General features: G+C 38.5%; 49 protein-coding genes and 1 pseudogene (2 of these 50 cut by a window edge). 18 read left to right on the top strand and 32 right to left on the bottom strand.

Annotated elements, in window-relative coordinates; all coding sequences use genetic code 11:
* The 5 genes in view from ACU5DF_RS14255 to ACU5DF_RS14275 are tightly spaced (at most 11 nt apart) and all read right to left on the bottom strand, a layout consistent with a single transcriptional unit that may run on beyond the window.
* Positions 1 to 525: the 5' portion of a COG4648 family protein gene (locus ACU5DF_RS14255; protein WP_446713349.1), read on the bottom strand. Its footprint begins 36 nt before the window's first position; the window shows 525 of its 561 coding nt (coding positions 1-525); its start codon is at positions 523 to 525; the stop codon falls past the left edge of the window.
* Complete coding sequence (locus tag ACU5DF_RS14260; RefSeq protein WP_045101581.1) at positions 525 to 776, bottom strand: acyl carrier protein; 252 nt, start codon at positions 774 to 776, stop codon at positions 525 to 527. The genes ACU5DF_RS14255 and ACU5DF_RS14260 overlap by 1 nt, the downstream gene beginning before the upstream one ends.
* 11 nt (positions 777 to 787) lie before the next feature.
* On the bottom strand, positions 788 to 1,045 hold the full coding sequence (locus ACU5DF_RS14265) for a phosphopantetheine-binding protein (RefSeq protein WP_045101580.1): 258 nt from the start codon (positions 1,043 to 1,045) through the stop codon (positions 788 to 790).
* Between the two features lie 7 nt (positions 1,046 to 1,052).
* Entirely contained in the window at positions 1,053 to 1,850 is a 798-nt protein-coding gene (locus ACU5DF_RS14270) for a lysophospholipid acyltransferase family protein (protein WP_446713350.1), read from the bottom strand.
* A gap of 3 nt (positions 1,851 to 1,853) precedes the next feature.
* Positions 1,854 to 2,573: a beta-ketoacyl synthase chain length factor gene (locus tag ACU5DF_RS14275; RefSeq protein ID WP_446713351.1), complete on the bottom strand. Its 720-nt coding sequence runs from the start codon at positions 2,571 to 2,573 to the stop codon at positions 1,854 to 1,856.
* 141 nt (positions 2,574 to 2,714) lie between these two features.
* Between ACU5DF_RS14275 and ACU5DF_RS14280 the strand changes: the two genes are divergently transcribed.
* The 3 genes from ACU5DF_RS14280 to ACU5DF_RS14290 all read left to right on the top strand — a co-directional run bounded on the left by ACU5DF_RS14280 (position 2,715) and on the right by ACU5DF_RS14290 (position 5,728).
* Positions 2,715 to 3,290, top strand: a complete 576-nt coding sequence (locus tag ACU5DF_RS14280) for a hypothetical protein (protein ID WP_446713352.1) — start codon at positions 2,715 to 2,717, stop codon at positions 3,288 to 3,290.
* A 104-nt stretch (positions 3,291 to 3,394) separates the two neighbouring features.
* Positions 3,395 to 4,462, top strand: coding sequence for a methyltransferase (locus tag ACU5DF_RS14285; protein WP_446713353.1), 1,068 nt, complete (start codon positions 3,395 to 3,397; stop codon positions 4,460 to 4,462).
* 9 nt (positions 4,463 to 4,471) lie between these two features.
* The gene (locus tag ACU5DF_RS14290) at positions 4,472 to 5,728 is read left to right on the top strand and encodes an NAD(P)/FAD-dependent oxidoreductase (RefSeq protein ID WP_446713354.1); all 1,257 of its coding nucleotides are present in this window, start codon (positions 4,472 to 4,474) and stop codon (positions 5,726 to 5,728) included.
* A gap of 79 nt (positions 5,729 to 5,807) precedes the next feature.
* Here ACU5DF_RS14290 and ACU5DF_RS14295 read toward each other — a convergent pair whose 3' ends face one another.
* The gene (locus tag ACU5DF_RS14295) at positions 5,808 to 6,404 is read right to left on the bottom strand and encodes a VOC family protein (protein ID WP_446713355.1); all 597 of its coding nucleotides are present in this window, start codon (positions 6,402 to 6,404) and stop codon (positions 5,808 to 5,810) included.
* A gap of 182 nt (positions 6,405 to 6,586) precedes the next feature.
* On the opposite strand from ACU5DF_RS14295, the gene argS reads away from it, so the two are divergent.
* The gene (gene argS / locus ACU5DF_RS14300; protein ID WP_446713356.1) at positions 6,587 to 8,320 is read left to right on the top strand and encodes an arginine--tRNA ligase; all 1,734 of its coding nucleotides are present in this window, start codon (positions 6,587 to 6,589) and stop codon (positions 8,318 to 8,320) included.
* 113 nt (positions 8,321 to 8,433) lie between these two features.
* Here argS and yfbV read toward each other — a convergent pair whose 3' ends face one another.
* Positions 8,434 to 8,883: a terminus macrodomain insulation protein YfbV gene (gene yfbV / locus ACU5DF_RS14305; RefSeq protein ID WP_045101574.1), complete on the bottom strand. Its 450-nt coding sequence runs from the start codon at positions 8,881 to 8,883 to the stop codon at positions 8,434 to 8,436.
* A gap of 319 nt (positions 8,884 to 9,202) precedes the next feature.
* On the opposite strand from yfbV, the gene ACU5DF_RS14310 reads away from it, so the two are divergent.
* Entirely contained in the window at positions 9,203 to 10,399 is a 1,197-nt protein-coding gene (locus ACU5DF_RS14310) for an acetate kinase (protein ID WP_446703461.1), read from the top strand.
* Between the two features lie 101 nt (positions 10,400 to 10,500).
* Positions 10,501 to 12,672, top strand: coding sequence for a phosphate acetyltransferase (pta, locus tag ACU5DF_RS14315; protein WP_446713357.1), 2,172 nt, complete (start codon positions 10,501 to 10,503; stop codon positions 12,670 to 12,672).
* 164 nt (positions 12,673 to 12,836) lie between these two features.
* On the opposite strand, the gene ACU5DF_RS14320 is transcribed toward pta, so the two are convergent.
* From ACU5DF_RS14320 to znuA, 6 genes are all read right to left on the bottom strand, one after another.
* A complete protein-coding gene (locus tag ACU5DF_RS14320) occupies positions 12,837 to 13,079 on the bottom strand; it encodes a FeoC-like transcriptional regulator (protein WP_446713358.1) in 243 nt (80 codons plus the stop codon).
* Positions 13,076 to 15,352 (bottom strand): Fe(2+) transporter permease subunit FeoB, encoded by a 2,277-nt coding sequence (gene feoB, locus ACU5DF_RS14325; protein WP_446713359.1) that lies wholly within the window; start codon positions 15,350 to 15,352, stop codon positions 13,076 to 13,078. The genes ACU5DF_RS14320 and feoB overlap by 4 nt, the downstream gene beginning before the upstream one ends.
* A 1-nt stretch (position 15,353) precedes the next feature.
* Entirely contained in the window at positions 15,354 to 15,581 is a 228-nt protein-coding gene (locus tag ACU5DF_RS14330; protein ID WP_045101569.1) for a FeoA family protein, read from the bottom strand.
* A 592-nt stretch (positions 15,582 to 16,173) separates the two neighbouring features.
* Entirely contained in the window at positions 16,174 to 19,578 is a 3,405-nt protein-coding gene (locus tag ACU5DF_RS14335; RefSeq protein WP_446713360.1) for a helix-turn-helix domain-containing protein, read from the bottom strand.
* A 163-nt stretch (positions 19,579 to 19,741) separates the two neighbouring features.
* On the bottom strand, positions 19,742 to 21,082 hold the full coding sequence (gene mepM, locus ACU5DF_RS14340; protein WP_446713361.1) for a murein DD-endopeptidase MepM: 1,341 nt from the start codon (positions 21,080 to 21,082) through the stop codon (positions 19,742 to 19,744).
* Entirely contained in the window at positions 21,079 to 21,972 is an 894-nt protein-coding gene (gene znuA, locus ACU5DF_RS14345) for a zinc ABC transporter substrate-binding protein ZnuA (protein WP_446713362.1), read from the bottom strand. Before znuA ends, mepM begins: the two co-directional genes overlap by 4 nt.
* Positions 21,973 to 22,060: 88 nt before the next feature.
* Here znuA and znuC point away from each other — a divergent pair, with 88 nt between their 5' ends.
* Positions 22,061 to 22,825, top strand: a complete 765-nt coding sequence (gene znuC, locus ACU5DF_RS14350; RefSeq protein WP_446713363.1) for a zinc ABC transporter ATP-binding protein ZnuC — start codon at positions 22,061 to 22,063, stop codon at positions 22,823 to 22,825.
* A gap of 2 nt (positions 22,826 to 22,827) precedes the next feature.
* Positions 22,828 to 23,613 (top strand): zinc ABC transporter permease subunit ZnuB, encoded by a 786-nt coding sequence (gene znuB, locus ACU5DF_RS14355; RefSeq protein ID WP_446713364.1) that lies wholly within the window; start codon positions 22,828 to 22,830, stop codon positions 23,611 to 23,613.
* Positions 23,614 to 23,710: 97 nt separating this feature from the next.
* Here the strand turns inward: znuB and sucD are convergent, their stop codons facing one another.
* The 8 genes from sucD to sdhC form a co-directional block, all read right to left on the bottom strand.
* On the bottom strand, positions 23,711 to 24,583 hold the full coding sequence (sucD, locus tag ACU5DF_RS14360; protein ID WP_446703455.1) for a succinate--CoA ligase subunit alpha: 873 nt from the start codon (positions 24,581 to 24,583) through the stop codon (positions 23,711 to 23,713).
* Complete coding sequence (gene sucC, locus ACU5DF_RS14365; RefSeq protein ID WP_045101563.1) at positions 24,583 to 25,749, bottom strand: ADP-forming succinate--CoA ligase subunit beta; 1,167 nt, start codon at positions 25,747 to 25,749, stop codon at positions 24,583 to 24,585. Before sucC ends, sucD begins: the two co-directional genes overlap by 1 nt.
* A 152-nt stretch (positions 25,750 to 25,901) precedes the next feature.
* Entirely contained in the window at positions 25,902 to 27,113 is a 1,212-nt protein-coding gene (odhB, locus tag ACU5DF_RS14370) for a 2-oxoglutarate dehydrogenase complex dihydrolipoyllysine-residue succinyltransferase (protein WP_045101562.1), read from the bottom strand.
* A 19-nt stretch (positions 27,114 to 27,132) separates the two neighbouring features.
* A complete protein-coding gene (gene sucA / locus ACU5DF_RS14375) occupies positions 27,133 to 29,949 on the bottom strand; it encodes a 2-oxoglutarate dehydrogenase E1 component (RefSeq protein WP_446713365.1) in 2,817 nt (938 codons plus the stop codon).
* A gap of 107 nt (positions 29,950 to 30,056) precedes the next feature.
* Entirely contained in the window at positions 30,057 to 30,770 is a 714-nt protein-coding gene (locus ACU5DF_RS14380) for a succinate dehydrogenase iron-sulfur subunit (protein ID WP_045101560.1), read from the bottom strand.
* A 14-nt stretch (positions 30,771 to 30,784) separates the two neighbouring features.
* Entirely contained in the window at positions 30,785 to 32,551 is a 1,767-nt protein-coding gene (gene sdhA / locus ACU5DF_RS14385; protein ID WP_045101559.1) for a succinate dehydrogenase flavoprotein subunit, read from the bottom strand.
* Entirely contained in the window at positions 32,551 to 32,898 is a 348-nt protein-coding gene (gene sdhD / locus ACU5DF_RS14390; protein WP_045101558.1) for a succinate dehydrogenase, hydrophobic membrane anchor protein, read from the bottom strand. Before sdhD ends, sdhA begins: the two co-directional genes overlap by 1 nt.
* Entirely contained in the window at positions 32,892 to 33,287 is a 396-nt protein-coding gene (gene sdhC, locus ACU5DF_RS14395) for a succinate dehydrogenase cytochrome b556 subunit (protein ID WP_446714249.1), read from the bottom strand. Before sdhC ends, sdhD begins: the two co-directional genes overlap by 7 nt.
* 390 nt (positions 33,288 to 33,677) lie before the next feature.
* Between sdhC and ACU5DF_RS14400 the strand changes: the two genes are divergently transcribed.
* On the top strand, positions 33,678 to 34,967 hold the full coding sequence (locus tag ACU5DF_RS14400; protein ID WP_045101556.1) for a citrate synthase: 1,290 nt from the start codon (positions 33,678 to 33,680) through the stop codon (positions 34,965 to 34,967).
* Positions 34,968 to 35,067: 100 nt separating this feature from the next.
* Here ACU5DF_RS14400 and ACU5DF_RS14405 read toward each other — a convergent pair whose 3' ends face one another.
* The 3 genes from ACU5DF_RS14405 to seqA form a co-directional block, all read right to left on the bottom strand.
* The gene (locus ACU5DF_RS14405; RefSeq protein WP_446713366.1) at positions 35,068 to 35,823 is read right to left on the bottom strand and encodes a Nif3-like dinuclear metal center hexameric protein; all 756 of its coding nucleotides are present in this window, start codon (positions 35,821 to 35,823) and stop codon (positions 35,068 to 35,070) included.
* 153 nt (positions 35,824 to 35,976) lie between these two features.
* A complete protein-coding gene (gene pgm / locus ACU5DF_RS14410; protein ID WP_446713367.1) occupies positions 35,977 to 37,623 on the bottom strand; it encodes a phosphoglucomutase (alpha-D-glucose-1,6-bisphosphate-dependent) in 1,647 nt (548 codons plus the stop codon).
* Between the two features lie 50 nt (positions 37,624 to 37,673).
* Positions 37,674 to 38,216 (bottom strand): replication initiation negative regulator SeqA, encoded by a 543-nt coding sequence (seqA, locus tag ACU5DF_RS14415; RefSeq protein WP_045101553.1) that lies wholly within the window; start codon positions 38,214 to 38,216, stop codon positions 37,674 to 37,676.
* A gap of 94 nt (positions 38,217 to 38,310) precedes the next feature.
* Between seqA and ACU5DF_RS14420 the strand changes: the two genes are divergently transcribed.
* From ACU5DF_RS14420 to fldA, 3 genes are all read left to right on the top strand, one after another.
* Positions 38,311 to 39,087, top strand: coding sequence for an alpha/beta fold hydrolase (locus tag ACU5DF_RS14420; protein ID WP_446713368.1), 777 nt, complete (start codon positions 38,311 to 38,313; stop codon positions 39,085 to 39,087).
* 88 nt (positions 39,088 to 39,175) lie between these two features.
* A complete protein-coding gene (locus ACU5DF_RS14425) occupies positions 39,176 to 39,397 on the top strand; it encodes a DUF2788 domain-containing protein (protein ID WP_045101551.1) in 222 nt (73 codons plus the stop codon).
* Between the two features lie 59 nt (positions 39,398 to 39,456).
* A complete protein-coding gene (gene fldA, locus ACU5DF_RS14430) occupies positions 39,457 to 39,984 on the top strand; it encodes a flavodoxin FldA (RefSeq protein ID WP_045101550.1) in 528 nt (175 codons plus the stop codon).
* A gap of 52 nt (positions 39,985 to 40,036) precedes the next feature.
* Here the strand turns inward: fldA and ACU5DF_RS14435 are convergent, their stop codons facing one another.
* Positions 40,037 to 40,501 (bottom strand): DUF4442 domain-containing protein, encoded by a 465-nt coding sequence (locus ACU5DF_RS14435; RefSeq protein WP_446713369.1) that lies wholly within the window; start codon positions 40,499 to 40,501, stop codon positions 40,037 to 40,039.
* Between the two features lie 180 nt (positions 40,502 to 40,681).
* Between ACU5DF_RS14435 and fcrX the strand changes: the two genes are divergently transcribed.
* Positions 40,682 to 41,125, top strand: coding sequence for a ferric iron uptake transcriptional regulator FcrX (fcrX, locus tag ACU5DF_RS14440; protein WP_045101548.1), 444 nt, complete (start codon positions 40,682 to 40,684; stop codon positions 41,123 to 41,125).
* Positions 41,126 to 41,203: 78 nt separating this feature from the next.
* On the opposite strand, the gene glnS is transcribed toward fcrX, so the two are convergent.
* Positions 41,204 to 42,862, bottom strand: coding sequence for a glutamine--tRNA ligase (gene glnS, locus ACU5DF_RS14445; protein WP_446713370.1), 1,659 nt, complete (start codon positions 42,860 to 42,862; stop codon positions 41,204 to 41,206).
* Positions 42,863 to 43,037: 175 nt separating this feature from the next.
* Positions 43,038 to 44,528: an N-acetylglucosamine-specific PTS transporter subunit IIBC gene (gene nagE, locus ACU5DF_RS14450; RefSeq protein ID WP_045101546.1), complete on the bottom strand. Its 1,491-nt coding sequence runs from the start codon at positions 44,526 to 44,528 to the stop codon at positions 43,038 to 43,040.
* A 398-nt stretch (positions 44,529 to 44,926) separates the two neighbouring features.
* On the opposite strand from nagE, the gene nagA reads away from it, so the two are divergent.
* The 4 genes from nagA to asnB all read left to right on the top strand — a co-directional run bounded on the left by nagA (position 44,927) and on the right by asnB (position 50,917).
* On the top strand, positions 44,927 to 46,063 hold the full coding sequence (gene nagA / locus ACU5DF_RS14455; RefSeq protein WP_045101545.1) for an N-acetylglucosamine-6-phosphate deacetylase: 1,137 nt from the start codon (positions 44,927 to 44,929) through the stop codon (positions 46,061 to 46,063).
* A gap of 1 nt (position 46,064) precedes the next feature.
* A complete protein-coding gene (gene nagC / locus ACU5DF_RS14460; protein ID WP_045101544.1) occupies positions 46,065 to 47,279 on the top strand; it encodes a DNA-binding transcriptional regulator NagC in 1,215 nt (404 codons plus the stop codon).
* A gap of 81 nt (positions 47,280 to 47,360) precedes the next feature.
* Complete coding sequence (locus tag ACU5DF_RS14465; protein ID WP_045101543.1) at positions 47,361 to 48,965, top strand: cation:proton antiporter domain-containing protein; 1,605 nt, start codon at positions 47,361 to 47,363, stop codon at positions 48,963 to 48,965.
* 284 nt (positions 48,966 to 49,249) lie between these two features.
* Complete coding sequence (asnB, locus tag ACU5DF_RS14470) at positions 49,250 to 50,917, top strand: asparagine synthase B (protein WP_446713371.1); 1,668 nt, start codon at positions 49,250 to 49,252, stop codon at positions 50,915 to 50,917.
* 179 nt (positions 50,918 to 51,096) lie between these two features.
* On the opposite strand, the gene rfaH is transcribed toward asnB, so the two are convergent.
* The gene (gene rfaH / locus ACU5DF_RS14475; RefSeq protein WP_446713372.1) at positions 51,097 to 51,591 is read right to left on the bottom strand and encodes a transcription/translation regulatory transformer protein RfaH; all 495 of its coding nucleotides are present in this window, start codon (positions 51,589 to 51,591) and stop codon (positions 51,097 to 51,099) included.
* Between the two features lie 308 nt (positions 51,592 to 51,899).
* Here rfaH and ACU5DF_RS14480 point away from each other — a divergent pair, with 308 nt between their 5' ends.
* Positions 51,900 to 53,255: a peptide MFS transporter gene (locus ACU5DF_RS14480; protein ID WP_446713373.1), complete on the top strand. Its 1,356-nt coding sequence runs from the start codon at positions 51,900 to 51,902 to the stop codon at positions 53,253 to 53,255.
* A 132-nt stretch (positions 53,256 to 53,387) separates the two neighbouring features.
* On the opposite strand, the gene ACU5DF_RS14485 is transcribed toward ACU5DF_RS14480, so the two are convergent.
* From ACU5DF_RS14485 to lon, 4 genes and pseudogenes are all read right to left on the bottom strand, one after another.
* On the bottom strand, positions 53,388 to 53,693 hold the full coding sequence (locus ACU5DF_RS14485; protein ID WP_446713374.1) for a ComEA family DNA-binding protein: 306 nt from the start codon (positions 53,691 to 53,693) through the stop codon (positions 53,388 to 53,390).
* A gap of 193 nt (positions 53,694 to 53,886) precedes the next feature.
* Positions 53,887 to 55,745: pseudogene (gene ppiD, locus ACU5DF_RS14490) on the bottom strand (peptidylprolyl isomerase).
* A gap of 202 nt (positions 55,746 to 55,947) precedes the next feature.
* Positions 55,948 to 56,220 carry a non-specific DNA-binding protein Hbs gene (gene hbs / locus ACU5DF_RS14495; protein ID WP_045101538.1) on the bottom strand — a complete coding sequence of 91 codons (273 nt, stop codon included), beginning with the start codon at positions 56,218 to 56,220 and terminating at the stop codon, positions 55,948 to 55,950.
* A gap of 173 nt (positions 56,221 to 56,393) precedes the next feature.
* Positions 56,394 to 57,671: the 3' portion of an endopeptidase La gene (gene lon / locus ACU5DF_RS14500; RefSeq protein WP_446713375.1), read on the bottom strand. 1,074 nt of this gene lie beyond the right edge of the window; 1,278 of the gene's 2,352 nt are visible here — the last part of the coding sequence; its start codon lies beyond the right edge, outside the window; it ends in the stop codon at positions 56,394 to 56,396.

Consider the following 57,671-nt stretch of genomic DNA (forward strand, 5'->3'; position numbering starts at 1 on the left):
CCATTCAGTGACAAATAAAGTTCCTATCAGTAAATAGCTAATAAAACCGTTATACAACATCCATACTTTCATCTCTAAAAAACAGGTAGAGAGTGAAATCGAACCATTAATGATAAAAAACACACACCACACTTTGGTTACGGTTCTAGTGTAGACTACGCCACTCGGCGGCAGATCAGGTTCTTGAAGGCGAGCAAAGCGTTCTATCATGCTTTGAGGCTGAGATAGCGTCCAAAAGAAGACAGTAAACATCACCACGTTAACGATCACCGGGTAAAACGTAAACCAGCCTTCAGATCGAAATAACCAGCCTAAGCCAGCAAGAATAATCCCGGCTCCGCCACTGATCATTGCAATGTATTTAAGCTCTTTTATTGGAACTTGTTTTCCACCAACCATTCGCACCAAAAACAACACCGCTAGCACGCCTGCTACGGTCGTAATACCACCAAAGTGGAGACCGTAGTAAACCGCTAGCGGGTAAGCAAGCAGTGCAATGGCTGACAATACCGTCAGCCAACGCATTATTTTAGCAGCGCTGCTACAGAGTTAACTACGTCATCAACGGTGCGAACTTCTTTAAACTCTTCTGGCTTGATTTTTTTGCCTGTCACTTTTTGTAAGTGAACAACCAAATCAACCGCATCAATACTGTCTAAATCAAGGTCTGTATACAGTTGAGCTTCTGGCGTAATATCCGCTTCATCAACTTCAAATAACTCAACTAATGCAGCAGTTACTTGCTCTAATACTTGCTCTCTATTTACATCTGTCATGCTTTACTCTCTTACGCTTGATTTGCAGTAATGTATGCAGCTAAGTTTACTACTGATGCAAAATGTTCACGAGTTTGAGTATCATCAGCATCCAAGACTAGGTTGTACTTCTTCTTAATTGCTAATCCTAGCTCTAGAGCATCAATAGAGTCTAAGCCTAAGCCATCACCGAACAGCGGCGCATCAGTTTCAATATCATCTACTGAGATATCTTCTAAATTAAGCGCTTCTATAATTAATAGTTTAATTTCGTTGTGTAATGCTTGCATCAATGACCTACTTATTTTCTTTTGATGTATTAAATTCATTTTGAGGATACAAAGCTGTATCTAAAAATCGATTCACGTTTCGAGCCGCTGAAGATGATGAATCAGCGCCTTCAATAAAAGAGGAGATGGCGACCTTTTCTTTCACTTCAACATGAAAAAAAGGACGGACATCTGGTACTTGATACCACTTCGCTTCTTTGGTTAAAAAACTGGGTGTCACTGTCACATGCACAATACGTAAATCACTTTCACTACGTACTGCAATTTGAGCAGCTCCACGTTGAAGCTTAGAGGTAATACCTGGTGTCGTTCGTGTTCCTTCTGGAAAAACCAATAATACATTTCCAGAATTTAATTTCTCTGAGCACTCTTCTAAAAATGCTTCAGGCTCTCTATTTGGAATATAACCTGCGGCTCTCACAATCCCTCGAATAAAGGGATTATGCCATAACGCCGCTTTAACAATGCAATCACACTGTTTCAATTGTGAAGCAATCAAAACATAATCAATCAAGCTTGGGTGATTAGCGACAATCAAGCAATTCTTATCTCCTTGTAATAGCTCTGCACCATCAAATTGGTACCTTATTGCACGGCTATAATGCATTGTTTTACAGAAGAGAAGAAAGCTTCTTTGTATTATCGCTTGTACTCTAACTTCACGTTGTTTGGTATTTTTCGCCGTAAATGTTAATAGTGGAAAAATAATAAACGTTAAGCAAAGCGCACCAACCCCAAATAAAGAAAAACAGAGTCCAGTAGCTACGATTCGCCAACATTTATCAATACGTAAAATCAAAGTCATTAGTTATTTATGCGTCCATGTCCATTGCGTTAATGAACTTTCGATCATCCATTGAGAGTGCGATCCTACTAACTTAGAAATACATTGCAACCCATGAGGCATCTCATTATGTTTATTTGCAGGTTTATTGTTCCATTGTAGAGAGTATTCACTACCTGCATTCAATATAAGCCCGAATGCATAGCCTTGATATTCTTGTTGTTCGAATTCTTGATAATGTGAAGGAAGTGGTTCATCAAAGTCTACTAGAAGTACTTTATCATTCGAGTTATCACTCAAATATGCAGCCGCTTCTATTAATGCTGAATGAAATGTATTTTCTCCTGCAGCAATTGAAGTCACTGAAATCGCTTTTTTAGCGGTAATAGTAAATAACCCTGCGGCGGTGTTATGTACTGACTGAGAGAACGCCATTGGAGAGGCATCTTCGCCTTTTAAAATATCTTCTAATAAAGCACACGTCCTGGTTAACTCACCATGACGACTGGCAAAGATTAAATAATCAATATCTTGTTCTTGAACTAAGGTAAGCGCGGTTTGAACTGCGAGTTTACTTAATGAGCTCATTCTTCTTCGAGCCATCGCGGGAATTTTATCGACGGGGGCTTTCTCGCCCTCAGGCCAAGTGAAATTAGCTTCTTGCCACTGTTGCCAAGCCGCTTTGGTCTCTATTCCAGCCGAAATTGCGTGCCAATCGATAATATTAAAATTTGCGTATGCCATGATATCCATCTAGTCGTAAAAATATTACAATTTGTTACCCTACTCGTATAGGATATATGAATTCAGGGACTTGGCGCAAATACAAAAAACAATAACGCATACGGTAAAAATATATAAAAAAAGATAATTTAAGGACTAACGATGCTATTTAAAAAACCACTAATGCTAACTACTGGCTTACTTCTTTTATCTGGCTGTGCAAGTGTTATGACACTGACAGATAAACAATCTGGCGAAGATTTATTTCAAACCAACAAACCTGTTTATACTCTGGTAAATCTTCATCCTGATGAACAGCGAGCAAAACTTTATTCTGTTAACTATCAACAAGCAGGTTTGATTCCTTTATGTACTAAAGTGAATATTGTTAATGCTACAAATAAACGATTAACATTTACAGTTGATAAAACGGAAAAGCAATACAGCTTTGATAAACACCGCTCATCACCAGACTTTGCAAAATATTTAAGTAATTATTTTGGAACTGAATGTAATACTTCAAAAGTAAAAAAACTGAGTGCGATAGATCAACAAGGAATTAAAGACGGTATTGCTAAAAAAGGCATGACTAAAGAAGGGATAAAATATGCAATTGGTTTCCCTCCTGAACATAAAACACCTGATTTAGATAGCGATGAATGGCTATATTGGAAAAATAGATTTAATACGTTCAGAGTCGAGTTTAAGAATAATCGCGTAGCCAACATTGTTGATTAATTAAACATTATTGTTAAATATCAGTGGTTTCTTGCTTTTAAACAAGGTTTCACACTCAACCACTGATATGATCATTTTCATCTTCTAATAATATGGTTAATTTCGTGACTCAATATAAAAATGACCCTTTTAATGCACTAGAAGCAAAAACAGAAGCTCAAAAACTCTCTTTTGCCCCTATCGTTTTTCAAACTGCTCGTACTCTCAGAGATCTTGGTATTCTTGCCGCGCTAGATAAAGCAAATGATCAAGGCTTAAATGCTGTTCAATTAGCTCAAGAGACTGGCGTGTCTGAATATGGCGTTAAAGTTCTTCTTGATATGGCACTTAGCGCACATATTGTGACATGGGACGAGCCAAATTACGTACTTGCTAATCTTGGGCACTTTTTATTACACGATGGAATGACTAATGCGAATTTAGATTTCACTGCTGATGTGTGTTACGCCGCAATGATGCACCTAACAGAAGCAATTCAAGAAGGCACTCCTGCAGGTTTGAAAGAACTGGGTGATTGGCCAACTATCTATGAAGGCTTATCTCGATTGCCAGAAAAAGCAAAAGAGAGCTGGTTTAAGTTTGATCATTTCTATTCTGACCGTTCATTCCCTATTTTATTAGAAAAAGTATTAAGCAAAAAACCTAAGCGTCTTTTTGATATAGGTGGTAACACGGGTAAGTGGGCATTACAGTGCTGTAACTACGATAAAGATATTGAAGTAACCATTATTGATCTTCCACAACAGATCGAAATTGCACTAAAAAATGCAGAGCAACAAGGTTTTGTTGATCGTATTAACGGCTATCCTACTAATATGCTGGATAAAACGCTGCCTTTACCTCAAGGCGCTGATGTATGGTGGATGAGCCAGTTCTTAGACTGCTTCTCTCCAATGGAAATTCTGAGTATTCTAAAACGCGTTCGTGCTGCAATGTCTGCTGATGCAAAAGTTTATATTCTTGAACTATTTTGGGATGAGCAAAAATACGATGCCGCGTCATACAGCCTAAATGCGACCTCTTTATACTTCACTTGTTTAGCGAACGGTAACAGCCGTTTTTATCGTTGCAGTGATTTCTTAGAAATTATTGAAGAAGCAGGCTTCACGGTTGCTGAACAAACGAATGATATTGGTTTAGGCCACACACTACTTGAGCTTAGCGCTAAATAGGAGCTGCCTGTGCTATCACAACAATCAATCAACCTAGAATCCACTCAAGTTGCTATTATTGGTGCAGGTCCATCAGGCTCGATTGCTGCTGCATTATTAAAAAAACACAATATTGATTGCATTATTTTAGAGAAATCGACATTTCCTCGCTTTTCAATTGGTGAGAGTCTGCTTCCTGCTTGTATGGAATCAATTAAAAAAGCAGGAATGCTGGAAGCAGTAGAGAAAGCTTCTTTTCAATATAAAGATGGCGCTGCTTTTCATTTTGATGGTACGTTCACTTCATTTGATTTTACCGACAAATTTTCAGAGGGTGCAGGAACAACTTATCAAGTACAACGTGGCAACTTTGATAAAGTACTGGCTGACAGTGCTCAAGAGCAAGGTGTCGAAATTCGTTACCAACATGAAATTACGGATGTTGATGTATCTCAAACTAAAGCTCTACTTTCAGTTTTAGATGCCGATGGCAGCCCTTATCAAGTGGAAGCAGATTTTATCTTGGACGCAAGTGGATTTGGTCGTGTATTACCAAGATTGTTAAACCTAGAAGAGCCTTCTTGTTTACCACCACGAAAAGCCATTTTTACCCACCTTACTGATAACATTGTTAGCGAAGGTTATGACAGAGATAAAATCCTTATTTCTGTACATCCAACCAATACACAAGTGTGGTATTGGTTAATTCCATTCAGCAATGGTACTTGTTCTTTTGGTGTGGTTGGTGAGCCTGAGTTTTTTTCTGATTACCCTAACGATAATCTTGAGGCATTAAAACAATTAGCAACTGAGGATAACAACCTCAAGCAATTACTCGTCAATGCCGAGTACCCAAATCCATGTGGCGAGATCATGGGATACTCAGCCAATGTCACCAAGTTGTTTGATCGTAACTTTGCACTTTTAGGTAACGCTGGTGAATTCCTTGACCCTGTATTTTCTTCTGGTGTAACTATTGCGATGAAATCGGCAGAGTTGGCTGCGGAGTCATTGATTAAACAATTTAACCAAGAAAAGGTTGATTGGCAGGTTGATTACTCAGATAAGCTAATGAAGGGCGTAAATACGTTTCGTTGCTATGTTGAAGGCTGGTACGAAGGGTCATTCCAAGATGTTATCTTCCATGAAGATTCAAACCCTAAAATTAAACAGATGATCTGTGCTATTTTGGCAGGTTATGCGTGGGATGAAGAGAATCCTTTTGTGGCTGAACCTGAACGACGCTTAAAAGTGGTTGCTGAATTATGTAAGCCATTAGCTCAGTAAATCTTCATATAGATAAATACCTAAAAAAGGCATCCAAATTCTACATTGGGTGCCTTTTATATTTTTGAGATATCAAGCCTTATGCCTGCTCACTCTCGATAACCGCTTTTAAGCTATGTGGATGCAACTTAATACATACACCTTGATATTTAAAAGCAACGGTATAATTTGCAATTCGCTCTGCATCACCCGATGGGCAACTCTGTTTTACTTTAACGTCTAAAGAGGCCAAGTTATCCCATTTCTCTTCTAACACCGGAAAAGTTTTCAATACGTATTCCAAAAATTCTTCTTGAGAATTAACATCACATGGAATGACCCACTCTACATGCTCCCAACCTTGTTGCGGATAACTTTTCTCACCAGGATAAGGTAACTCTAAACATTCAATAGACCAACTACTAACCTCTAAAGGTTGATTGAAGCCTAGTGCAATAATTGGACGACCATTGATCTCGTTATTTGACCATTCTTCCGCTTGTTGTAGCCACGCTTGATGAGCGGCTTCAGCAACACCGCGATCATTAATTCGCAAAGCAATATGATCCGCTTGATAATCAGTAAGATCGAGTCCCAACACATCAAGCAATATTTGAATTCTATCCATAAACACAGGTAACGCATTAATTAACTGCTGAGGCTCTAATTGTTGTTCTTTTAATAATAACGATGACATGAAGGCAACCTAACGGTAAAAAGAGAAACCGAATTGTATCAACCTCTTTACTTGATGTTTAGACTCTTAAGAAAAAATAGCAGAAACTATTAAATATCCCCTATTTTATTGCTATTATTAGCGACTATTTTGCTTTCCATGCAACAGCATTCCTGTTTAACAGCGATATGAAGGATAACTCTTTGAATATTCAATCACTTATTAACGACAAAGTATCTCAAGCCTTAGAAGCAGCCGGCGCGCCAGCAGGCAGCCCTGCCGCAGTTCGTCAATCTGCAAAAGCTCAATTTGGTGACTACCAAGCTAACGGCGTAATGGGCGTAGCTAAACGACTAGGTACAAACCCACGAGAATTTGCTCAGAAAGTACTGGATGTTTTAGATCTTGATGGCATCGCTAGCAAAACTGAAATTGCAGGCCCTGGCTTTATCAATATTTTCTTGTCTGAAGAATTTCTAGCAAAACAAGCTGAAGCAGCATTAGCTGACGAGCGCTTAGGTGTTGCTAAAGAACAACAACAAAACATCGTTGCCGATTACTCTGCACCAAACGTTGCAAAAGAGATGCACGTGGGTCACTTACGTTCAACTATCATCGGTGATGCTGTTGTTCGTACTCTTGAGTTTTTAGGTCACAACGTGACTCGTGCTAACCACATCGGTGACTGGGGTACTCAATTTGGTATGCTTATCGCAAACCTTGAGCGCATCCAAAAAGAGAAAGGCGAAGTTTCTATGGAACTGTCTGATCTTGAAGGCTTCTACCGTGAATCTAAAAAACTGTATGACGAAGATGAAGAGTTTGCAGTAACTGCACGTGGTTACGTTGTTAAACTTCAAGGCGGTGATGAGTTCTGTGCAGAGATGTGGAAGAAGCTTGTTGACGTTACTATGGTTCAAAACCAACGCAACTATGATCGTCTAAACGTGTCACTTACTCGTGATAACGTAATGGGCGAAAGTATGTATAACAGCATGCTTGCTCCAATCGTTGCTGATCTTCAAAAACAAGGTCTAGCGGTTGAGAGTGATGGTGCTCAAGTAGTTTACCTTGACGAATATAAGAACAAAGATGGCGAACCTATGGGCGTTATCGTTCAAAAGCGTGACGGTGGCTTCCTTTATACAACAACGGATATCGCTTGTGCTAAATACCGTTTCGAAGAACTGAATGCTGATCGTGTTCTTTACTTCATCGATTCACGTCAACACCAACATCTAATGCAAGCGTGGACTATCGTTCGTAAAGCAGGATATGTTCCTGAAAGCGTATCTTTAGAACACCACGCGTTTGGTATGATGCTAGGTAAAGATGGCCGTCCATTTAAAACTCGTGCTGGTGGTACGGTTCGTCTGGCTGATCTTCTTGATGAAGCAGAACAACGTGCAACAGCGTTAATCGAAGAGAAAAACAAAGATCTATCTGCTGAAGAAAAAGCGAAGATTGCGACTACGGTTGCAATGGCTGCGGTTAAGTACTCTGACCTTTCTAAGCACCGTACTACAGATTACATCTTTGACTGGGACAACATGCTTGCATTTGAGGGCAACACTGCGCCTTATATGCAATATGCTTACACTCGTGTTGCTTCTATCTTCAGCAAAGCTGGTTTGTCTATGGATGAACTGACTGGCGAAATTAAGATCACTGACGAAAAAGAAAAAGCGCTTGTTTCTAAATTGATGCAATTTGAAGAAGCGGTTCAAGCAGTAGCAAGTGAAGGTCAACCTCACTTAATGTGTGCTTATCTATTCGAACTTGCGGGTCAATTCTCTAGCTTCTACGAAGCGTGCCCTATTCTTAACAATGAAGACGAAACTGTTAAGCAAAGCCGCCTAAAACTAGCTGCATTAACCGCTAAGACAATCAAGCAAGGTCTAGACCTATTAGGCATTGAAACGCTAGAGCGTATGTAATTCCTATGTCACTACTCTGAATACTTATTTATGCAGAGTAGTGATAAGCGAAGATCAAAAAAGGAGCTAATTTTAGCTCCTTTTTTATTAGGTCGAATTTGTGTTACAAATTATTAAAACCAACGCTCTAATGCAGATTTATCCAACTGCTTAAACGCTTTATTTAAAATGTTCGCCAGTTCTTTATAACGAGGTTGGCTCTTCATTGGCTCTAATGCAGCCCCTGATTCAATAATTTTCTGGTATAACTCTCGATACCAACTTGCTAATGCTGGCGGTAATACTGTATTTGCTCGATTACCTAACCACCAAAATCCTTGCAATGGCATACTTAATGCGAATAACGCAATAATAATAGCTTGAGGTAAACCTGCCGTGTTATTAAAAGCCATTTGTGTCAACACACTGATTACGGCAACCGCAGGCATAACCTTAACTGCAAACTTAGTGGCTTTAATCACTCGTTGCTCTGGGAACATTGGAGCTAACTCTTTTCGCTCAGGCCAAACATCCATGTAAGTCTGACCGTCTCGAAATCGGAATAGAAAACCGTTTTCACTCATATTGCCCCCTTAATTTCTAAACAAAAGTTTAATTATTCAAAAAAACAGAGAATAAACTTGATTAGAATTAATATTAACTTAAAATATTTTTGTTATCTTAGCGCACAATCGTTATCCTATGCGCTGATTTATTTTTTGCTGTAGTTCTACTATAAGCTAAAAAAGGATAAATCGGCAAGGACTGCTGTAATGCTCTTTCTAAGGATAGCCAACTTTTTTATGCAAATGTGGTCATAATTTTTTAAATTAAACTATATTTGCCATTGTTATGTCATTTACGACATAACTTTATTACTGATGAATAAATAGGTATTTATACATGTCTAAGCTGGTTTTAGTTTTAAACTGCGGTAGTTCTTCTCTTAAATTTGCGGTTGTTGACGCAGAATCTGGTGCAGAGCACTTAACTGGTCTTGCTGAGTGTCTTGGTCTTCCTGAAGCTCGTATGAAGTGGAAACTTGATGGCAAGCACGAAGCACAACTAGGTGCAGGCGCTGCACACGTAGAAGCTCTATCATTTATGGTAGAAACTATTCTTGCTTCTAAGCCAGAGCTTAAAGCTAACCTAGGCGCTATCGGTCACCGTATCGTACACGGTGGTGAGCAATTTACAGCATCAGCACTTATCACTGATGAAGTACTGAAAGGCATTCAAGACGCTGCAACTTTTGCACCTCTTCATAACCCTGCTCACATCATCGGTATCGAAGCTGCTAAAGCAAACTTCCCAGAGCTTCAAAACGTTGCTGTATTTGACACTGCTTTCCACCAAACAATGCCTGCAGAGTCTTACCTATACGCTCTACCATACAACCTATACACAGATCACGGTATCCGTCGTTACGGCATGCACGGTACTTCTCACCTGTTCATCACTCGTGAAGTTGCTGGTCTATTAAACAAGCCAGTTGAAGAAGTTAACATCATCAACTGTCACCTAGGTAACGGCGCATCTGTATGTGCTATCAAGAACGGCGAATCTGTAGATACTTCTATGGGTCTTACTCCTCTTGAAGGTCTAGTAATGGGTACTCGTTGTGGCGATATCGATCCTGCGATCATTTTCCACCTACATGACGCACTAGGTTACTCTGTTGAGCAAATCAACAACATGCTAACTAAAGAGTCTGGCCTACAAGGTCTAACTCAAGTGACTTCTGACTGTCGTTTCGTTGAAGACAACTACGGCGAGAAAGAAGAAGCAACTCGTGCAATGGATGTATTCTGTCACCGTCTAGCTAAATACGTTGCAGGTTACACAGCAACTCTAGAAGGTCGTCTAGACGCAATCACTTTCACTGGCGGCATCGGTGAAAACTCTGCTCCAATCCGTGAAATGGTTCTTAACCGTCTAGGTATCTTCGGTATCGAAGTTGATGGCGAAGCTAACCTTAAAGCGCGTTTCGGTGGCGAAGGTACTATCACTACAGCAAACAGCCGCATCCCTGCAATGGTTATCTCTACTAACGAAGAGCTAGTAATCGCAGAAGACACAGCTAAATTAACTGGTCTATAATATATCTCCTAAAAGGCTAGCCATTAGGTTAGCCTTTTTTCTTTCTATGGCTTTATTTTTTCAATAAGGTCTCTTGCCCCAATAGTGTAGAGGAATCTTCCATGTCTCGTACTATTATGCTTGTTCCAATCAGTGCTGGTGTTGGTCTAACTAGCGCAAGTTTGGGTGTTTTACGTTCTATGGAACGTAAAGGCGTAAGCGTTTCTTTTTACAAACCTATCTCTCAACCTCGTCACGGTGGTGATCAACCTGATCTAACTACTTCAATTGTGACTAGCAGTAGTGATATTAAAGCAGCAGAACCTACAACAGTTTCTCGTGCAGAAGAACTTCTACGTAACGATCAAACTGATGTTCTTTTAGAAGAAATCGTTGCTCGTTATAAGTCTATCAGTGAAGGTACTGATGTGACGCTGATTGAAGGTCTTGTTCCTACTCGTAAGCACCCATTTGCTAACCAATTAAATGGTGAAATCGCAAAAACTCTGGGCGCTGAGATTGTGTTTGTAGCTACTCCTGGTACAGATAATCCTTCTCAACTTAAAGAGCGTATCGAAGTAGCATGTTCTAACTTCGGCGGCACTAAGAACAAACAAATCGCTGGCGTTATTATCAACAAGCTAAATGCACCTGTTGATGAAGCTGGTCGTACTCGTCCAGACCTATCTGAAATCTTTGATGATGCAGATGCTACGTCTAAGACTAACCTTGAAGTAATGCAAATCTTCAACTCTAGTCCTATTCGTGTTCTTGGTTGTGTGCCTTGGAAAATCGATCTAATCGCTACGCGTGCTATCGATATGGCTAAGCACCTTAATGCTGAAATCATCAACGAAGGCGAAATCGCAACTCGTCGTATTAAGAGCATCACTTTCTGTGCACGTTCTTTACCGCACATGATTGAGCACTTCAAACCAGGTTCTCTATTAGTAACTTCTGCTGACCGCCCTGACGTTATTGTTGCTGCATGTCTTGCTGCAATGAACGGCGTTGAAATCGGTGCAATCTTACTAACTGGTGGTTACGAGATCCCTAAATCAATCGCTGATCTTTGTAAGCCTGCACTAGATGCTGGTCTTCCAATCTTCACGGCTCAAGGTAACACTTGGCAGACTTCTCTAAATCTACAAAGCTTCAGCCTTGAAGTTCCTGCAGATGATAAAGAGCGTATTGAGTTTGTTAACGAACACGTTGCTAGCCACATTGATGGTCCTTGGATTGATTCACTATCTGAAGGTACTGAAGGCATCCGTCGTCTAAGCCCACCAGCATTCCGTTACCAGTTAACTGAATTTGCTCGTAAAGCGGCTAAACGCATCGTTCTTCCTGAAGGTGATGAGCCTCGTACAGTTAAAGCTGCGGCTATCTGTGCTGAACGTGGTATCGCGACTTGTGTTCTTCTTGGTAACCCTGAAGAAATCCGTCGTGTTGCAGCACAACAAGGTGTTGAACTTGGCGCTGGCGTTGAGATCATCGATTCTGCTGCTGTACGTGAAAACTACGTTGCTCGTTTAGTTGAGTTACGTGGCGCGAAAGGCATGACTGAAGTTGTAGCTCGTGAGAAACTACAAGATTCAGTATTCCTTGGTACTATGATGCTTGAAGCGGGTGAAGTTGACGGTCTTGTTTCTGGTGCGGTTCATACCACAGCAAACACTATCGTTCCTCCATTCCAAATCATCAAAACAGCTCCTGATGCTTCTATCGTATCTTCAATCTTCTTCATGCTTCTGCCTGATCAAGTTCTTGTATACGGTGACTGTGCGATCAACCCTGATCCAACAGCTGAGCAACTTGCTGAAATCGCTATCCAATCTGCTGACTCTGCAGCGGCATTTGGTATCGACCCTCGCGTTGCAATGATCTCTTACTCTACTGGTGAATCTGGTAAAGGCGCAGACGTTGATAAAGTACGTGAAGCAACAAAACTTGCTCAAGCAAAACGTCCTGATCTAATGATCGACGGTCCTCTACAGTACGATGCTGCAATCATGGAAAACGTAGCTGCTTCTAAAGCACCTAACTCTCCTGTTGCGGGTAAAGCGACTGTATTTGTCTTCCCAGACCTAAACACTGGTAACACAACATACAAAGCCGTTCAACGTTCTGCTGACCTAGTATCTATCGGTCCAATGCTTCAAGGTATGCGCAAGCCAGTAAATGACTTGTCTCGTGGCGCTCTAGTGGACGATATCGTTTACACAGTAGCTCTAACGGCTATCCAAGCATCTCAAGCTGAAGAAGCAGAGAAAGCTGAAAAAGTAATTAACTAATTTAATGCTCTAGCAATAGAGTTTAGTTAACGAAAATAGAAAGACACGCGATGCAAATTGCGTGTCTTTTTTTGTGCTTATAAAGCAGGGACTAGGTTTTAGAAACAAAAAAACGAGAACCAATTGGCTCTCGTTTTATTTATCACGCTAATGAAACTAGGCTACTATCGTATGTAAGTCGTCATTAACTCATCTTTGTATACAGGGCGATACCAGACACGTTCAGCCTCTTGGCAACACTGAGTCTTGTCACAACCAATAAGCTCACGAGTTAATTTAGCTTTTTTGACCCAGAGCTCAAGCATTGCATCGACACCATCTTCACTCATACTGAACTTCTTAGCTAAAGTAATACGTTCAACTCGACCTTGTTCATCAATGTACTGTTTAAGCTCTGTTAAGATCATACTAAAGCAACCTCTTGTTGTTCTACTTCTTTGCTCTTGTGTTTCAAGGCAAGGTAAGTCACTGCCATTGCGATTAACGAAATTGCAATCCACATGCTGCTTGTCATTGGTGCATTAGAAAAATTCGCAATTTGGTAATACAGCGTTGACGACACATAAGCTAATAACATCGTCCAGCCTGCAATAAAGTAAGAGTACTGACGACCAAACTCACGCATATATGCCCCCATTGCAGCAACACATGGCGTATATAGCAAGATAAAGATTAAGTAAGACATTGCACTTGCACTAGTTACAAAATGAGCCTGCAAATTACCAAAGATTGAATCAGCAACACCTTGGTCTTCAGCGACAGCATTTGCATCTGTTAGATCCCCAACTTCTACCCCTAATGGATCTGAATAACTTAAGCCTGATAAGTTGTCAGGAATAGACATCACCGCTTCTTCAAGACTTGCCATTAAATCAAACTCAGCACCTTCATCAGCAGGATCAGAATATAAACTGTTTAATGTACCAACAACGGCTTCTTTTGCAAAAATACCGGTAATAATACCCACTGTTGCTGGCCAGTTATCTTCTTGAATACCAATTGGCGCTAATACTGGAGTAACAATTTGAGCCGCTTTTGATAATACAGAATTTTCACTGTCTTCATTACCAAATGAGCCATCCATACCTAACGAATTAAAGAAGCTTAAAATAGTCACGACAACGACAATTGTTTTACCTGCACCAAGAACAAAACGCTTAAGTTTCTGCCAAGTTTTGATCATGATATTGCGCATTGTTGGAAATTCATAATCTGGAATTTCCATGATAAACGTATCACTACGACCCGGATAAATAGTGTGTTTTAGCAATAAGCCTGTAAATACAGCAGCTAAAATACCTAAGAAATACAAACCAAATACCACGTTTTGGCCATTTTCAGGGAAGAAAGCTGCAGCAAACAAAGCATAAACAGGAAGACGTGCACCACATGACATAAATGGAGCCATTGATGCTGCCAGTTTACGTTCACGCTCTTGTTCTAGCGTACGAGTCGCCATGATAGCGGGAACGTTACAACCAAAGCCTAGAACCAAAGGAACAAACGCTTTACCTGGTAGCCCAATCTTTTGCATCACTTTATCAAGTACAAATGCTGCTCGAGCCATATAACCTGAACTTTCAAGTAAAGAAAGAAATAGGTATAAACAACCAATCACTGGAATAAATGTTGCAACCGTTTGAATACCACCACCAACACCATCCGCAATCAAAGTTACCAACCAAACAGGTAAATGACCATCTAATAGATAATGGCTTCCATCAACTAATACCGCGCCAACACCAATATCGAAAAAGTCGATAAATGCACCACCGATATTAATAGAAAACATAAACATCAGATACATGACAAAGAAAAAGAAAGGAATACCAATCCATTTATTTAAAATAATACGGTCAATTTTTTCACTGACACTATGGCTTAGCCCACCTTCCTGACGACGTAATTCTTGACATAACTGATGTAAAAATGTGTATCGACAATCCGCAATATGAAAATCAGCTTCTACTTTCGTCGTTAATACATTAGCGATATTAACTACTGCATTTCTTTTTTCTGCTTCTAATGCATTCAATACTAATGCATCATTTTCTAATGCTCGAATTGCCAGTGAACGACTTGATGCGTAATCATTTGTAAACAATGATGAAGCTTCTTCTATTGCCTCCTCAACTTGATCGCCATACGCTAACTCAAGCGAAGTCATTTTGATGCCTTGAGCAATAGATTTATGTAGTTTTTCTTTAAACTTATGAACTTGGCCATTGTTGTTTGCAGAAAGCGCAAGTACAGGACAACCTAATTTTTTCTCTAAACCTTTGATATCAAGAACTTGTCGCTGACGCTTTAATACATCCATTTTATTCAGAACAACGATCATTGGACGACCCAATTCACGCAGCTGTAACGTCATATATAAGCTACGCTCTAAACAAGATGCATCTACCACATTAATAATAACGTCGGCGTCATGTGTTAAAACGGCTCTCGAAGCGATAGTTTCATCAAGGCTATTAACATCATTACCACTGTCTAGTGCATAAATACCAGGTAAATCTGTTAGTAAAAACTCATCACCTGAACAAGTATATTTACCTGTTTTCTTTTCAACCGTAACACCAGCCCAGTTACCTACTTGCTGCTTAGCACCGGTTAGACCATTAAATAAAGTTGTTTTACCGCTGTTTGGGTTACCTACAGTTAATACTTGATACTGCATTCTATAATTCCTTAACTGTAATTTGTTCTGCTAGATTTTTACGAATAGCCAGAGAAGTACCTCTTACGCTAATTTGTAATGGATCACCCATTGGAGCTTTACGCAAAATAGAGATTTCCGTATGCGGTAGCATTCCCATTACCATTAGCTTCTTTCTTGTGTCTGTTGGTAATAAAGACATATCTGTTACTACGGCTTTTTTTCCGCTGTCTAATTGCGTTAGTTTCATCTCAAGCTCCACGATAGTGAGAATCATTATTATTTCGTTTCATTCTATAACTTACGCTTACATTTATCTTGCGCTAAATCAATTTTTGTCAGTAAATTGACAAAAATCCTATAAATAGATATTTCACAACGGAAATATGGTTATGAGACTTTGCTTCCACAATCACGTCAATTACGTTAATTAAGTGCAAATGCAAATAACGTCAAAATATAAACCTGATAAAACAAAAGCGACACATAAGAATAAAGCATATAAAAACAATAACTTAATATTGAAATCTTATCTTTGTCGCTTTTGTACCTATTAATTGTCGTTATTTTGATATGTAAAAAAAGAAAGGAAATGTATAGTTATTTCATCGAGAGGGAGACCTCTTAAACTTTTATTCTAATAGAGGTAATAAGAGAAATCTTATTACTTCGGCAGCAAGCGAAGGTGCCTTTGGTACCCGTGGCGTAGTCCCCCCGACTACGTCACGATCTTTTTTTCTTACTTCCCCTCAACTTACTATCAATTACCAATATAGATAGCCATAATCGACTTGATCAGAAAAATAAGTAGATAAATAGTAGAACGAATTGATACAAATCATTTAACTCTCTTCATTCTCACTGACAAATTGAGTTGGAGATAATCCATAGTGACGCTTAAATCGTTTACTGAAATAAGAAGGATCATTAAATCCTGATTCAAATGCCGCATCTGCAACCTTGCAACCAGAAATTAATAACTCACACGCTTTTTCTAATTTAACTTCAATTAAATATTCCATAAACGATCGCTGAGTTAATTGTTTAAACCTTCTTTGAAGATTTCGTTCTGAAACAAACAATGCTTTTGCTGCGGCACTCGTGCCAAACTTAGGGCTACGGTAGTTCTCTTCCACTATTTCATAAACACGAATTAACCAGTCTTGATGGCGTTGAAGATCGTCTGTATCTTTATTCTCTAGCTTTACACCTGATAACTCACTACTAAAGGAATCAATAGCAATAGGCCATGAAAGTAGGAGTTCATTTGCACCAATAATATTTTTTGTAATTTCAAAGTGTCCTCCATTTTGCACAGTTAACTGTTTAACGGAAGATAACCCAAGCGCTTGATTTATTACTTCAATTATTCTAGATAGATCAACTCTTTTTAATTCTTCAAGCTCTTCTGCTGTAATGCAAGAACCCTGACTAAGAAAACGGATACTTATTCGTTGTTCATTATTTTCAATGCAGATCGTAACCTGCTCTCCAAGGTCACTTCTTTTTAATAAATTAAATAATACATTATTAAATATCGCATCAATCAAGATCGGCTGGACAAAAATAGAACAACCTACAGAATGGTCATCTAAGCAAAGATTAACGCCTTTAAAATGGTATTCTTCTTCCCAACCTTTAATTGCAGCTCTTAATAAAGGAGATAATAATTGATTCATACGTTTGCTTTGTTGAAGCATCATTAAAGGCTCTATATGACTCAGTTGGCGTAATAACTTCAAGCTATATTCACATTGGTTTGCTAGAGCTAAGTTAGTTAATGAGCCTTTTTTATGTAAGTCATTTTGAATATCTTTAATTGGTTGAAGTGCTTGCTCTGCCATCTCCGAGATAACATGCTGCCTTACTGTTAAGAGTTTCTGTAATTGACGGTTACTTGAGATTAGAGCCTTACCTTGATGGCTTAACTGCTTAGTTTTTATATCTACACTCTTTCTTAGATTCTCATTACTTTTTTTAATTTCTTTTGAGCGCCAAGAATAAATGCCAATAATACTTAATAGCCCAATACAAAATAACGTAAATATAAACCACGGAGCAAAGAACCAAGGGATCTCAACATGAAATGAAAACTCCGTAACATAACTCGTTCGTTGTCCATCATTACGTGGGTTAATTCTTAAAACATATTTTCCTGATTTTAAAGAATCAAATATAAGTAGGCTACCATCAAAGTCTTGCCATGACTCATCACTAGAACCTAATAATTGATATGATAATGATTTATTTTGAAACTCAGGAAGTATCCCAAATAGAAACGAAATACTCGAACCATAAGGAACTAAGCTTTCAAGCTCTTGCTTTCCTCCATAACTAACGGCCTTGTGATCAATTCTGACCTGCCCTAAAACAGCACGCGGTTTGGGTATTTGATACTCTACAAGATCTTGTTCATTTACAAAAAAAATCCCATCTTTACTAACAAACATCATTGTTCCATTAGAAGATATTGAGCATAAATCCGGTAATAATTCATTATTGATTAAACCTCTCTGACTTCCAAAATGCTTCGTTAATCTTCCTGAATGAGTATATAAAGAAAGCCCTTTACTTGATGAAAGCCAAACACCATTGTTGCTAGATAACACGCAATGAGGCGTTATATAGTTAGCTGATAACATGACGTCCGATCTCTCTCCTTTTGAATTACTTATTTGTAATCCATAATTACTGACAATCCAAGAGTTACCATATTCTGTATCTACCATGTCTAGAACACTACCAGTACGAATATAGGCATAATCAAAAGTTAAAGCTCCATTAGCATAGCGGTATAATCCAGTATTTGTTCCTATTGATATTTGACCATTTTTATTTTCATAAATATGCGTTATCGTGGTTGAGTATTTCTTCTCTAATGCCCACGAATACCCCAAAGTCATTAATCTGTTTGTATTCGTATTATAATGGAATAAGCCCTCTTTACTCGAAAACCAAAGAATACCTGTAGAATCCATTAACAAGTGCTCTATGTTCTCGCCTTCTAACCCTTTAAGCTCCTCAGGGATACGTACTACAAAAGAGTCACTTTCAACTTGATAAATTCCTGTCGTTGTTCCTACCCAAATAAATTCTTCATCATAGGAAAGATCATTGACATAATAAGGAAGTATTTTTTTTATCGATTTTTTTTTATTCGACATTGGAATTAAAAATAAACCTTCAGGCGCACCAAACCACGATGAGTCATTTGAACTCTGTAATACTGCGTTTACCTTGTCTACATTTAAGTTTCCATTTGCTTCTTTATGCCTTATTCGTGTAAACAAGCGGGTACTATCTGAGTAATAACTTACACCGTTATCAGTTGCTATCCAAACTCCATTATTGTTATCGGATAATAGAGCATAGATCTTATCCCCTTCTAAAGAATAATCATCTCTTACAACAGATTCAAATCGATCAAGTTGATGACTAAGCGTATTCCATTTGTATAATCCACTGGCTGTTCCAAACCAAAAAAAACGGTCTGTTTCTGTAAAAGAGAGTAATAAATCACTTATGATTTTATGCTGTATATCTATCTCATTATTTTGAATTTTAGCTAGCCAAATACTGCCATGAGTACCTAGAATTATTTGGTTAGTTTTCTTTGAGTAAAAAATAGCATCAATATAGTACCCTAGATATAAAGGCGCATAGGTTTTACTTATTGGATCAAATTCAAAGATGCCTTCTGACGTTGATACTATCCATCGCTCTTTGGCATAAACAGCACCCGTAATTGTAATTTCATCAAGGATTGCTCCCGTATTTGCTTCATTTATATTTGAAGTTATAAACGTCATTTTTTTAGTATCATAAATAAAAAAATGATTATCGTTATAGCCCCACAAGGTGCCGTCTTGTTGGTTTAATACTTGTAAATCATCGATTTCTGGTAAATCTAGTACAATATTAAAACCTGCGCTTTCAGACCACGATTTAAGTTTGTTATTCTTAATAAACCAAAATTTATTATCTACAAAAGCGACTCTTCTGGGGGACTCTTTATTACTTCGTTCACCTAAAGTAAAAATATTCTGCCCATCAAATAAATGTACTTGCCCGTAAACGTCATACATCCATAAGGCACCATCATCACGTAAAAACAGTTGTTGAGCCGTGATATATTGGCCATCTGTATGAATAGACATTGGGTAAAAGATTGTATTATCAGAAAGAGAAAAAGAGTAAGTAGAAAACAAGAGAGAAATACTCAAAATAAGCATTCTTAATAAAAACATCTACTTGCCTTATGATAGAAGAAGGAAAAGGAAGAATATAATAGAAAAAGTCGTTCAATATAGCAATCAAGTCATATTTACTAAAGTTGATTTAACATGAATGATAAAACTAAAAAAGCCCTTTCTATTTGTCAAAATAAAAAAGGCTATTATATATTACTATTTACACCTGCTCACGTAGAGCATCAATGGTTAGTTTAGCTTGTTGCTTAAAATGAGAGCGCTCAGACGTTTTGATCGGTGATGCTTGCGGCAAAGGAACTTTCATTGCATTTACAGCTCGACCATTTTTTATCAATTCATAATGAAGGTGCGGGCCTGTTGAACGACCAGTATTTCCACTTAAAGCAATCTTATCTCCCATTGAAATTTTCTGTCCTTTTTTGACCAAAATTTTACTCAGATGTAGATAACGAGTTACATATTCACGACCATGCTTAATCACTACATAGTTGCCAGCTAATGGATGATGTAGCGCTCGAACCACAACGCCATCACCCGTTGCGTAAACTGATGTTCCTACTGGAGCAGCAAAATCGGTTCCATTATGTGGGGAAGTTCTGCCTGTTACTGGATGTTTACGATAAGGGTTAAAAGATGAACTGATCCTAAATCGCTTATGAGTCGGATAACGATCAAATGCTCTATTTAAGCTTCTTCCTTGCATATCATAATAGTGACCATCAGTATGCTTAAGTAGGGTTATATCCCTATTACCATTTTTATATAAAACGGCTTTTACTTCACCTGAAGATATCGCTTTACCGTCAATAAACTCTTTATCGATCTCTACTGCAAATTTATCCCCTTTACGTGCTTCCTTGCCAAAGTCAAATTTCCACTGTAATTGTTTTGCTAATGTCTGGATTTGCCCCGGTGTTAACCCTGCTGAACGAGCTGAATTATAGAAATTACTCGTTACTCTTCCTGTCAGAAATACAGGTTTAATTTCCCCTTTTTCTTCTTGCTGAGTAAAGGTATATCTATCATCACTCCACGTATAAATATCAGTATCTTTAATATTACGATGGATTTTCAATTCAATCAGCTTTCCAGCTTCATTTTGTTGCCATTCTAGATCAGCACCAACACGCATATTTGCTGCTGATTTATTCACTCCTAGCAATGCATACATATCAGACATCGGTAGAGCATACTGATTAAAGATCTCTCCTAGAGTTTCACCAGAAGCGACTGTATGCGAATGACGAATATCTTGAACATCAATATGTTTATCAAGTTCATCTTTAGGCGCATTAAAGTCAGGATCATCAGGTTCAAAAATTGTTTCTACTGGTTCACTATTTTGATCTGCCAAGGTTTGTAGGTTATCACTCGATAACTTAATCTCATTTCTTGAATCTGTAGTTGAAACAGCATCAAAGCTATGAGTCGGCTCCCAGATTAAAATAACACAAGTAAATAGGGATAAAGAGACTAAAGCAAATTTGTGACTTTTTGAAAGAGTATTAATTCGTTTTACTACTACATCTTTATATTTCATTGATTTAAACAACGTGTTAGCTCATTACTTATGGTTAATAAAAAATCAAAATAAGCACCTTGTTCATCAGCTTGATGTATTGCTAAAGGATCTAATTCACCTTTATTTACATCTGTTCCTCTAGTAATCGTTGTTACGATTGCTGGTTCAAATTGAGGTTCAGAGAATACACATACCGCTTTCCGTTCAAGTAGTGACGTTTTAATTTTGATCAAAGATTTTGCACCCGGTTTTCTGTCCGGACTCACCGTAAAGTGCCCCAAGTTATTCATTTCAAAATAACGTTCAAAATAACCATATGCATCATGAAAAACAAAATAGCCTTTATGCTGCACTGGTTTTAATTGTTTTGAAATAGTCTCCACTGCCTGTGCTAACTTATTTTCAAAGTTGTTAAGGTTAGACTCATATTTATCTTTATTCAATGGATCATTTTTAGTCAACTGTACGGTTATCTCTTTTGCGACACCTAGAGCTTCCTTCGGACCTAACCAAAAATGAGGGTCAGTACTATGGTGATGATCTCCTTCGTGGGCATGTTCGTCCTCTCCATGCTCATCAAAATGATAAAATTCAACACTTGAAAATTCACTAATAGTGATTACATTTTTTTTATCCGCAATGATTTTACTTAAAAATGGTTCTAAGTCATCACCGTACCAAACAACGATATCTGCTTGCTTAATTTTCTTCACATCAGATGGACGTAAAGCATAATCATGAGGAGATGCACTACTTGAAACTAAATAAGAAGATTCAGATACACCTTTAGTTAATTCTTGAACGATAAGATTAATCGGCTTTACCGACGATAGTACCGTCATTGCCTGAACTGATGTACCACAGAAGGTCATAAGACATAGCAGTATTAATTGTATTTTTTTATTCATTTTCTTCTCTTAAAAAATGTGATGGCGATTGGATTTCTAAAATGTTACATTATAACACTTACTAATTGCAAACGACTCTTATTTAATAATGACTACTTTACTCACTTTACAAGATGTTTGCGTTGTCTTTGATGACCGCCATGTCCTCGATAATATCTCTTTAACTATTGAACCAAATAAGATAATTACGCTTATTGGCCCAAATGGTGCTGGAAAATCCACATTAGTGAAAGCCATTCTGGGCTTACAAAAACCAACAAGTGGATTAATTCAACGAAACAAGAAGCTTCGAGTTGGTTATGTCCCTCAAAAATTACATTTAAATGATTCGCTCCCTCTTTCTGTTCAAGGCTTTTTAAAGTTAGCAGGAAAATACAGCCAACAAGAGCACCTTGATGCTTTAAAATTGGTTGAAGCCGAACACCTTCTTCAATCTAATATGCATAAATTATCTGGTGGTGAATCTCAACGTGTTTTATTAGCAAGGGCCTTATTGCAGCGCCCTGATCTACTTGTACTTGATGAGCCAGCACAAGGTGTCGATGTTCAAGGCCAAATCAGTTTATATGCGCTAATCGAGTCAATTCGTCATCGTTTCAATTGCGCTGTTTTTATGGTTTCTCATGACTTGCATCTTGTAATGGCAAAAACCGATGAGGTGATTTGTTTGCAACACCATATTTGTTGTTCCGGTGCGCCTGAATCTATCTCTAAACACCCCAAATACATTGCTTTATTTGGCCAACAACGAGATCAACAATTAGCGTTTTATCATCATGACCATCGCCATGACCATGATTTATCTGGTGAGCCAAGCGATGGCTCATGCTGCAGTAAAAATAAAAAGGCATAATCATGATTGAATTCTTACTTCCAGCTCTGTTAGCAGGGCTTGGTATTGCGCTACTTGCAGGCCCTCTAGGTTCTTTTGTTGTCTGGCGAAAAATGGCTTATTTCGGTGATACTCTCGCTCATGCTTCTTTATTAGGGTTATCACTTGGTTTTTTATTCGATATTAATTTAAATCTTGCTTTAATCGTGTGCTGTGTAGCCATTGCATTATTATTAGTTACTCTGCAAAAGCAACGTTTAGTAGCAACTGATACCTTACTCGGCATTTTAGCTCATAGTTCTCTATCATTAGGCTTAGTTGCTGTTAGCTTCCTCGATAATGTTCGAGTCGATTTAATGTCTTATTTGTTTGGTGATTTACTTGCCGTTACTTATGATGACCTAATTTATATTTATACAGGCGTTATCATTGTTTTAGGCTTGATATACATCGTATGGAGGCCACTGCTTTCATCAACGATTAGTGAAGAGTTGGCTCAAGTTGAGGGAGTAAATGTAGATTTAATGCGTTTAGTCTTAATGCTAATGGTTGGGTTAGTTATTGCTATTTCAATGAAGTTTGTTGGAGCGTTGATCATTACGTCATTACTGATCATTCCTGCGGCAACTGCGAGACGTTTTTCTCGTTCACCAGAACAAATGGTTTTACTGGCTTCTATTTTTGGTTGTATTGCTGTTATTGCAGGTTTAGCTCTGTCATGGCACTACGATACACCTGCTGGTCCTTCTGTGGTTGTTTCTGGTGCTGCTATATTTATGTTAAGTCAGCTAAAGAAATCTACCCAATAATCACGTTTACAAAGCATAATCATTACTGCAAATAAAAAGAAACCCCAAACTCGTTAAAGTTCGGGGTTTTATTTTATTCTTTAGAGCTTAGTCGTTATTACCAACCAGTCACTTCACGAAGTGCTTTACCGATATCTGCAAGACTTTTGACTGTCTTAACACCAGCTTCTTCAAGTGCTGCAAACTTATCTTCAGCTGTACCTTTACCACCAGAGATAATCGCACCAGCATGCCCCATACGCTTACCAGGAGGCGCAGTAACACCAGCAATGTAAGAAACTACTGGTTTAGTTACATTATGTTTAATGTACTCAGCCGCTTCTTCTTCCGCTGTTCCACCGATCTCACCAATCATTACAATTGCTTCTGTTTCTGGATCTTCTTGGAACAGTTTTAAGATATCGATAAAGTTTGAACCAGGAATTGGATCACCACCGATACCAACACACGTTGATTGGCCAAAGCCTTCATCTGTTGTTTGCTTAACTGCTTCATAAGTCAGCGTACCTGAACGAGATACGATACCAACTTTACCTTTCTTATGAATGTGACCTGGCATGATACCAATCTTACATTCATCAGGAGTAATAACACCCGGACAGTTAGGACCAATCATTACTACGCCTTCAGCATCTAGACGAACTTTAACGTCAAGAAGATCAAGTGTTGGAATGCCTTCTGTAATCGTTACGATAAGCTTAATGCCTGCATCGATTGCTTCAAGGATTGCGTCTTTACAGAAAGGAGCCGGTACATAAATAACAGAAGCCGTTGCGCCAGTTGCTTCTACAGCATCACGAACGGTGTTAAATACAGGCAGGCCAAGATGAACTTGACCGCCTTTGCCTGGTGATACACCACCAACCATTTTTGTGCCGTAATCAAGTGCTTGCTCAGAGTGGAACGTACCTTGACCACCAGTGAAACCTTGGCAGATAACTTTTGTATCTTTATTAATTAGTACAGACATTATTTGCCCTCCGCAGCAGCAACAACTTTTTCAGCTGCTTCAGTTAATGAAGTAGCCGCAATGATATTTAGGCCACTTTCAGCCAGTTTTTGTGAACCAAGTGGTGCGTTGTTACCTTCCAGGCGAACAACAACAGGAACTTCTACACCCACTTCTTCAACAGCACCGATGATGCCATCTGCAATTAGGTCACAACGTACAATACCACCAAAGATATTTACTAGAACGGCTTTAACGTTACTGTCTGATAGAATAATTTTGAACGCTTCAGTTACACGCTCTTTTGTTGCACCGCCACCAACATCAAGGAAGTTAGCAGGTTGGCCACCGTGTAGATTTACGATGTCCATTGTGCCCATAGCAAGACCAGCACCGTTAACCATACAACCAATGCTACCATCAAGAGCAACGTAGTTTAATTCCCACTGTGCAGCATGCGCTTCGCGCTCATCTTCTTGAGATGGATCATGCATTTCACGCAATTTTGGTTGACGGTACATTGCATTTGAATCAATGTTAATTTTACCATCTAGACATAGAAGATTACCTTCTGCTGTCACAACAAGAGGATTAATTTCCAATAGAGCTAAATCGTACTGAGCAAACATGTTGCCAAGACCTAAGAAGATCTTAACAAATTGCTTAATTTGATCACCAACAAGACCCAATTTAAATGCTAATTCACGACCTTGGAAAGCTTGAGGTCCAACTAACGGATCAATCGCAGCTTGGTGAATTAACTCTGGCGTTTCTTCTGCAATCTTCTCGATATCCACACCACCTTCAGTAGATGCCATGAAAACGATGCGACGCGTAGCACGGTCAACAACCGCACCTAAATATAATTCATTTGCAATATTTGATGCTTCTTCAACCAAAACTTTAGTTACTGGTTGGCCGTTAGCATCAGTTTGGAAAGTCACTAGATTTTTACCTAGCCACTTTTGAGCGAACTCTTTAACGCCTTCTTTCGTATCATGCAGTTCAACACCACCCGCTTTACCACGGCCACCGGCGTGTACTTGACATTTTACTACTTTCTTAGCAGTACTGATTCGTCCTGCTGCTTCAAAAGCTTCTTGTGCTGTATCGCATGCGTAACCTTCAGGTACAGGAAGGCCATATTCAGCAAACAGTTGCTTTGCTTGATATTCATGTAAGTTCATTATGTTCTATCCATTTTATGTTATTCCCTTTAATGGGAATTTTTAATGTCCTAAGACGCTCTAAGGCATCTTTCTATTTTTATCCAATAATGAAGTTGAATAAGAGGCTGCCGTGAGCATGGCAGCCTTTGTTTATAACTAAAAGTTTACTATTAAACGTCTAGTAGTAAACGAGCAGGATCTTCAAGTAACTCTTTAATCGTTACTAGGAAACCTACTGATTCACGACCATCGATTAGACGGTGGTCATAAGATAAAGCAAGGTACATCATTGGTAGAATTTCTACCTTTCCATTAACTGCCATTGGGCGGTCTTGGATTTTATGCATACCTAGAATTGCTGCTTGTGGTGGGTTAATAATCGGTGTCGACATAAGCGAACCAAATACACCACCATTGGTAATAGTAAAGTTACCACCGATTAAATCTTCAACCGCTAACTTTCCGTCACGACCTTTGATTGCAAGCTCTTTGATGCCTTTTTCAATATCAGCAAAGCCAAGTGCATCACAGTCCTTAAGTACTGGAGTTACCAAACCACGCGGCGTTGATACCGCCATGCTGATATCAAAATAGTTATGATAAACAATATCATCGCCATCAATTGATGCATTCACTTCAGGGTAGCGTTTAAGTGCTTCAGTTACTGCTTTCACATAGAAAGACATGAAACCTAAACGTGTACCATGACGCTTTTCAAACTGCTCTTGATACTGCTTACGAAGTTCCATGATTGGCTTCATGTTTACTTCATTAAACGTTGTTAGCATTGCTGTGTTATTTTTTGCTTCTAACAGACGTCTTGCTACTGTTTTACGAAGACGCGTCATTGGCACGCGCTTTTGACTACGATGTGCTAACGCTTCTGCTGGCACTTCCGCTGATTTTTCAGCTTTTGGTGCTGCTTTTAATGCTGCAACGTGTGCATCAACATCTTCACGAGTAATACGGCCACCAACACCAGTGCCTTTCACATCGGATGAAGCAATATCATGCTCACCTAAAAGACGACGAACTGCAGGGCTTAAAGCATCATTACTCTCTTCAGATAAAGAAGCTGTATGGCGCTTATCAGGAGAAGGTTGAGTATCATTTGTTACATCTTTTGTTGGTTCTCCAACAACTGCACCCGGCTTAAGACGTGCAATTAATTGCTTAGAAAGAACCGTTGCACCATCTTCTTCTAAAATCGCTTCTAGTACACCAGCTTCAGGCGCTGGTACTTCAAGAACCACTTTATCAGTTTCAATGTCTACAAGTATTTCGTCACGCTCAACTGCATCACCAGGTTTTTTATGCCATGTTGCTACAGTAGCGTCTGCTACAGATTCAGGTAAATCTGGAACCAGAATTTCGATTGTCATATCCGTTTTCCTATACTTTCTAGTTCTTATTTAGGGTCAGAGCGTCTTCAACTAACGCTTTTTGTTGTTTCACGTGCACTGACATATAGCCAACTGCCGGAGAGGCAGATGCCGGACGTCCTGCATAATGTAAGATTGCATTGTTTGGTAATGCCGAACGGAAGTTATGTTGGCTTGAGTACCAAGCGCCTTGGTTTTGAGGCTCTTCTTGACACCAAACATAATCCACTACATTCGTGTATTGTGCGATAGCTGCTTCTACTTCTTCTTTAGGGAATGGGTAAAGTTGTTCAATTCGAACAATCGCAACATCATTTTGTTCATTCAGACGACGCTGTTCTAGTAGGTCAAAATATACCTTACCCGAACAGAACACGACACGTTTTACTTGTGCTGGGTCTAGCGTATCAATCTCTGGAATCGCTGATTGAAAAGTGCCTTCTGCTAGATCTTCTAATGACGATGTACACAATGGATGACGAAGTAATGATTTAGGTGACATTACAATCAATGGGCGACGCATTGGACGTACAACTTGGCGTCGTAACATATGGTAAACCTGCGCAGGTGTCGATGGAACCACCACTTGCATATTTTGTTCAGCACACATTTGTAAGAAGCGCTCAAGTCGTGCAGATGAATGCTCTGGTCCTTGACCTTCATAGCCATGTGGTAACAGCATTGTAAGACCACACATACGGCCCCATTTTTGTTCACCCGATGAAATAAATTGATCAATAACAACTTGAGCACAGTTAGCAAAATCACCAAATTGTGCTTCCCAAATCGTTAAACCACCAGGCTCAGCCGTTGCATAACCGTATTCAAACGCAAGTACTGCCGCTTCTGATAGTACAGAATCATGCACTTCGAATGGACCTTGCTTATCATGAATATTAGCCAAAGGTACATAAGTACTTGCATCTGATTGGTTATGAAGAACTGCGTGACGGTGGAAGAAGGTACCACGGCCTGAGTCTTGACCTGTAATACGAATACGCTTGCCTTCATCGACTAAGGTTGCATAAGCCAGTGTTTCTGCCATACCCCAATCAATTGCTTTTTCACCAGCGACCATAGATACACGGTCATTACACATTTTGTTTACACGACTATGTAATTTATGACTTTCTGGATACTGACAAACACGTTGACCAAGCTCAAGTAGACGCTCTTTGTCAAACTCATTTGCCCACTCCATATTCCAGTCATGACCAATAAATGGTGACCAATCTACATTATGCAACTGCATTGGACGCCATTCTTTAACAACAACTTCACCATGATCGAGTGCATCACGGTATTCATTAATTAATTGGGTTGTTGTTTCTAATCCAAGCTCTTGACGTTCAACTAACGTATCTGCGTAAATTTTACGAGGTGTCGGATGTTTTTTAATTTTTTGATACATCAATGGCTGTGTTGCATTTGGCTCATCAGCTTCATTGTGCCCATGACGACGGTAACAAACTAAATCAATCACAACATCACGTTTGAATTCATTTCTGTAATCCAAAGCAATACGAGTTACGAAAGCGACAGCTTCTGGATCATCAGCATTAACATGGAAGATTGGAGCCTGAACCATTTTTGCAATATCAGTACAATATTGTGTTGAACGTGTATCTTTTGGATTCGATGTCGTAAAACCAACTTGGTTATTAATAACAATACGAACCGTACCACCCACTTGGAATGCGCGAGCCTGAGACATATTAAATGTTTCAGCTACTACACCTTGCCCCGCAATCGCAGAGTCACCATGAATAGTAATAGGAATGACTTTATCACCAGTGGTATCGTTTAAACGATCTTGACGAGCACGAACCGAACCGATAACCACAGGGTTAACAATTTCAAGGTGAGAGGGGTTAAATGCTAACGCTAAATGTACATTACCACCTGCTGTTGCAAAATCAGAAGAGAAGCCTTGGTGATATTTAACATCGCCAGTTCCCCATGATTCACCATGTTTGCCCGCAAATTCATCAAATAAATCTTGAGGTTTTTTACCTAGAACATTAATAAGCATGTTCAATCGGCCACGGTGAGCCATACCAATTACGACTTCACGACCACCATTTTCACCAGCACGACGAATAATTTCTTTCACCATTGGAACCATGGCATCGCCACCTTCCAATGAGAATCGCTTCGCACCTGGGAATTTAGCGCCTAAATATCGCTCTAGGCCTTCTGCTGCTGTTAATTCTTCAAGAAATGTTAGTTTCTCTTGATCTGTAAAAGTTGGATTACCTGCTACAGATTCTAAACGATGTTGGATCCAACGCTTCTCTTCAGTATTCGTGATATGCATGTACTCAGCACCTACTGAACCACAGTAAGTACCACGTAATGCTTTATACAGATCTGAGAGTTTCATTGTCTCTTGCCCTGAAGCAAAAGAACCTACATTGAACGTTTCTGCAAAATCTTCGTCATTTAAATTATGAAAAGAAGGTTCTAATTCAGCAACATATTCATGTTGTTGTAGCGCTAATGGGTCTAAATTTGCATTTTGATGACCACGAAAACGGTATGCATTGATTAACTGCAATACTCTTACTTGTTTAGCATCTACATCTGGATCATTAACTTGAGCACTAACTTGCTTTGTTTCTTTCGCAAGACGACGGAAATATTCTCGTACAGGGGAATGGGCCTGCTCAGATACACCAGTACTTTCAACTGGAAGCGTATCAAAAACTTCTCTCCATTCATCGCTAACGATTTCCGGGTCACTGAGATAGAGTTCGTAGAGATCTTCTACGTACGTTGCATTAGCGCCAGCTAAATGTGAAGACTCAAACCATGCCTTCATCACGCTATTCTGCATTATTTTCCCTTAATCCAGTAGTTTCACGTCTATCCCGGTCTTTTCTGCCGGGCTTATAAACCTCAACTAATATATGAGTAGTCATGTATTAATTGAGGAGATAATAGTTATACCGCTTTTTTCAAAAGCATAGTTTTTATATGACCAATTGCTTTTGTTGGGTTTAACCCTTTAGGACATACACTTACACAATTCATTATGCCATGGCAACGAAAAACACTGAAAGCATCATCTAAATTAGACAAACGTTCATTTGTCGCTGTATCACGACTATCAATTAACCAACGGTATGCTGCAAGTAGACCTGCTGGTCCGATGAATTTATCTGGGTTCCACCAGAATGATGGGCATGATGTTGTACAACATGCGCACATAATACATTCATACAAGCCATCTAAATGCTCGCGCTCTTCTGGAGACTGTAAGTTCTCTCTTGAGGGAGGGGTAGCACCATCATCAATTAAGAATGGTTTCACCTTCTCATAGTTCTCATAGAACTGCGCCATATCGACAATAAGATCACGAACAACAGGAAGTCCTGGTAACGGGCGAATAATAAGATCACCGCTACCAATCAAATCCGATAATGGCGTAACACAAGCCAAGCCATTTTTACCGTTCATGTTCAAACCATCAGAACCACATACACCTTCACGACATGAACGACGGAATGATAAAGTAGGATCTTGCTCTTTAAGTAGGATAAGTGCATCAAGCACCATCATATCTGAGCCTTCTTCTACTTCTAACGTATACGCCTTCATATGAGGAGCATTATCTACATCTGGGTTATAACGGTAGATTGAAAAATTTAATTTCATCTTTCTTCCCTCTCTTAATACGTACGCGCTTTAGGCGGAAATGCTTCACGATGGATAGGTTCCATGTTTACACCACGCTTAGTCATTGATTCTGTCTCAGGGTTGTATACTGAGTGGCATAACCAATTTGCATCATCACGCTCAGGGAAGTCGAAACGAGCATGCGCACCACGACTTTCAGTGCGGTAGTTAGCCGCTACTGCCGTTGCAAACGCTGTTTCCATTAAGTTTTCTAATTCTAAACACTCAATACGCTGCGTATTAAACTCTGTTGATTTATCTGCAAGATACGCATTTTTAAGACGTTCACGAATCACTTTTAGTTCTTCAAGCCCTTTTGCCATTGCATCACCTTCACGGAATACCGAGAAGTTATTTTGCATACATTGCTGTAAGTCTTTACGAATTTGAACTGGATCTTCACCGCCTGTACTATTTTCCCAGCGATTGTAACGCTCAAGGGAAGCTTCAATATCTGCATCAGTCGCAGGTTTTGCTTCTGCTTGCTTTTTCAAAGTTTCACCTAAGTGTAGACCAGTTGCACGCCCAAACACGACTAAATCAAGTAATGAGTTACCACCTAAACGGTTTGCCCCATGAACAGATACTGATGCGATTTCACCACAAGCAAATAAACCTTGAATTTCAACATCTGCACCAGAGTCATCTTGTTTAATCGCCTGACCTGAAACTTGTGTTGGTACGCCACCCATCATGTAATGACAAGTTGGAATTACTGGGATTGGTTCTTTTACTGGATCTACGTGAGCAAAAGTACGAGACAACTCACACACACCAGGTAAACGAGATTCAAGAGTTTCTTTACCTAGGTGATCCAATTTAAGTTTAATATGAGGACCCCAAGGACCATCACAGCCACGGCCTTCACGAATTTCAACCATCATAGAGCGAGCAACAACGTCACGGCCGGCTAAGTCTTTCGCGTTTGGAGCATAGCGCTCCATGAAGCGCTCACCATCTTTATTCAGTAGGTAACCACCTTCACCACGACAACCTTCCGTTACAAGAACACCAGCCCCTGCGATACCCGTTGGGTGGAACTGCCACATTTCAATATCTTGCATTGGAACGCCAGCACGAATAGCCATACCAACACCATCACCAGTGTTGATGTGTGCATTGGTTGTTGATGCGTAAATACGACCCGCACCACCCGTTGCTAGAATTGTTGCTTTAGATTTGAAATAACATACTTCCCCAGTTTCCATACAAAGAGCAGTACAACCTAAAATTGCACCATCTTCATTTTTAACTAGATCAAGTGCATACCACTCTGAAAAAATCGTCGTTTTATGCTTAATATTCTGTTGGTACAACGTATGAAGAAGAGCGTGACCCGTTCGGTCTGCAGCTGCAGCTGTTCGTGCTGCTTGCTCACCACCAAAGTTTTTAGATTGACCACCAAATGGGCGTTGGTAAATAGTTCCATCATCAAAACGAGAAAAAGGTAAACCCATTTTCTCCAATTCAATTACTGATTCTGGGCCATTTTTACACATGTATTCGATAGCGTCTTGGTCACCGATATAATCAGAACCTTTAACCGTATCATACATGTGCTGTTCCCAATGGTCTTCATGTGCATTACCAAGAGCTACGGTAATTCCGCCTTGTGCGGACACGGTATGAGAACGAGTTGGAAACACTTTTGATAACAAAGCACATGAAAGGCCTTGCTCTGAAATTTGTAATGCAGCTCGCATACCTGCACCACCAGCGCCGATCACCACGGCATCAAATTCTCTAACTGCAATGCTCACTACACACCCCACACAATAATTAAACCAGAGAAGAAATATCCTAATAACACTGAGACTAAACCAAGTTGAAGCAGAGCACGCAACATTACTGGTTTGATATAATCAGTGAGAACTTGCCATAAGCCAATCCATGCATGAATGATGATGGAAAAAAGCGCTAGCAGAGTAAAGACTTTAGTGAACATGCCACCAAAGAAGTTAGTCCATGATAAGTAAGTTAATTCTGGGCCAAATACACAGAAACCAACAATATAAAATGTGTAGAGGGTAAGAATGATCGCACTAGCACGAATTAAAATAAAATCGTGAACACCGTTACGACCGAAGGAAGATACATTAGCTACCATATTAATACTCCTGCTAAAAGAGATAACACTGCTGTAATTGCAAAAGCAACCTTAGCGCTTTGAGTACCTGATTCGAGCTCTTCAAAATGCCCCATATCCATCAATAAATGACGAATACCTACCACAATATGGTAAGCCAGAGCAGTTAGAATTCCCCATAGAATAAAGGTAATAAAAAAGCCATCGACATAATCAGCAGCTTGTTTAAATCCAATAGGCGAGGAAAGCGATAGGTTTAATAACCAAAGCAGTATTCCAACAGAAACAAAAGTAATTACACCACTCACACGATGTAAAATAGAAGCGATAGCCGTTAAGGGAAAACGGATCGTTTGTAGATCTAGATTGACAGGTCTTGACTTTTTAACTTTCACAAGGGGCTCACTCAGCTCCATTGAGCATTTTATTGTTATAGATACCTCTGAGCTATCAAAGCCACTAAATTTAACATTTTAGCAACTTTTCGTGTGAGCAACATCTCTTTGTACTGTCTAATTGTTAATTAAGACTCTATTTATAAGTAGATGAAAATCACGCCAACCCTATATAAAATAAGGGATAGAACAGAAACTCAGCCGCAGTATACGATGTGACACATCTGATTACAAACCTATAAATAATACCTACATCACACCACAGAAAATTAACTTTCTTTTCATTAAAAATATAAACAAGTGCACACATAAGCACACAAAAATTGACATTAGCCCGTGTAATGGGTACAAAGTTGTCACTCTCATATCCGGGATAAAATAAAAATATAACAAAAGGAGAATGTTATGGCAGATAAAAAGGCAACACTTCATATTGAAGGTCAAGCGCCTATAGACATGCCAATCATGGAAGGAACGATTGGGCCTGAAGTGATCGATGTGCGAAAATTAGGAGCAAGTGGTTACTTTACTTTTGACCCTGGTTTTCTTGCCACTGCATCTTGTGAGTCTCAAATAACTTATATCGATGGTGACAAGGGTGTTTTATTACACCGTGGTTTTCCAATTGATCAACTAGCCAACAACGCAGATTACTTAGAAGTCTGTTATATACTTTTGAACGGCCAAGCACCAAGCCGTGAAGAATATGAAGCATTTAAAGAGATAGTCACTCGCCATACTATGGTACATGAACAAATCTCAAGCTTTTTCCATGGATTCCGTCGCGATGCTCATCCGATGGCGGTAATGTGTGGTGTTGTTGGTGCATTAGCCGCTTTTTATCATGACTCATTAGATGTTAGCAATGATGAACACCGTGAAATTGCAGCATTTAGACTACTTTCTAAAATGCCTACCCTTTCGGCAATGTGTTACAAGTACTCTATCGGTCAACCATTTATTTACCCACGTAATGATCTAACTTACGCAGAAAACTTCTTACACATGATGTTTTCAAATCCATGTGAAGAATACGAAGTTAACCCTGTTGTTGCTCGTGCAATGGATAAAATCTTTACTTTACATGCAGATCACGAACAAAACGCATCAACATCAACAGTTCGTTTAGCTGGCTCTTCAGGTGCCAATCCATTCGCTTGTATTGCTGCTGGTATTGCTTCCTTATGGGGCCCTGCTCATGGTGGTGCAAATGAAGCATGTTTACGTATGCTTGAAGAGATTGGTTCAGTAGATAATATTGATGAATACGTGGCAAAAGCAAAAGACAAAGAAGACCCGTTCCGTCTAATGGGCTTTGGTCATCGTGTTTACAAAAATTATGACCCACGCGCGACCGTAATGCGTGAAGCTTGTCATGAAGTATTACAAGAGTTAAACATTAAAGACCCACTACTTGATGTAGCAATGGAACTTGAACGAATTGCGCTTTCTGATGAATACTTTGTTTCTAAGAAGCTGTATCCAAACGTAGATTTTTACTCAGGTATTATCTTAAAAGCGATTGGTATTCCTGTGTCTATGTTTACCGTTATCTTCGCACTGTCTCGTACTGTTGGTTGGATTGCACACTGGAGCGAAATGCACAGTGATCCAAATAACCGTATCGGTCGTCCGCGTCAACTTTACACTGGTGAAGAGCTTCGTGAATTTAAACCACTTCATGAGCGTGAATAGTTTAGATCTTAAATTCAGAATCGAATTTAAATCATTAGACTTATAAGCAAAAAAGGTTGATGTATTAGCATCAACCTTTTTTATTATTCAATAATAGAAACTATACTGGATTATCAATATCAATAAACTCCACATCAAAACCGTGCTCTTTCGCTAACCATTCACCCAGAGCCTTAACACCATAGCGCTCGGTCGCATGATGACCAGCGGCAAAATAGTGAATACCTAATTCACGCGCGATATACGTCGTTCTTTCAGATATCTCACCAGAAATAAACGCATCAATTCCTTGTTGTGCAGCTAACTCAATGTAATCTTGTCCACCACCAGAACACCAGGCCACCGTTTTTATCTCTTTATCAACATCAGGTGTTATATGTAGAGGAGCTCTGCTCAATACTTGATGAATTCGCTCACCTAACTCTTCGCCAGATAACGCAGCTTCAAACTCTCCTTTCATTGCAATAGATTGAGGCGTTGCTTCTAATCCTTCCACATTTGAAATAGAGAATAAACGGGCTAATTCTGCATTGTTACCTAATGTAGGATGAATATCTAAAGGGAGGTGGTATGCAAACAAATTAATATCATTTTTAATTAAAGAGCGGATACGATTACCCTTCATTCCTTTAATTGATTCACTTTCACCCTTCCAAAAATAACCATGGTGAACGAGCAAAGCATCTGCATTCTTTTCAATAGCCACATCAATCAATGCTTGCGAAGCAGTTACACCTGTAATGATTTTTTTGACTTCATATTTACCCTCAATTTGTAATCCATTTGGGCAATAATCTTTAATTAATTGAGGTTTAAGCTCTTTATTTAATAGCAGTTCTAGCTGAAAATGATTCATTATCATACCTATTTATTTTCGTATACCCATCTAATGTAAGTAAATTACGCAGGAAAAGTGGTCTAATACTTATTTGGATTGATATTAAATGCTGACAGTAATAAAAAAGCAGCGACATGCGCTGCTTTTTATAAAGACTTAACTGGTTTTAAATTACAAACCTGCGTCTTTAAATACGTTACTTACAATCTCTTGAGCTTCTTGCTCAATCAATGCTAAATGATCAGCACCTTTAAAGCTTTCACAGTAAATCTTGTAGATTTCTTCTGTTCCTGATGGGCGAGCAGCAAACCAACCGTTCGCTGTTGTTACTTTTAGACCACCAATAGCTGCACCATTACCTGGAGCATGCGTTAAACGCGCAGTGATCTCATCGCCAGCAAGTGTTGTTGCTGAAACCATTTCCGGAGACAGTTTACTTAAGACTGCTTTTTGAGCTTTATTTGCAACAGCTTGAATACGGTTATAACTTGATTCACCATGCTGAGCAGCTAGCTTGTTGTAGTATTCTTGAGGGTTCATACCTGTAGTCGCTGTAATTTCAGCCGCAAGTAGACACAAAAGAATACCATCTTTATCAGTTGACCAAGGTGTCCCATCAAAACGTAAGAAAGAAGCACCGGCACTCTCTTCACCACCAAAGCCTAAACTGCCATCATAAAGTCCATCAACAAACCATTTAAAGCCAACAGGAACTTCACATAACTCACGGCCTAAATCAGCAACCACTTTATCAATAATCGCTGAAGATACTAGCGTTTTACCTACAGCAACCTCTGGCTTCCAATCAGGACGATTACGATATAAATAATCAATACATACTGCTAGATAATGGTTTGGATTCATTAAACCTGATGGTGTAACAATACCATGACGATCATAATCAGGATCATTACCAAACGCTAAATCATAATCATCTTTTAATGATAATAAGCCAGCCATTGCATAAGGAGAAGAACAATCCATACGAACCACGCCATCTTTATCTAATGACATAAATTGAAATGATGGATCAATCGCTTCACTAACAAGAGTAAGATCAAGCTCAAACTCTTGACCAATTTGGCGCCAATACTCGATGCCAGAACCACCTAATGGATCAACACCTAATTTTAAATTTGCTTTTTGAATCGCTTCAATATTGATTACATTTTTCAGATCATCAATATATGGCTTTACTAAATCCACTTGCTTAACCAGCTCTGACTTCATTGCTTCATTAATAGCAACGCGCTTCACACCACTTAACTCATTAGCAATATAAGCATTAGCTTGATCTTCAATAGCTGTTGTTAATTCACCTTCCGCAGGTCCACCGTGTGTCGGATTATATTTGATCCCGCCATCTTGAGGAGGATTATGCGAAGGAGTGATAACAATACCATCAGCTTTATCATCAAATTTAACGTTATGCGTTAAAATTGCATGAGAAATGCCTGGCGTTGGTGTATAGCCATTATTATCTTGGATAATGACTTCAACACCATTTGCAACTAACACTTCAATGGTTGAAATGAAAGCAGGTTCAGATAACGCATGCGTATCCTTCCCTAAGAAAAGCGGACCTGTTACTCCGTTCTCTTTTCGAACATCGGCAACAGCCTGAGCAATAGCCCAAATATGATGCTGATTAAACGTTGCTTTATCTGCTGTACCACGGTGACCTGAAGTACCAAATTGCACTTTTTGATCTAGGTTAGAAGCATCTGGTTCTAACAAAAAATAGTTAGAAACTAATGCAGGGATATTATGTAGGTCTTCTTGCTGAGCTTTTTGCCCTGCGCGAGGATGTATAGCCATTTGACGATTCCTTGTGACAAATTATTATTTGAGTAATGGCTCAAAGGAAATTAAATTGCCGCGCACACTTTTTCAATTAAATCATGATGGAAGCCCATACGCTCCATCAATAAGTCAACCATATGGCGCTTGCGATTAGTATTTGTATTAGTGATAACCCAAAATGGGGTGCCGTTAATTTCACGAGGCTTAGTTGTTTTACCACTTGCAATCAATGTCTCTTGATTGTCTGCAAAATAAACTCGAGTTCTGCCTTTTACTTCAGTTGCTTCTGAAAAAGCTTTTGAGTCAATTTTATATAATTCTGATAGCACGGTTAGAAAGCGATCAATCGCTTTATCTAATGCTGAAAATTCATCAGAGATTAATAAGGTACGTACCGCTTTAACACGATCTACTGATGCCTCTTTACCCGCATCTTTACTGACTATAATGCCTTTTTTCTGTACTTCAACAGGTGCAGAAATAGCAAGGTCTGAAGGTGATGGCTGCAATAAGAGACGACGTAAAATATCAGAGGCACTTTCACCGATGTGTTGAGTTTGACTCGCAATAAAGCGGTATAGTTCTTCGTCTACTTCAATTGTCTTCATTATATGGTTCGTATTCTATAATCTATTTATGAAGGCACGATTATACCTTGTATAATCGTGATACTCTACGACAAACCTATCACAAAAAAGAAAAATGAAGCAGCTTAACTATAAAGAACAAGGAAATGGGGATCCTTTGATCCTTATTCATGGCTTATTTGGCAATTTAGATAATCTCGGGTTGCTTGCACGACAACTTGAAAGTGATTATCGAGTGATCAGTATTGATCTCCGTAATCATGGCCTTTCATTTCATTCTGATGATCATACTTATCAGTCATTATCTTCTGATGTAATCAGCTTACTTGATCATCTCAGCATTTCATCTGCGCATATTATAGGTCATTCTATGGGTGGAAAAGTTGCGATGGCCCTTGCTGACCAAAAAGCTGACTTAATTAAATCCTTAATTGTATTAGATATGGCACCTGTTGCTTACCCAGAACGAAAGCATGATGCTGTCTTTGCTGGGCTTCAGCATATTATGGATACTCCACCAACAACCCGAAAAGAAGCAGATCAATTACTTGCAACTTCAATTACTGATCCAGGTGTACGTCAATTTTTAAGCAAATCATTATATAAAGACGATAAATTTCTTTCATTACGTTTTAATGTCACTGCATTACTTAACAATTATCATCATATTATCGGTTGGAAGCACATTAGCCCTTTTCAGGGAGATGTCTTATTCATAAAAGGCGAAAATTCTGACTATATTCAACCTGCATACCAACAAGAAATCATGGCTCAATTTCCAAAAGCTAAGGCACATATTGTCAGTGGTACTGGTCATTGGCTGCATGCAGAAAAGCCAGAAACCATTTATCGAGTCATAAATCGATTTCTAGTAAAAGCTGGTAATAGATAATCCATACCAACAAGGTCAAAGCTATGATATAGTTTTGCCAAATTATTCGATCAGATTTAGGTCGCTTACTTAAGATAAAGGGTGATTCATGCTGTATGAACATTTTGATCTCATTGAATCTATTGGATTAGATTTACTGTTTGCCTCGATATTTTTCTTTATCGGCATGGCTATTAAAGATGTATTAAAACAAGCGAATGTCCCCCCTTTTGGCCGAAAAATTGTTTGGCTAGTTCTCTTTTTAGGCTGTACAGGCTTTATTGCAAAAGGGATTATTCAGCTAAGCTGGGAAGGCTCTGGTCTAGGTTAAGTTACTGATCTAATAACATCTATTTTTAATTAATACAGACAAATACAGGTATTCATCATATGGCAAGTGTAGGACTCTTCTTTGGTAGCGACACAGGTAATACTGAAGCTGTTGGCAAGATGATTCAAAAACAGCTTGGGAAAAAGCTAGTTCACGTTCAAGACATAGCAAAAAGCAGCAAAGAAGATATTGATAACTTCGATCTTCTACTTCTGGGTATCCCTACATGGTACTACGGTGAAGCTCAATGTGATTGGGATGATTTCTTTCCTGAATTAGAAGGCATTGATTTCTCAACTAAACTTGTTGCTATTTTTGGCTGTGGTGATCAAGAAGATTACGCTGAATACTTCTGTGATGCTATGGGTAACATCCGTGACATCGTTGAAGCAAAAGGCGGCACTGTAATTGGTTACTGGCCAACTGAAGGCTATGAATTTGAAGCATCTAAAGCCCTAGTTGATGAAGATAATTTTGTAGGTCTTTGTATTGATGAAGATCGTCAACCAGAGCTTACTGAAGAGCGTGTAACTGCATGGGTTAAACAAATCCATGAAGAAATGTGTCTTGCAGAATTAGAAGACTAATTCTCATTATGATGCTCTCTTCTTACTTTTATAATTAAGAAAGTAGAGAGCATTATCTAAACTCTGGTTTTTTCCTCACATATAAAGTTCTATTTACTCGCGCTACTACCTTTCCTTTTTTATCATAGATACACACTTCAAATTTCGGAAAGCATTTTTCTCCACTCTCAGTCAACTGCTTAATTTCTTCAATTTTCTCATTTGAGATCAAAAAATGTGCATTCAAATCACTGGTACCTGGTGAAATAAAATCTATTTCAGACTGCTTATCCCACACGAAGTACTCTTCTCTTAGTATCCCCATTAACATTAACGAAAACACGGGATCTGTCATAGAAAAAATACTCCCTCCATACTGGCTTCTATTTGCATTACGATTCCAAAAGCGATCTTTTAATATCACTCGTACTTCTTGAAAATCAGGCGCAATAGTTTGGATAGATATCCCTGCGCCCCAAAACGGTGGCCAAATATTCAATGCCCTTCTTACGATTTTTGGGGTAAAGTACTTATACATATTTATCATCCTTGATTCTGGTCTGACCTCATCATAATAGTTTTATTAACAAAAGATCAACATCTATTTTTTTGTAAGAGATCGTACAGATAAGGTATCAACTGGATTGAATGTTCCCTATAATTAACTTATTAAAACTGCACAAAAAATCGATGCAGAATGTCAATACAGGAAAAGTCGATGTCAGATAACAACCAAGCACTAAAAAAAGCCGGTTTAAAGGTTACTCTTCCACGCCTGAAGATTTTAGAAGTGCTTCAACAACCAGATTGCCAACACATCAGTGCAGAAGATTTATATAAAAAATTAATAGATATTGGCGAAGAGATTGGTCTTGCTACTGTATATCGCGTATTAAACCAATTTGATGATGCAGGTATTGTGACTCGTCATCACTTTGAAGGCGGAAAATCTGTATTTGAATTAGCAACTCAGCATCACCATGACCATTTAGTTTGCTTAGATTGCGGTAAAGTGATCGAATTCTCTGATGATATCATTGAAGATCGTCAAACAGAAATTGCTCAAAAATATAATGTACGACTAACGAACCACAGTTTATATCTATACGGCCACTGTATTACTGGTGACTGCGTTGATAATAACGAAGCTCATAAAGGTTAATCGTCCACTTTAGAAAATCATAGTCATAAAAAAACCAGCATTTCTGCTGGTTTTTTATTATTTGTTACTTAGTTAAGGTTAACCTTCCCAAGTATCACGTAAGCCTACTGTACGGTTGAAAACAAGAGCCTCTGGTGTAGAGTCTTTATTATCAATACAGAAGTAACCAGTACGCTCAAACTGATAGCCAGCTTCTGCTTCTGCTGTTGCTAAGCTTAGTTCTACAAAACCATTCTTAGTAATCAATGACTCTGGATTAATGCTTTCTGAGAAATCTTCCAGAACTGCAGGGTTTGGCACGTTGAATAAACGATCGTATAAACGGATCTCAGCAGGAATGGCTTTCTCTGCTGATACCCAATGAATAACGCCCTTCACTTTACGACCATCTGCTGGGTTTTTACCTAGAGTTTCTGCATCATAGCTACAGAAGATAGTGGTAATGTTACCAGCTTCGTCTTTTTCAATGCGGTTAGCTTGAATAACATAAGCACCACGTAGACGAACTTCTTTACCAAGAACCAAACGTTTATATTTTTTATTTGCTTCTTCACGGAAATCATCTTGCTCAATGTACACTTCACGAGTGAATGGTACATCACGCTTGCCCATTTCAGGTTTGTTAGGATGATTAGCAACGCTAAGTGTCTCAACTTTACCTTCTTCGTAGTTTTCAATTACGATTTTAACAGGCTCAAGAACTGCCATTGCACGAGGTGCATTTTCATTCAAGTCATCACGAATACAAGATTCTAGTGAACCAAATTCGATCATATTTTCTTGCTTAGTTACACCAATACGCTTACAGAATTCACGAATAGATGCTGCTGTAAAACCACGACGACGTAAACCAGAAACAGTAGGCATACGTGGATCGTCCCAACCATTTACTAATTTTTCAGTCACTAGTTCATTTAGCTTACGCTTAGACATGATCGTGTATTCTAAGTTTAGACGGCTAAACTCATACTGATGTGGTTGGCAATCAATCGTAATATTTTCTAAGACCCAATCGTATAAACGACGGTTATCTTGAAATTCTAATGTACAAATTGAGTGTGTAATGCCTTCAAGTGCATCCGAAATACAATGAGTAAAATCGTACATTGGATAGATACACCACTTATCACCTGTTTGATGATGAGTTGCGAAGCGAATACGATAAATTACTGGATCGCGCATTACGATAAAAGAAGAAGCCATATCGATCTTTGCACGTAAACAGATCGTTCCTTCTTTAAATTTACCATCACGCATTTGCTCAAATAGAGCAAGGTTATCTTCCACACTACGATCACGGTATGGGCTGTTTTTACCTGGCTCTTTAAGTGAACCACGGTACTCACGCATTTGTTCAGACGTTAACTCATCAACATAAGCTAGGCCTTTTTCAATTAGCTCTACAGCGTAACCATACAGTTTATCAAAGTAGTTTGAAGAATAATGAATATCACCACTCCAATCAAAGCCTAACCATTTAACATCATTTTTGATCGACTCAACGTATTCAATGTCTTCTTTTTCAGGGTTAGTATCATCAAAACGTAGATTACACTGTCCCTGGTAATCTTGAGCAATACCAAAGTTTAAACAGATAGATTTTGCGTGTCCGATATGCAGATAACCGTTCGGCTCTGGCGGGAAACGAGTATGGACACTGGAATGTTTACCTGACTTTAGGTCTTCATCAATAATTTGACGGATAAAGTTGGTAGGACGAGTTTCAGTTTCACTCATCTAAAGCACCTCATTGGTATTAGTAATTGCAAAAAGAACAGATTGTTCATATAGCCCTATGATCCACAATTATGCGCCAATACTCAATATATAGAATCAAATAGTTGCTTTATTTACATAAAAAAAGCCGCTCTAAAGAGAGCGGCTTAGTCATTTGAGTTAATTTACTCAATAATTATGGTAATGCAACTGCTGTTAGGTCTTCAGAAGCTGGGATTTTTTTCATTTCGCCAGCTACGATTTCAGCAAGAGGACCAAGGATAACTTGAACATTGTTTGAACCAAGTTTCACTACACCCATTGCACCTAGTGCTTTCAGTTGCTTCTCGCTGATTACGCTAGTGTCTTTAAGAGTTAAGCGTAGACGAGTAATACAAGCATCAATGTTTTCTAGGTTATCGTGACCACCTAGAGCTTTAAGGTATTGCTTAGCTAGTTCACCAGTTTCTTTAGAACCACGAACTGAACTTTCTTCTTCATCGTCGTCTTCACGGCCTGGAGTCTTAAGATTGAACTTAACGATTACAGCACGGAAGATGAAGTAGTAGATTGCGAAGAATACGATACCTTGGATAATTAGCATGTACCAGTTAACAGCTAGTGGGTTACGAGTAGAAAGAACCATATCTACTAGACCTGCTGAGAAACCGAAACCTGCAATCCACTGCATTGAAGCTGCGATGAATACTGAGATACCTGTTAATGCTGCGTGAACTACGTATAGTGCAGGAGCAAGGAACATGAATGAGAATTCAAGTGGTTCAGTAACACCAGTGAAGAACGATGCGAAACCTGCGGCAATCATGATTGATGCTACTTTTTCTTTGTTCTCAACTTTAGCTGTGTGGTAGATAGCTAGTGCTGCACCTGGTAGACCAAACATCATGATTGGGAAGAAACCAGCTTGGTACATACCTGTAACACCTACAGTTGCAGTACCTTCAGCGATAGACTTAGCGCCACCTAGGAAGTTAGGGATGTCGTTAATACCAGCAACGTCGAACCAGAACACTGAGTTAAGTGCATGGTGAAGACCTACAGGGATAAGTAGACGGTTAAAGAATGCATAGATACCAGCACCCGCAGAACCCATACCTTGGATCGATTCACCAAAATGTACAAGGCCACCGTAGATTGCAGGCCATACGTACATTAGTACGAATGCAATTAAGATACCTGCAAAAGAAGTTAAGATAGGTACAAGACGCTTACCTGAGAAGAATGCAAGAGCTTTATGCAGTTCAACAGCAGAGAAACGGTTGTAGATCTCAGCAGATACGATACCAACTAGGATACCAACAAATTGGTTATTGATTTTACCAAATGCAGCAGGAACTGCAGAAGGGTCAATACCTTGAATTTGAGCGACTGCACCAGGTGCAAGAAGTGTTGTTACAACAAGGAAACCAACAAAACCAGAAAGTGCTGCTGCACCATCTTTATCTTTAGACATACCATAAGCAACACCAACTGCGAACAGTACTGACATGTTATCGATGATAGCCGCACCAGCTTTAATTAAAAACGCTGCTAGTGCATTGTTGCCGCCCCAAGCCACTGGGTCAATCCAGTAACCAATACCCATTAAAATTGCTGCTGCAGGTAGTGTAGCAACTGGTACCATCAGTGCTTTACCTACTTTTTGAAAATATCCTAAAATATTCACCTTTAGATTCCCCCTATAAGGATTTTAGATTTTTTTGAATAACGTAATTTCGTTCACTAAAAACTTATTTCGCTACTCGTTATTAACTAGGCCAAGTGTAAGGGATTAATTTCGCCCCGCAAATTAAAAGCGAGGTAATTGTGATCATTATCACCTGCAGAGGCAATATTTAGGGGTTTTTGCTAGCGAGATCATAAAACTTATTTTATCATTCGAAAGAATAGAGCATCAGGAATAATATTTGGTGAATGCATCACCTAAATTTGTCATTACTGAACGAAACATTTAAATAATTGAGTGTACCGCTCAGTAAGCAGTTCTATTTTCACTTGCTTAAAAATTTCAACAAAAAATTAATATTTTTTTGTACTATAAATTATAATTAAAGGATTCAATCTATGTATGCGCTAACTAACTGTAAGGTTTATACTGGTACCGATGTTCTTGTGGATCATTCAGTCATCATAAATGGAGCAGAAATTGGCACTATCTGCCCTAACTCTGAATTACCTCAAGATATTGAATTAAAAGATTTAAAAGGTGCAATCTTAAGTCCAGGCTTTATTGACCTACAATTAAATGGTTGTGGTGGCGTGATGCTGAATGATGAAATCACAGCAGAAACAATGCAAATCATGCATGAAGCTAACCTTAAGTCTGGTTGTACTAGCTTCTTGCCTACGTTAATCACCTCTTCTGATGAAGATATGCGCGCTTCAATCGAAGCTGCTCGTGAATACCACAACAAATACCAAAACCAATCACTAGGTCTACATCTTGAAGGCCCATACTTAAATGTGATGAAAAAAGGCATTCACAGTGTTGATCATATCCGTAACTCTGATTCAGATATGATTCAACTGATGTGTGATAACGCTGATTTAATTGCTAAAGTAACACTCGCTCCAGAACTAAATGATCCAGAGCACATTGAACGCCTATACAAAGCAGGAATTGTTGTATCTATCGGCCACACTAACGCAACTTATGCTGAAGCTCGCCAAGGTTTTGAATCAGGTATCACTTTTGCTACTCACCTGTTTAACGCTATGACACCTATGGTTGGCCGTGAACCAGGTGTTGTTGGTGCTATCTACGATACTCCAGATGTCTATGCTGGCATCATTGCTGATGGCTTCCACGTTGACTACGCAAACATCCGTATTGCGCATAAAATAAAGAAAGAAAAGCTAGTATTAGTGACCGATGCCACAGCTCCTGCAGGTGCTGACATGGAATACTTTATTTTTGTTGGTAAGAAAGTATATTACAAGGATGGTAAATGTGTTGATGAAAATGGCACATTAGGCGGCTCAGCTCTGACTATGATTGAAGCAGTTCAGAATACAGTTGAGCACGTTGGAATCGCTTTAGACGAAGCACTACGTATGGCTACGCTATATCCTGCTCAAGCAATGGGTGTAGATAACAAACTTGGCCGTATTAAGAAAGGCATGGTAGCTAACCTTGCTATTTTTGATCGTGACTTCAATGTAAAAGCGACTGTTGTTAACGGACAATACGAGCAAAGTTAATATGACTGACGGACAAATTGGTAATGTAGATCTAGTAAAACAGTTAAACAGTGCGGCTGTTTATCGTTTAATCGACCAAAAAGGACCGATTTCTCGAATTCAAATCGCCGATGTTAGTCAGCTTGCCCCGGCAAGTGTTACCAAAATAACCCGTCAATTGTTAGAGCGCGGCTTAATAAAAGAAGTCGCGCAACAAGCATCAACTGGTGGTCGAAGAGCAATATCCTTGACTACTGAAACGGATCCTTTTCACTCTATTGCAGTTCGATTAGGCAGAGATTATATCCAATTAAGCCTTTTTGATCTTTCCACAAAAGAATTAGCTTCTGAGTATCACGAGTTCAATTATTCTCATCAACAAGAATTATTGGATGGATTAAGTCAATTAATTCAACTTTTCATTACTCGAAATAAAGATACCATTAAGCAACTAATTGCAATTGGCATTACCCTCCCAGGTTTAGTAAACCCTGAAACTGGGGTTGTTGAATATATGCCAAATACTGATATCGATAAACTAGCATTAGCAGATGTAATTAAAGAAACCTTTAATACACAATGTTTTGTCGGTAACGACGTTCGAGGTTTAGCTCTTGCTGAGCATTACTTTGGTGCATCAAAAGATTGTTATGATTCTATTTTAGTTAGCGTTCACCGTGGTACTGGTGCTGGTATTATTGTTAATGGCAAAGTTTTTCTTGGTCATAACCGCAATGTAGGTGAAATTGGTCATATCCAAATAGATCCTATTGGGGATAAATGCCAATGTGGGAACTTTGGTTGCTTAGAAACAGTTGCTGCTAACCCTGCGATTATCGCGAGAGTGAATAGCTTACTGCAACAGGGCTACCCTTCTAGCCTTTCTAAAGTAAATGATATTTGTATGGCTGATATTTGTCACGCCGCAAACCATGGAGATGAATTAGCAACGCAGACATTACTACGTGTTGGTAATCAACTTGGTAAAGCCATTGCAATGACAATTAACTTGTTTAATCCTCAAAAGATTATTATCTCAGGAGCAATAACTCAATCTGATAAAATCCTATTTGCAGCTATTCGTAATTGTATTAAAAATCAATCATTAACGGCTTTCCATAAAGATCTTCCTATTGTAGCTTCAGAGCTTCATGATCAACCAACCATTGGTGCGTTCTCTATGGTTAAACGAGCAATGCTTAATGGCGTATTGTTACAAAAATTACTTGATGAATAATCACGATTAAGTTTCAACGTGTTATCCTAAGGGCTGCTTTTGCAGCTCTTTTTTTTGATTACTTTCAGGGAAGTACAGTATATGGAGTTACTCTTTATCATTGCAGCGTTTGTGATGGGTTTTATTGCATTAAAAATAAATTTACCACCATTAGTCGGTTTTTTACTCGCTGGGTTTGGTTTACATGCCCTTGGTTTCCAATCTAATGATGCTTTATCTACCTTTGCTGATCTTGGTGTTACCCTTCTTCTCTTCTCTATCGGTTTAAAGTTAGATGTAAAAACTCTACTTGCTAAAGAAATTTGGTTAGGTGCTACGTTACATAACTTATTCTCAACGCTGTTTTTTACCTTTGCGCTTCTTGGTCTCAAATATCTTGGGATCACAATGCTTGCAGATATAGACATAACGCAACTTGTCTTATTTGGCTTTGCTCTCTCTTTTTCTAGTACAGTCTTTGCAGTAAAAGCATTACAAGAAAAAGGAGAAATGAACGCTACATACGGTACGTTAGCTATTGGTATTCTTGTTATGCAAGATATCTTTGCTGTTGTATTTTTAACTGTATCAACAGGAAAGATCCCTGAAATCACTGCATTAGCTTTATTTGCCCTACCATTCTTTAGACCTTTATTTTTCAAATTATTAGACTGGGCAGGCCACGGCGAAATGCTGGTGCTTTATGGTATATTTTTAGCGCTTGTAGCAGGAGCAGGAACCTTTGAATTAGTAGGAATGAAGCCAGATCTTGGGGCTCTTATTTTAGGGATGCTATTAGCGAGTCACTCCAAAGCCTCTGAGTTATCCAAATCTCTTTTCAATTTAAAAGAAATATTGCTAATTTGTTTTTTCTTAAATATAGGATTATCAGCAGCCCCAACTCTATCAGGCTTAGGCTTAGCTCTTATACTTATTCTCTTACTGCCAATTAAAGGGCTTTTATATTTTATTATTATTAATAAATTCAAGTTCCGTGTACGAACTTCTCTTCTCGCCTCCCTCACTCTGTTTAATTATAGTGAGTTTGGGTTAATTGTTGGGGGGTTAGCATTTAAGATGGGCTGGCTACCTGCTGATACTTTAGTCGCCATCGCCATTGCTGTTTCGATTTCCTTTATTATCTCAGCTCCGTTAAATAATTTTGGCCATACCATTTATCAACGCTCTCGTCATTGGTTAAAAGAACATACTGCAGAGCGTTTAAACCCAATGGATAAATTAATTAACCCTGGACGAGCTCAAATATTGATCCTTGGTATGGGTCGCATAGGTAGTGGTGCTTATGATGAATTAAAAGAAAAGTATGGCGATATAATTTTAGGTATCGAACTACGTGAAGAGTCAGCAAAACATCATCAAGATTTAGGTCGAAATGTTATTTCAGGTGATGCCACCGACCCCGATTTTTGGGAACGTATTCTATCAACCTCTCATGTAAAGCTAGTTTTATTGGCAATGCCAAACCATCAAGGTAACCAGTTTGCCTTAGAGCAACTCCAATCACGCAATTATCAAGGGCAAACCGCTGCAATTGCAGCTTATAATGATCAAATTGATGGATTACTTGAACAAGGTGTAGATGCAGCATTTAATATTTATCATGAAGCTGGTAGTGGTTTTGCACGACATGTAAGCGAACAATTGAATCCACAATTTAATCAACAAAAAGAATATATGAAGTATTAATTCTTTGGTTAATGACACTCTTCTACCGAAATCAGATTAGAACTTAATTAAAGTCTAATCTGATTTTTCATTTATATTCCCTCAGTTTTCATTCTTTTTGTTCAAAAAAACTCCTGTAACTAAAGATTCATAACCAAAATGGCAAAAATATTAAATATTTTCCAATTAGGTTGCCTATTTGTAATTTTATTTGTATTTCTTGGTTGCTTTTTTTAGCGATCGTGGCAAATTGTAGTTAAGACAATAATTTATGATAAAAATTAAGAAGAGATTAGAGGGAACTTATGTGCTCAATTTTTGGAATACTAGATATAAAGACTGATCCTGCACCACTTCGTACAAGCGCACTTGAAATGTCAAAGAAACTTCGTCATCGTGGCCCTGATTGGTCTGGTATTTACTCATCAGATAAAGCAATTTTAGCGCATGAACGTCTGGCTATTGTGGGTGTTAACAGTGGCGCTCAACCTCTTTATAGCGAAGATAATAAACACATCTTAGCTGTTAATGGTGAAATTTATAACCATAAAGAATTACGCGAAAAATACTCAGACGATTACGCTTTCCAAACAGACTCTGATTGTGAAGTTATTTTAGCTCTGTATCGCGAGAAAGGGGCTGACTTATTAGAAGACTTAAACGGTATTTTTGCATTTGTTCTTTATGATGAAGAAAAAGATGAATATCTAGTAGGTCGTGATCATATCGGTATTATTCCTATGTATCACGGGTATGACGAGCATGGTAACTATTATGTTGCCTCTGAAATGAAAGCTTTGGTTCCAGTTTGCAAATCAATCAGCGAATTTCCTCCTGGCCACTTCTACTCATCAAAAGATGCAGAGCCAACACGTTATTATGTGCGTGACTGGATGGAATATGATGCAGTTAAAGATAATCCGACAAGTAAAGAAGAACTTAAACAAGCATTAGAAGACGCGGTTAAACGTCAATTGATGACTGATGTTCCTTATGGCGTACTTTTATCTGGTGGACTTGATTCATCAATTACCTCAGCGGTTGCTAAGAAATTTGCTGCTATGCGTATTGAAGATAACGAAGAATCCCAAGCATGGTGGCCTCAGCTTCATTCATTTGCAGTAGGATTAGAAGGTGCCCCTGATCTAAAAGCCGCTCGAGAAGTTGCAGACCAAATAGGCACTGTCCATCATGAAATGACTTATACGATTCAAGAAGGTCTTGATGCTATCCGTGATGTTATTTATCACATCGAGACTTATGACGTAACCACTATTCGTGCTTCTACACCAATGTACTTATTGGGTCGTAAGATCAAAGCGATGGGCATTAAAATGGTCCTTTCTGGTGAAGGCGCTGATGAAATATTTGGCGGTTACCTATACTTCCATAAAGCACCAAACAAAAAAGAATTTCATGAAGAAACGGTTCGTAAGTTACTTGCTCTAAACATGTTTGATTGTGCTCGTGCTAACAAATCACTTGCTGCTTGGGGTGTTGAAGGCCGTGTACCTTTCCTAGATAAAGAGTTTATCGATATTGCTATGCGCTTAAACCCACAAGATAAAATGTGTGGCAACGGTAAAATGGAAAAACACATTCTTCGTGAATGTTTTGAAGATGATTTACCACCAGCGATTGCTTGGAGACAAAAAGAGCAATTCTCAGATGGTGTAGGTTATAGCTGGATTGATACCTTACGAGAAACGGCTGAAGCGAAAGTAACAGATCAACAAATGGAATCAGCTAAATTCCGCTTCCCTTACAATACGCCGGTAACAAAAGAAGGTTATGTATATCGTGAAATTTTTGAAGAGCTATTTCCTCTTGAAGATGCCGCTAAATGTGTTCCTGGAGGCCCTTCTGTAGCGTGTTCTTCAGCAAAAGCAATTGAGTGGGATGAATCATTCCAAAACTGTGTTGATCCATCAGGTCGAGCTGTACAAGCCGTTCATAATGAAGCCTATGATTAACTAATATTTGTTATTTAATTCTTAAAAAGCGCCGAAAGGCGCTTTTTAACGATCTAATCAATGGAAGATTCAATTTATACCATTGCCATTAATTAAATGGTCTATTTATTATGCAAAAAAACTTAGAGCAAAGTAAACCTCAGAACAAGCAGTGCTTTGCGAGATACTTAAATGACAAGTCAGTATTCAATAATATTATTATCAATATTAATTTCCACTTCTTGATTGATTAGTGTTATCAATAGAATTGAACGTTGTTCCCCATCAGCTTCCTTATAAATAGCCTTAACCCCAGAATAGGGGCCTTCCTTAATTCCTATTTTTTGTCCAGATTCTGGCAAGCATTCAATAGCTTCTTTGCTATCACTTTCATAAATCATCTTTAAAGAATAAATCAGATCGCCTTGAAGTACTTTTGGTTGAGACCCAAAACGAATGAAGTCGCTAACTCCACGAGTTGACCTTACTGTAGTAAAAGAAGGTCCGATCTTAAAATCAAATCGAACAAATATATAACAAGGAAATAAAGGTTCTTTTACTAAGGTTCTCTTTCCTCGAATTATTTTTTCTATTTCAACTTCTGGATAAAAACATTCGACCTGTTGATTTTCTAAATGTTGTTTTGCTCTCTGCTGCTCTCCACGCTTACAGTAGAGTAGATACCACTCTTTCATTATTTTTATACCTAACTAACCGTTAGAAGATCATAACATGCAATTAGTGGCAAAAATATAATTAGGGAGTTATCTCTAAGCTTTCCTCTTTGTTATAAATGTTAAAGTAAATTATCGAAATAAAAACCCATAATAAAACTAAAAAACAACATATTAAAAAAGTATACAATTTAATTATTTCTAAATATTTCAGCTAGTTAATTTGTTAATCAAATCACATAAAATTGTACATCATTGCAGATGTTACATTCGAAGAGTATAAATTTACCAATGAAAAATATTAAAATTTCATTAAAAATGAGTGAATTATGTCAAACAACAACAAATTAATTATGGGGCACCCTAAAGGGCTGTTCTTACTTTTTGGTACTGAGTTATGGGAGCGCTTCTCTTATTATGCAATGAGAGCAATTCTCGTTTTATATTTAACAGACAGAACGATTAATGGTGGCTTAGGCTGGACTGTAAAAGATGCCTTAAGCTTATACGGCACTTATACCGCTTTAATGTACATTACCCCTCTCATTGGGGGTTGGTTAGCTGATAATTACTTAGGTCAACGTAAATCCCTTCTTATTGGGGGAGCCTTAATGGTCGTAGGCCAATTCGTTTTAGCATTACCCCTAGATGTTCTTCCTTTTTCAGTTGAAACTCTATTCTATACAGGACTTGGTTTTCTGATTGCTGGTAATGGTTTATTTAAACCAAATGTATCTACTATGGTTGGTGACTTATATCAAGATGGCGATCATCGTCGTGATGGTGCATTTACCATTTTCTACATGGGAATTAATTTAGGTTCATTATTAGCGGGGGTTGTCTCAGGTTCAGTAACTGGTGTTTGGGGCTGGAAAGCGGGCTTCTTAGTTGCTGGTATTGGGATGATCATTAGCTTAATCATTCAAAGCCTTTTTGCTCAACGATTCTTAGGTGATATAGGAGTTCGACCTGCTGCTCATATTGCAAGAGAAAATGCAGAGGCTGAAGGAAAATCAAACACAGCCTTCACCAAGCAGGAAATAGACCGCTTAAAAGTGGTTATGATCATGGGGTTATTTGTTATTGTCTTTTGGGCCGGTTTTGAACAAGCTGGTGGACTAATGAATGTTTACTCTCAACAATATACTGACCGAATGATCGGTTCTTTTGAAGTACCTGCTGCATGGTTCCAATCATTAAACCCATTTTTCATTATTGTATTTGCTCCTCTCATTGCTATGTTATGGGTTAAATTAGGACCTAAAGAACCTAGCTCACCAGTTAAATTTGCAATGGCTCTATTCTTCTTAGCAATTGGTTTTGTCTGTATGGTAGGAGCAGTACTAGAGCAAGGTGGTGACTTAACGATTAAAACATCAATGTATTGGCTAATTGGGGCTTATTTTTTCCATACCCTAGGTGAGTTATGTTTATCACCAATCGGTTTATCACTAGTAACTAAACTTGCGCCTCTTCGTTTAGCTTCTCTAATGATGGGGACATGGTTTGGTTTCAACGCAATTTCAAACTATATTGCAGGTTTAGTAGGGTCACACGTAGAAAGTCTTGGTGCATTAGATATATTTGCAGGTATTGCCATTACTGCAACTCTTTCAGGTGTATTATTACTAATAATATCAGGTACTCTTATTCATTGGATGCACGGTGCAGAAAAGGCACATTAAGACCAATACTCCATAGTTAAAAATGCTATTAATTATATGATTTAATTGATAATAGATGATTATTGAAATTAGTATCAATTAACTAAAATAAATAAAAGGCAACCTTAGCTAAGGTTGCCTTTATTATATCAGCTATAACTCAATTCTATTTCGATTCTTTTCAAGCAACCTATCCCCTATCCCTTTAACATTGGATAGGTCATCAATAGAAACAAACTTTCCATTTGTATTACGATAATCAACAATCGCTTTTGCTTTTGAGCTACCGATTCCAACCAGTAAGGTTTCAAGCTCTTCAATACCCGCATTATTAATATTAACCGTAATATCAATTCCTTCATGCTTACTAACTTTCTCATCTTTAGCATGAACAAAGCTGGTAGAAAATAAAGCCATTGTAAGAAAAAGTGTACCAATTAATGTTTTTAAATGTGCCATTATCATTCCTTGTTTATTATTTATCAATATGATGATATTTGATACTTCAGAACTACAATCTCTATCAGCCATCAAAAAGAGAATAAATAAACTTAAAGAGAAATCCTATTAATGGATTTCTCCTTTTGATAAAAACACGACGGGCTCCATATAGGAGCCCGTCTATCTTATATATCAATTACAAATAAATTGATTACTGCTCTAGTAAAGGATAACTAATCTCAGAGCTTGCTTTTAGAGTGCTTAATGTTGCAGATAAATCTTGCTGAGTTTGAGTTCTAAGTAGACGTGTTGACACTTGCTCTGCCATTGCACTATTACTTAGTTCTAAAACACTATCAAATGCAACAATAACTTGATTGCCTTGGCGATCTGCTATTTGAGCATAAGTTGGTTTATCTTGCTCTGGTTTTTGCAAACGATATACATCACTTGCTAATTCATCAGCTCGAGTAATAACTCTTGCTTCAGTAAAGCTTAATCCATTATCACTTAAGAAACTCATGTCATCAGCATTTAAAGCTGTAATTGTACCTTGAGCTAATTCTAATGCTTTCTGCTCACCCTTTGATTGAGATAAACGAGCTATCACAGCCTCTTTAACGTCATCTAAAGGTAATACCATTTCATCACGAACATCTTCTACACGAACAACAAGAATATGTTCTGGTGCTATTTCGATAACATCTGAATTCAAACCATCTTCTTTTACTTCTGGGCTGTAAATCGCTTGTAGTACAGCACTATTTGCTAGTACCTCAGGTGCATCAGCTTGAGAGAAAAAATCCGAAGTCGTAATTTTTGCATTAACAACTTCAGCGGCATCATCTAGAGAATCGGGTGATTCAAACGCTTTTTCTGCAAGCTCTGTTTGTAAGCTATAAAACTCATCAGCGGCATGTTCATCCACTAAGAAAGATTTAATCTCAGAACTTACTTCCTCAAGAGGCTTTGTTTTTGGAGCTTCAATACCATCAAGTTGAATAATGTGGTAACCAAATGCAGATTTAACTAAGCCTGAATGATCGCCGATATTAACCAGTTGGAAAGTAGCATCTTCAAACTCAGGATCAATAACACCACGTTCAATCCAACCTAAAGAGCCACCTTCTTTTGCGGTTGGAATATCTTGTGAGTCTTCTTTTGCTACAGTAGCAAAATCTTCACCGGCTTCTAAACGAGCAAGGAACAATCTGTGCGTCAGCTTCATCACCTTTGATAAGGATATGACTAACTTCTCGTTTTTCTTGCGTTGAATACTTATCTTGATTTTCTTGGTAATACTCAGTCACTTCTTGCTCTGTAATCGGAGCTTGTGCTTTAAGTGAATCCCCAGATAATTCAATGTAAGCCACTTTAACTTGCTCAGGACGAATAAACTGCTGCTTATTCGCATTGTAGTATTCGGAAACTTCTTCATCTGTAACTGTTGCTGTTTTAGCAAACTCGTTAGTATTCAGGGTAATAGTACGAATTTCACGTTGTTGGGCTTCTAAAGTGCCTTGAGCTTGAACTTCATTACTTAGAGTAAACTCCGTTGATTCAAGAGCAATCATAAGCTGGTTTCGAACTAAATCTTGACGTAAATATTCAGCAAAACTATCTGATGTATAACCAGCACGACGAAGTGAAATATTATAAATCTCTTCATCAAATTTACCGTCTTTTTGGAATTGAGGCATAGATAAGAATAGCTTGGCGAATTTGTTTATCACCAACTCTCAATCCTAAATCTTGAGCTTGATTATCTAATAATGCATCATTAACCATACGATCTAGCACAGATTTACGGAACTGTTCAACATAAGCTGGATCACCAAGCAATGTAGCAAAATACTCACCTAATTGTGATTGCATACGATTTCGCTCATTTTGGTAAACTTGCTCAAAGTCATTTCGAGTTATTTCACGTTCGCCAACTTTTGCTGCTAATGGTTGACTTCCGTTGACTAAATAACTGCCTACACCTGCAAATACAAATGAGAAAATAATTAGACCGAGAATGATCTTAACTACGGGGCCTGTAGAGCCCTCTCTAATTCGATCCATCATAATATGTATTAACTCCTAATCACCGAGTGGAATAATTTATTCCTAAGAAAATGTTGTCATTTCTATTGATAGTGACAATTAAAAATAGTTCAACAAAAGAAAAATTTAACAATAAAAAAGCGCATCATGGATGCGCCTATGACTCATAGCTCTAGTCTACTAGCCTTATGCTAGCTTGTGTAGAGTTTTATCTATCTTTCGATTAGTTACACGCATCTTTTAATGCTTTACCTGCTTTAAATGCTGGTACTTTTGCAGCAGAAATCTCAATCGCTTCACCCGTTTTAGGATTACGACCAGTACGTGCAGCTCTTTCACGAACAACAAATGAACCAAAGCCAACAAGTGCAACTTGATCACCACTTTTTAGTGTCTCTGTTACTGTTTCAACTAAAGCATCTAGAGCGCGACCTGCAGCTGCTTTTGAGATGTCTGCACTTTCAGAGATTTGATCAACTAATTGAGATTTATTCACGGTATTCCCCTTTAAATTATTCATTCAATTATATGAATGAAATTCCATATTTAATCCTGTTCTGCGAAGTAGCTATCACAGTAATGTAGGCTAACTTAGCTACATCAATATAAGCTGACAAGCTCTTTTAGCCTGTCAGCCCTGTTATATCAACGTTTTTCTGCTACACATCACTATTTAGAAGCTTCAGTACTAAAGCCTTGTGGATTATTCTTAAGCGCTAAGGTTAATACTTCATCAATCCACTTCACTGGATGAACGGCTAAATCAGCAATTACATTCGCAGGGATCTCTTCTAAATCACGTTCATTATCCTTAGGAATAATGACAGTTTTAATGCCACCACGATGTGCTGCAAGTAATTTTTCTTTCAAGCCACCAATAGGAAGTACTTCACCACGAAGCGTTATCTCACCCGTCATAGCTACATCAGAGCGTACAGGGTTACCAGTCAGGCTTGACACTAATGCGGTACACATACCAATACCTGCACTTGGACCATCTTTTGGGGTTGCACCTTCAGGTACGTGAACATGAATATCACGCTTTTCATAAAAATCAGGATTAATACCTAATTTTTCAGCACGAGTACGAACTACTGTCATTGCAGCTTGAATCGACTCTTTCATGACATCACCAAGTGAGCCAGTGTAAGCCAACTTGCCTTTACCAATCATAGATTCAGCTTCAATTGTCAGTAGATCACCGCCCACTTCAGTCCAAGCTAAACCAACGACTTGACCGATGCGATCTTCATCATCCGCTTTACCATAATCACAACGTTGAACACCTAAGAAATCTTTTAAATTCTCTTGATTTATTGTGACTTTCTTAATGGTTTTATCCAATAAGATTTGTTTTACCGCTTTACGGCAAAGTTTAGAAATTTCACGCTCTAAACTACGTACGCCAGCTTCACGAGTGTAGTAACGAATGATACCCATAATGGCTGAGTCATCAATTTCGATCTCATGTGCTTTTAAGCCATTACGTTTAATTTGTTTATTCAACAAATGACTTTTTGCAATATTTAGCTTTTCGTCTTCGGTATAACCAGACAGACGAATTACTTCCATACGGTCCAATAATGGGCCTGGAATATTCATTGAATTTGACGTTGCAACAAACATAACATCAGAAAGATCGTAATCAACTTCTAAATAATGATCGCTAAATTTATTATTTTGCTCAGGGTCTAAGACTTCAAGAAGCGCTGATGCTGGATCACCACGCATATCAGATGACATCTTATCAATTTCATCTAATAGGAAAAGTGGGTTTTTCACTTCAACTTTTGATAGCTTTTGAATTAGTTTACCCGGTAAAGAACCAATATAAGTACGTCTATGGCCGCGGATCTCCGCCTCATCACGAACACCGCCCAGTGCCATACGTGTATACTTACGGCCAGTTGCTTTAGCAATAGATTGACCAAGAGACGTTTTACCAAC

Source organism: Aliivibrio wodanis (genome assembly GCF_052920805.1).

Bases quoted from the DNA above. Each gene is read 5' to 3' on its own strand.
- asnB (WP_446713371.1), top strand. From the start codon at position 49,250: ATGTGCTCAATTTTTGGAATACTAGATATAAAGACTGATCCTGCACCA.
- ACU5DF_RS14275 (WP_446713351.1), bottom strand. From the start codon at position 2,573: ATGGCATACGCAAATTTTAATATTATCGATTGGCACGCAATTTCGGCT.
- ACU5DF_RS14400 (WP_045101556.1), top strand. From the start codon at position 33,678: ATGGCAGATAAAAAGGCAACACTTCATATTGAAGGTCAAGCGCCTATA.
- ACU5DF_RS14310 (WP_446703461.1), top strand. From the start codon at position 9,203: ATGTCTAAGCTGGTTTTAGTTTTAAACTGCGGTAGTTCTTCTCTTAAA.
- znuC (WP_446713363.1), top strand. From the start codon at position 22,061: ATGACTACTTTACTCACTTTACAAGATGTTTGCGTTGTCTTTGATGAC.
- ACU5DF_RS14480 (WP_446713373.1), top strand. From the start codon at position 51,900: ATGTCAAACAACAACAAATTAATTATGGGGCACCCTAAAGGGCTGTTC.
- znuB (WP_446713364.1), top strand. From the start codon at position 22,828: ATGATTGAATTCTTACTTCCAGCTCTGTTAGCAGGGCTTGGTATTGCG.
- ACU5DF_RS14320 (WP_446713358.1), bottom strand. From the start codon at position 13,079: ATGATCTTAACAGAGCTTAAACAGTACATTGATGAACAAGGTCGAGTT.
- nagA (WP_045101545.1), top strand. From the start codon at position 44,927: ATGTATGCGCTAACTAACTGTAAGGTTTATACTGGTACCGATGTTCTT.
- glnS (WP_446713370.1), bottom strand. From the start codon at position 42,862: ATGAGTGAAACTGAAACTCGTCCTACCAACTTTATCCGTCAAATTATT.
- ACU5DF_RS14435 (WP_446713369.1), bottom strand. From the start codon at position 40,501: ATGTATAAGTACTTTACCCCAAAAATCGTAAGAAGGGCATTGAATATT.
- yfbV (WP_045101574.1), bottom strand. From the start codon at position 8,883: ATGAGTGAAAACGGTTTTCTATTCCGATTTCGAGACGGTCAGACTTAC.
- sucD (WP_446703455.1), bottom strand. From the start codon at position 24,583: ATGTCTGTACTAATTAATAAAGATACAAAAGTTATCTGCCAAGGTTTC.
- fcrX (WP_045101548.1), top strand. From the start codon at position 40,682: ATGTCAGATAACAACCAAGCACTAAAAAAAGCCGGTTTAAAGGTTACT.
- mepM (WP_446713361.1), bottom strand. From the start codon at position 21,082: ATGAAATATAAAGATGTAGTAGTAAAACGAATTAATACTCTTTCAAAA.
- seqA (WP_045101553.1), bottom strand. From the start codon at position 38,216: ATGAAGACAATTGAAGTAGACGAAGAACTATACCGCTTTATTGCGAGT.
- ACU5DF_RS14265 (WP_045101580.1), bottom strand. From the start codon at position 1,045: ATGCAAGCATTACACAACGAAATTAAACTATTAATTATAGAAGCGCTT.
- ACU5DF_RS14485 (WP_446713374.1), bottom strand. From the start codon at position 53,693: ATGGCACATTTAAAAACATTAATTGGTACACTTTTTCTTACAATGGCT.
- rfaH (WP_446713372.1), bottom strand. From the start codon at position 51,591: ATGAAAGAGTGGTATCTACTCTACTGTAAGCGTGGAGAGCAGCAGAGA.
- ACU5DF_RS14425 (WP_045101551.1), top strand. From the start codon at position 39,176: ATGCTGTATGAACATTTTGATCTCATTGAATCTATTGGATTAGATTTA.
- ACU5DF_RS14260 (WP_045101581.1), bottom strand. From the start codon at position 776: ATGACAGATGTAAATAGAGAGCAAGTATTAGAGCAAGTAACTGCTGCA.
- fldA (WP_045101550.1), top strand. From the start codon at position 39,457: ATGGCAAGTGTAGGACTCTTCTTTGGTAGCGACACAGGTAATACTGAA.
- pgm (WP_446713367.1), bottom strand. From the start codon at position 37,623: ATGGCTATACATCCTCGCGCAGGGCAAAAAGCTCAGCAAGAAGACCTA.
- ACU5DF_RS14465 (WP_045101543.1), top strand. From the start codon at position 47,361: ATGGAGTTACTCTTTATCATTGCAGCGTTTGTGATGGGTTTTATTGCA.
- sucC (WP_045101563.1), bottom strand. From the start codon at position 25,749: ATGAACTTACATGAATATCAAGCAAAGCAACTGTTTGCTGAATATGGC.
- ACU5DF_RS14295 (WP_446713355.1), bottom strand. From the start codon at position 6,404: ATGTCATCGTTATTATTAAAAGAACAACAATTAGAGCCTCAGCAGTTA.
- ACU5DF_RS14270 (WP_446713350.1), bottom strand. From the start codon at position 1,850: ATGACTTTGATTTTACGTATTGATAAATGTTGGCGAATCGTAGCTACT.
- feoB (WP_446713359.1), bottom strand. From the start codon at position 15,352: ATGCAGTATCAAGTATTAACTGTAGGTAACCCAAACAGCGGTAAAACA.
- ACU5DF_RS14280 (WP_446713352.1), top strand. From the start codon at position 2,715: ATGCTATTTAAAAAACCACTAATGCTAACTACTGGCTTACTTCTTTTA.
- ACU5DF_RS14330 (WP_045101569.1), bottom strand. From the start codon at position 15,581: ATGAAACTAACGCAATTAGACAGCGGAAAAAAAGCCGTAGTAACAGAT.
- sucA (WP_446713365.1), bottom strand. From the start codon at position 29,949: ATGCAGAATAGCGTGATGAAGGCATGGTTTGAGTCTTCACATTTAGCT.
- ACU5DF_RS14405 (WP_446713366.1), bottom strand. From the start codon at position 35,823: ATGAATCATTTTCAGCTAGAACTGCTATTAAATAAAGAGCTTAAACCT.
- znuA (WP_446713362.1), bottom strand. From the start codon at position 21,972: ATGAATAAAAAAATACAATTAATACTGCTATGTCTTATGACCTTCTGT.
- nagC (WP_045101544.1), top strand. From the start codon at position 46,065: ATGACTGACGGACAAATTGGTAATGTAGATCTAGTAAAACAGTTAAAC.
- odhB (WP_045101562.1), bottom strand. From the start codon at position 27,113: ATGACAATCGAAATTCTGGTTCCAGATTTACCTGAATCTGTAGCAGAC.
- ACU5DF_RS14335 (WP_446713360.1), bottom strand. From the start codon at position 19,578: ATGTTTTTATTAAGAATGCTTATTTTGAGTATTTCTCTCTTGTTTTCT.
- ACU5DF_RS14380 (WP_045101560.1), bottom strand. From the start codon at position 30,770: ATGAAATTAAATTTTTCAATCTACCGTTATAACCCAGATGTAGATAAT.
- sdhD (WP_045101558.1), bottom strand. From the start codon at position 32,898: ATGGTAGCTAATGTATCTTCCTTCGGTCGTAACGGTGTTCACGATTTT.
- pta (WP_446713357.1), top strand. From the start codon at position 10,501: ATGTCTCGTACTATTATGCTTGTTCCAATCAGTGCTGGTGTTGGTCTA.
- ACU5DF_RS14420 (WP_446713368.1), top strand. From the start codon at position 38,311: ATGAAGCAGCTTAACTATAAAGAACAAGGAAATGGGGATCCTTTGATC.